This is a genomic window from uncultured Dokdonia sp., from assembly GCF_937910895.1.
In the GTDB taxonomy this organism is placed as follows: domain Bacteria; phylum Bacteroidota; class Bacteroidia; order Flavobacteriales; family Flavobacteriaceae; genus Dokdonia.
The window spans coordinates 57,672-115,342 of sequence record NZ_CALEMI010000052.1; the positions used below are offsets into that span (position 1 = coordinate 57,672).

The following is a 57,671-nucleotide window of genomic DNA, read 5'->3' on the forward strand; positions in this document are numbered from 1 at the left end:
TCATTATTACTAGCGACTTGTTTTGTTAAACCTATCGAAACATCTGCAGCACCGAATGCCACTCCCAGCTTTTGAGCAGTATGTTCTATCAAATTATTAAACTCTATTCCTTCTAATCCTGAGTTATCTTTATTTCCTAATACAACTTCTTCTATATGTATGCCTTCTGGAATATATCCGTTCTTATCTATTTCAAATTCCCATAGTTCAAGTGTCGGATCTGCACATTCACATTTTTTAAAAGATGTTACGTTATTAAGTGCTCGCATTTCTTGCTTTTGTAACTCAGAAAGTGATGTATCGTATTGAATAACTATCTCATTATTAAAAGATCCATATTTAGGGCTTTTATTTTTATTGGTATCTATAGATACGTTTTCACTTTCTATAGCTTCTTCATTAATTTCTTCAACTTGACAACTAACAATTAGGGTCGCCACTGTCATTAGCGTGAATAATTTTTTCATAATTTTTTGTTTTAATAATTAGGTTTAGGATTTTTTAAAAAATGGGTTCAAGACAAGCTTGAACCCATTGATATAATTATATGACAATTAATTTTTAACAATAACTTTCTTTGAAATTACTTGTGTATCTGTTTTAAAAGTTATAAAATAAATTCCAGTTTTTAATGTTCCTGCAGCATTCCATTGAGCTGTTGCTTCTAGGTCTCTCTTTGAATTTATAGTAAATGAATGAATTTTTGTTCCGTAAACATTATAAACTTCTACACTAACTTGTGTATCTAAACTTGTTTCTACTGTAAAATTCATATCGCCTCTGTTAGGATTTGGAGAAATTGCAACGTTTACAAAATTATCATTTTCTAGTGCTTTTATTGGATAGAAACATTGTGAGAATGATGCTTGAGATTGTGTACCGTCTTCACAAAAGGCAGTTACTCGCCAAGCAAAACATCTACTCTGTAAACCATCTGGTACAACAACACTGTTTGTTGATGTTGTTATAGGCACAATAGATACTGGTTTAGTACATTCACAAAAAGGTTGTGGCTCACCGCCGGCTGGAGAACTTACGATGTAGTATGCTGCACCTGGCACAGGATCCCAAGTTAAGGTATCAGCAACAACTTGAAGATTTGAAGGTGTCGCCAACTCTTCACATTTTGGCAAAATCTCTTCTAAAAAACTACAATCGATTTCAGCGGCTTTTACATTGGCATACTCCTCTGGACTTTTACCTTCTTTTTGATATTGTACTTGTGCATAACATATCTCTCCACATTCGGTAATTACTTTATGTACTATTGTATAATATAAATCAAATGATGCATCATTATATAATAGGAATGTATTATCACCTGTTGTGGTTACTTGGCTTTCTAACGTATAAGGACCTCCTTCTTCGTTAGGGCTTGAAATTACATACCATTCATGTGTTGCGTCTAAAAACTCATACCCTTCATAATTTCCTATCCAGAAATTATAATTAAAGTCTACTCCTAATGAAAAATCAGCTTCATTAAAATCTTCACAACAATCTATAATTTCAAAATTATGCTGTAATGATACCCAACCACAATTAGGATCATTGATCGCTAGTTTTACAGAATACGTCTCGCCTACCTGAAAGGTAACAGGGTTTTCAGGATCATTTTCAAATAGATCAGTGATATTTACAAAATCTGGAGAGCCAGAAATCCATCCTGCTCCAGAAATCCAGTCATACTCTCCGTTACTATCTACAATCCAGAGATCCATAAAGTAGTTACTCGTATTTAAAGTTGCACTCCCATTTACAAATACATCTTCTCCTATACAAAATTGAGTTTTGTCATTTCCATTTTCATCTTCATAATGATATGCAACAGAGTCTGGCTCTATAATCGTAAAGTTATGTTGTAATGATACCCAACCGCAATTAGGATCATTGATCGCTAATTTTACAGAATACGTCTCGCCTACTTGAAAAGTTACAGGATGCTCTGGATCATTTTCAAATAAATCTGTGATGTTTACAAAGTCTGGAGAGCCAGAAATCCATCCTGCTCCAGAAATCCAATCATACGCTCCGTTATCATCTACGATCCAGAGATCCATAAAATAGTTGTTTGTATTAAAGGTATTACTACCGTTTACGAATACATCTTCTCCTAGACAAAACTCTGTTTGGTCATTACCATTTTGATCTTCATAATGATAATCTACAGTATCTGAACAGCAATCATTTACATTAATATTAGTATCTATAAAACCAGAGAGGTTACGCACATTGGCATAGATTGTAGGGAAATCATCCCTATCACATCCTCCCCAACTAGAGACTCCTATAAGTACTGCATCACCACCGCGACCTAATACTGCGGGGCCTCCACTATCTCCAGGACCTGCTGCAATTCCTTGTTGCCAAAATGCAATCATAGAGTTGCCCACAGCTGTATTATTAGTAGGACCACAGCCATTGCTATTATCTCCCATTAAAATTCCTGCTGTAGCATTATCAATAATTGGTAGTGACGCACCAAGAAGGTTATTATTACAGCAACCACCACCCGAATCTCCCCAACCTGATATAAATCCAGTCTCTCCAGCCGCAACATCTGCTGCAGTGGTATTTGTGGGTGTGGCGTACTCTATGACACGTACGTCTTCATTTAGCTCTAGTGGTCTTTCTAAGCGTAGTAAGGCTATATCATTCACCAACACCCCATTAGCTACTCCAAAATTTGGATGAATAATAATTTCTGCAACATCAATTCTTTGCCCGATACCATTATTAGTTTGGTTTGTAGCACCAGCATGTACAACTAAATCTGCTGGATTTGTGTTATCATCTACACAATGACCTGCCGTTACAATCCACTCACAATCAATAATAGTTCCTCCACAGCCGTGACCTCCGTTTATTTCAATAGAAACTTGATAAGGTGCATCTCCTATGTCTATAGCTTGTCCACCAAATATTCTTTGATCTTGAGCATATAATTGTAGTGATGCAATTAAAAACCCGATTACAATAATAATTTTTTTCATAATACCTTGTTAGTTTCGTTTTCCCTACTCTTTTTAGGCTTTTCGGATGACGCCTCTAAGAATCGATTCAACTTAAAGAGCATGATTTAAAAAAGTGTTACCCCTATTTTTTAAGAAATTTTTATGAAGTTCTGAGACTAAAACAACTCAACTATGTTTCTAATATGTAATAGGCATCAACTTTTATAAATTTTGGCGCCTATTTTTTTTTAAGTAAATTTAATCGATCCACAACAGGGGGATTTATTTTATGAAAAAAACAAATGATCCGTTTATTCAAGATTTCTTACAAGGAAATCCAAGTGCCTTCAAAAAAATATATACCGAATCTTTTCCTAAAATACAACGCTATATCATAAGCCGAAATGGCTCTAAAGTAATTGCCGAAGATATTTTTCAAAATGCATTGACATTGCTTTTTGTGAAATTGAAAAATGAGGAATTACAGATACAGTCTTTTGAAAATTATCTTTTTACTATTTGTAAAAATCTCTGGAGAAGAGAATGTTCAAAAAACAGGGTAACAAATCATCCTTTAGATACTCTCGTAGATGAAAGTGTAGATCTCGCTATGTTTTCTATAGAGCAAAATCAGTGGGATTTATATAAAGAAAAGTTTAGGGAGCTATCTGATAATTGTAAAAATTTATTAAATAGCGTATTTAATAAAATAGCCTATCGTGATATTATGATAGCATTAGGATATGCCTCCGAAGGAGTTGTAAGACAACGTGTCTTTAAATGTAAATCTAAACTGATAAAGCTCATTAAGAAAGATAAAAGATATAGACGCCTCAAACAGTGATTATGGAGAAAGACGAATCAGAATATGAACTTATAGCACGCTATTTTAATAATGGCATGACAAGCGAGGAGCAGCTTTCTTTTGAAGAACGCTTACAAAACTCTTCTTCTCTTCGAGAGTGGGTAGAAATTTATAAAGACTTAGATCGTGTGCATGATGAAAAAGACTGGATATATTTTAAGGGGGATCCTGAGGTGTTAAAAAAAGAACTCGCTCTATTTCAATCTAAAGAAGCCAAGGTGTTTTCTAATCGATTAAAAACATGGAGACAAGAACAAAAAGAAGATACCTCTAAGATCAAAAAATATTGGTTGAGACCATTAATCACTGCGGTAGCGGCTACCTTACTAATTGCTGTTTTTTTGCTGTATCCTAAAAATGATGACCTACCTTCTTTATATAATCAATATAATAATTGGAATGATTTACCTTCTCTTACTGTAAAAGGAACAGATAAAAATACAGTGGCTCAATTAGAACGTAGTTTTAAATCTGAAGATTATCGAGATGTTATAAAACGTGCACAAGTCTTGCTAAAAACTCCAAATAATGCAACTCCCCAAATACGTTTATACCAAGGAGTCTCTTATATAGAAGTAGCATCTTATGATGAAGCAATAGCGACTTTCAATGCCTTAATACAAAGTGATGCTATAGATTTTCATAAAGGATATTGGTATAAAGCTTTGGTATTTTTAAAACAAGGACAAAAAGAGAATTGCCAGAAGGTTTTAGAGATTATAGTCGCAAATCCTACCTATTTCAAGCATCAGGAAGCCAAACGTTTATTGAAAAAACTAAATTAAAATATTGTTTTTACAATACGTCGATTAATTAGATATATAATAGATGTCTGGTAAATCTCTTTTTTATGCTTTCGCGAAAGCGTATATCTTACCATACAACAATAGTGAACATTTCTATAAACAAAAAAACTCACACCTACAAACTCCAAGTTTTGGAATTTGTAAATGTGAGTTTCTCATTATACACAATGTGCTACTGCTTAAAATACCACACGCATTTCTTGTACTTTTTTTAATTTATTTTTTGACGTTATGGAGCAATATTTATTATCCATTTTAAAGCTTTTTGTATACCAAGTGTCATCTTCATACCTAGTGGACTCTTGACGAATCTCTATTTCTCTAAGCGGAATAGACATTCCTTTACCCACTGCTTTAATGACAGATTCTTTTTTGGTCCAATACTTATAAAAAGTATCCAACCCTTGATTTTCAATATCTTCTAGTTCATCATGCGTAAATACATCTTTAAATAGGTCGAACTCAATATCGTTAATCTCTTCAATATCTACACCTATTTCTTGTTTGCTAAATACGCAGACAACGGTATTACCGCTATGAGAAATATTAAAGTTAAAGTTACTATCTACCATATATGGTTTCCCATAATTATCCTTAAGAATCTTCTCAAACATAAAAGCATTATACCCAAATAGGTAGGACCCCATGTAGACCATAAGTTTGCCAAAGAGACAGTTATAGCGGTCATCCCATCTTCTGTATTTAAGGACTTCTTCTTTAAATTTTTGAGGTAAGAATTCTAAGTAGTACTTTAAAATATCCTGACCTATATTTCCATCTGCCGAATATTGAAATAAATAATACTCATCTTCTCTCAAATCTATCTGGGGAATAGATTTAAAATCACTAAAAGCTACGTTGTATGTTGTGTTTTGTGTGATCATGATAAATACGTGTAAGAAAACCATTCCTGTAAGAATATGCCCTTATGGTGTGGTTTTGTATTAAACTTTTTCAAAATGTTATATTTCTTTTTCAATACTTACAAATAAAGGTATTGAAGACTAATAGCACTGACTATTCTTAAGTATAGACTGCCAGCGTATTTATTTATTGCTATGAATTTACATAGCAACTCTATCGGTATTATTGGGTAATATTATATGGGATAATATATGCTTATACTATAATAAGTTTTTGATGTAGGCACCTTCTATTTCCATATACTGGATTAATGTTGTTATATCATAAATACAATTACTCACCTCAAGTTTGGTAAGGATCTTTTCAAGTGTATTTCTAATTTTAATGCTTGCGTCTGTATGACCAAATTGCCCTTTGGACTTATGTACTGCTACATGAACAAAAGCAAAATTCCAGAGTAATTGAGTAAACTTAAAAGAACTTGATTCATCTAGTAGTATGTTATTAATTCTTTTAAAGTTGCCCTCCTCATCTATTAATACTAAAAAATGGTTTCCTAGGATATTAATATGATCTTGTTTAATTTCTAAAATTTCTGGAATTACTTCTCTTACTATAATTTCTGGCGCATATTCTAAATCAACATTCATAGTGTTATGGTTTTATTATATTATTATTTCATAATAGGAAGATCGTTTTAGTGAAAATTTTTAAAAAAGATATTTAGATATTATAAGATAATATCTAGGCGTATTGAAATAACTTCACTAAACGCATACCTTCTCTGTGTTTATCTTGATCGTATTCGCCATTGGTAAAATACTTTTACCAGATTTACGTAAAATTCTTATAAATGTTTTTTACGACGTGTATATTAATGCGCTTTTTAAAGGGCATAGTATTTCTTTAGAACCAGCTTCTAAGGTTAGTTTTCCTTGTTTGATGAGACTTAATTTACGTCCACAAATGCCTCCTGTTTGGGCACACTTACATTTTGATTTAGATTTTTCCATGTTGATTTGTTATTTAATAATTAAAATGTTGTTTGTGTAATAATAAAAGGATCTCAGTACTTATTAAGTATCTGATTAACAGGGTTTTTTATTAAGAATAGAATACGTGTATGGTTCGCTTTCGCGAAAGCGTATTCGTGAAACACATTGTATATAATATGCAGGCTATTTCATTTATAAAAATATGTATAGAGTGGTTTCTTAACCAATGCAAGTTATTCGGTATAGTATCAAGATCCTTTATTTACATTAAGATTGATTGGATTAAAATAGGGTGTATTAGGTATCATTGACTAGCTTAAGATGTATGTGTTTGATAATTCGTTTGAGCTTGATCACTTTGTGTTGCAAAGTCCATCTGTTCCTCAATAATTTTGATCTTATTAAGCCTAGACATAGTGTGCTTTCTTAGCATCAGTTTAATTGTTTTTATAAGGTATTTGTTACTATTGTTGTGTCTTGTAACTAGACACGCATTTAACAATAGCTAGAGTGACAGCTTCTATCAAAACCTGTATAACTCATATCGCTTTCTGCATCTAATGGCATATTTCCTGCTGTAATGGTAATACTGTGTAATCTTGTAATGGTTTGCTTTTTGAGTGACAGTGTTTTTAGTTTATTTGTTTTCATAATATGAATTTTTAAATGTGATTAAGAAATAATTTATATTGACATTTATTTACAGTGTAGGATTATAAACACCTGCTATTTTTGTTTCAAGACTCTTTTTTAAACAGAAAGTTTGTTAAGTTTTTGATTAAAATATTTGTAGATTACTTGGCTTCTTCTAAAGTCTTATTTATTGAAATTGAAGAAAATAAAGTTCCCAACTTATGCCCTGCTAAGAAAAGTATAGAAACATTTAAGGCATTAAAAAGAGGGAAAATAAAGTATAAAGAATATGCTGGCAATCCAAAGCTATTCAAAATAGACCCCGTATATAAAACACGAGATTCGTATATAAAAAATACAATTACATAGACTATAAATGTCAAGATAAAGCTCCTCCAAAAGAAACTTTTGCTTTTCATAAAAAAGGATGTTACTATTCCTACTAAAATGGTGCCTAGCACTAAAAAGGTATAATTAGGTATGATAAATTGTAACCCTATAATGATTATGTATGGCAAATAATTAAATAGATATTTCATAAGTTAACAGTTAAAGAGATATAAATTATTAATTTTTTTTCTTAGCAAGCACTATTTACGATAGTATATGGGCTCATAAGTTCTTTGATATAATCCCTCTCATCTTCTATAAGCTTCACTACTGTTTTGATATCTTCATAAGTATCACTTTTCTCAAGATTATAAATCGATGTTATTAAAAGTTTTACTACTTTCTCCCTTAACTCCAATGTATCATGTTGAGAATTAAATTTTTGAAATTTCTTGTTTAAAAAATTAAGGCTCCAAAGTAAATAGGTAAGCCTTGAAGATGTTTTTTCATCAAGTCTAATATTATTAATTTCTACAAGATCTCCCCTTTCATCTACCAATAATGGGAATCCAATTCCAAGTATATGAATAAGGTTTTTTTCTATTTTTAATACCTCTGTAATATTATTATCTAAGATGTGATTTGATAAAAATTCTAAGTTACTATTCATGATTTCTACGTTTTTAGTTTATACTTTGATTTTCGCTCATTACTAATGTTGGATATTTATAGTACTGGATACTAGAAATTCTTTTTAGTATTGATTTTATGAAGTACAGCTCTAATGAGAGCTACCTCCTTTATTTGAAGGATATTATATTCTCAATATTTTTTAATTGATTAGGATTTTTTTCAAATTGAGCTTCTTTATGCTCACCATCTCTCCATAATTGCAATTGATCTTTATAATGAATAGAGTTTACATGACCGCTTTGTCCTCCTGCAAGAACAGTGAATGCTTTTACTTGATCTTTTTTCATATAATATACTGCTCGGTACACTGGATGAATACTTCCTGTATTTAGATTTATAGTATTTGAATTACCGCTTGCATCATTTATCTCTTCTCCGAGTCCTGGTATAGAAAGTATATTGTCAATACTAAAATTTGATATCTCGCTATAGGTCGTACCTTCCCACTGATCCCCAAAATGTTTGGTTAATATCGAATCTGCTTTAGTCAAAATGACATTTACTTGTTCTTGTTTAGATATGTCTCCTGATAACTGATATTGATCATCTTTAAGATATTTTACATAATATTTAAATGATGGAACAAGTTTTACTTTAAGTTGATTCCGTGCAAATTTTTGAGATTCAATTGTGGTCATGATTCTTACAGATTCATATACTAAAGCCTCTTTACTATTAGAAGTCATTGTACCATCCCATTGATTTAGAATATCAACAATCTTGGTGTTTTCTTGATTGATTTTATACTTTTCTAATAGACTTTTAAAATCATTGAATGAAAGATCTACTTGATCAGATTGCATTTTTTGAATTTCTTCTAGCTTCCAATCATCATTATTTTCTAATAGGTTATAAATTCTCTCTACTCTATAATCATCTTTTAATCCATGATGACCAAAGTAAGCGTCATTTTGTATAGGCTGTTGATTTGCGGAGAGTAAGAACTTTTTATCGGGGTTATACGTTTTCCATAGTGTATCTATAGATTTTATCTGAGTATATGGTAATGATCCATCTAGTAAACCTCCTCTATAATTTTGCCCTCTATCTGGCAACTTTCCTGCGCAAACAATTCCTATATTATCTTCTACATCACTGTATATAAAATTTTGAGGCGGGTATCCATAGTCTTTTAAAGCATTTGTGAAATTATCCCAATTTTGACTCTTCATCATTTTATACATCGATTCAATGGAGTAGCTCTTATTGGAAGCATACCAATGTTGTGCATAATATTGATCTCCTTCTTTAATTACTTTACCATGCACTGTGTTATTTTGAATCATTGTATAATCATCATAGCCTTTTATTTTGATGGTATATTCCTTTTTTACAAATGGCACCCATTCTCCTTCATAATAATATGAGTTATCATCTTTTACTTTTAAATGGTACCTATCTATAAGATCCCACTCACCATTAGTAATACCCCAAGAAATAGCATCATTATGCCCACTTATTATTACAGGTACCCCAGGTATAGAAAATCCATAAACATTTAAAGATCCATATATCAAGTGAGCTTCATAAAATGCCTCTGGAAGTGATAGTAATAAATGAGGATCATTAGCTAGCATTGTAGCCTGATTATTTGTTTTTGTTTTACTAAGCGCCCAATTATTGCTTCCTACACCTTTATGAAATTGATTAGGATTCGAAAACTCGTTTATATTATTTTGTACTACAACCGTTTCTTCATATTGTGCCATAGCTGTATCTTGAACTATAGTGTGAGTAGAAGGTAAAATTGTTTTTAACCCTTCTGGTTGCATTGGGAAAAAGTATTTTTTCTCTTTTTCAGGTAGTGATGTAACCATCTCTTGATGCATCACATGCTGATCAAAATAGGTAAGGGTATAACTCATATACCAAGTCACTAATAATGAGTATTGAGGTTTCCACATTTGAGGTTGTGATCCTATAGCCTTATAAAGCGGGTCTGTACTTTTATGATTAGTTAGATATTCATTAACTCCATCTGTATATGCCAATAAGTATTCATAAAACTCGGGAGATTTTTCTTTATAGGTTTCTAGTAATTCTTCTGACTTACGCTCAAACTCATAAGGTTTCCAAAAACTATCAGAATCTAAGGTCTTATCTGACAATATCTCAGACATACGCCCTTGTACTGTTCTGGTTATTAATTCCATTTGGAAGTACCTATCTTTTGCATGCATAAAGCCTAATCCAAAAGCAGCATCGTTTTGATTATTACTATAAATGTGAGGAATTCCTAGATCATCTATATACATATTAGGTTTATAATCACTCTCATAATTATTGATTCCATTTTCTTCTATTGGAACAGATAATAATCCCGTTTTATAAGAAAGTAACTCTCCTACAGAATTAAATGGTTTGAGTTTATAATTTGTAGCATATATCCATACAATGCATAACACTAAAATAAGTGCTGTTTTTACTAGTTTCATGAGTATATAATTAAGAATTAATAAAAAGCCTGTTTTATAACGATTATAAAATATAACCGTCATAAACTTGATAAAATCTTTATCAATTTCTGGCTCTTAAAATTTTAAAAAAAGTTTGTTGGCATGAATTAACTAAGAGACATAGAGCTAAACATTGGTTCCAATTCTTGTTTTTGGAATTCTACAAGTGTGCCATATTCCATTTTCAATAAACGATCAGCTTGATCATAGTACTTATCATCGTGGGTTATTGCAATTACCGTTTTATCATGTTCTCTTACAATCTCCGGGATAATTTCTGTGTAGAATTTATGTCTGAAATAAGGATCTTGATCTGCCGCCCATTCGTCTAAAACCAATATCGGTCTATCTTCGATCAATGAACTAATTAGTGCCAGACGTTTTCTTTGTCCTGTAGATAAATCAATACTAGAAAATTTACCGTCTTTTAATGTTACCTTTTCTTCCAGCTCAAATAACCTAAGGAAATAATTTACTTTTTCTACATCAACATTTTTGATTCCGTAAAACTCATCAAAAAGATAAAAGTCACTAAAAACAGGAGAAAATAACTCTTTAATACTATCTATATTTTCCTCAGCAACTACATGACCATCTATATATGCATCTCCTTTATCTAAATCATAGAGTCTTAACACTGTATTTATAAATGTCGTTTTTCCGGCTCCGTTACCTCCGTGAATGAAGATTACATCATTTCTATTTATAGTTAAGTCTATAGGACCTACAGAAAATTTATCTTCACCGTAAGAAAAAGAATAATCCTTTAATCCAAATACATTAAAATCATAGAACTTACCTTTTTCTTTGTCTTCTATACCATCATTATATTCCATTTGTTGAAGATCCCTTTTTAACTTGTTCATTTTACCTAATGAAACCTTTGCCTGATTCATTGAAGGCATAAGTGTCATCACACTCACAATAGGCCCCAATAAGTATAACAATATGAGAACAAAGCTTATTGTTATATCAATTGGAAGGTCTAATAAACTACCTGAATAAATAAGAACAAATGTGATCAAACCGTAAAAAAGAATTTGGCTTACCAACTCACTATTTACATAGTGAACAAATGCTTTTGTGTATGTTTTTTCTCCTTTATCAACAATCGTAACAAGTTTCTCATTATAAATACCAAAACCCTTATCTAGATTTACATTAATTTCTTTTGACCCTTCCATAATACTATTAAAAGTTTTCATAAAATCACCTTCTAACTCTCTAGCTTCTTTTAGTAGTTTGTCGCTTTTACGTGATCTAAGGAGATATATACCAACTCCTACAGCAATAATTCCTATACTTAACCCAAACAGGCTTAATGACAAATATGCCATATACACAAAACTGGCTATAATTAATATAATAGATGAGAAAAATGTAATCACAGATAATGATGCATTTGTGATACTATGTACATCTGAAGTCAATGTTGCATAAATCTGATCTTTAGACTCCTGTAGACTTCTATAAGGTGCCTTAATTACTAGCTTCATAACATCTTTTCTCATGTTACAGAAGATTCTTTGTGACAGGCTAATAACACCTTCAGAAAGCCATCTTCTTGTCACAAAAAAGACTGCTATAGCAGCTATAAACATATATAAATAATTGTCATCTTGTGGGATTTCTGGGTTTATAGACATACTGATAACCTTGTTTATTACAGTAATAAAAGCAAAGCCAGACATTCCAGATATAATTGCTAATATCGAATACCCTATAATTGATTTTATAGGAATCATTTTCGATTTACTCATTTCTATTAAGTCATTTTTCATTTGTAAATAATTTATGTGGTTATATAATAATTTTATTTTTTTTCGCTTTCGCGAAAGCATTATTAGTCTACACTACAAGTAAATGCAGCATGGATTATTGTTATTTTACCTTGATTAACAGAAGATTACGGCTGTAATACTATCTTTTATTACTCATATCAAATAGCCGTTATACAGCTGTATATTAAATAGCTAGTTGCTTTGAGATACTAATTGGGAGGGGTACCAATTTATTAATGATTGTGTAGTGATCGTTTTTGTATGAGCAATTATAAAATACTAGGTTGTAAATATTCTTCATAGCAATTTTTTATAATCTCAGAAAGCTCTTTACATTGTTTATGTATAAAGAAATGATTACCCTCAAGTATTTTATATTTAAAGTTTGATAGTGTAAATCGCTTCCAGTTTTCAATTTGAGCACTTGTTTTTTCTTCAGTACCCATTATAGCATATATAGGCACTTGCAATTGTATACCTTCTTCTGAGTATTCATCTTTTTCTAGCACTTCAAAATCTGCTCTCATGATAGGCATAAAGAAAGAGTACAATTCTTCATTCAGGAGAACTTCTTCAGGCACACCTCCTAACTCTCGAAGCTCTTCTTTGAACTCTTCATCGTTCATTAGGTAACGTTTCTTTTTTTGTTTTTCTGGATCCTCATCGTCATAAGTGACTCCAGGACCTGCATTACCAGAAACAATTAGGGATAAAGGTTGATCACCTAATTTTTGCATTTTATGAGCTACAGATAAACCTAGTGTAGCTCCCATACTATGACCAAAAATACAGTAAGGAGCATTATTTCTCATAAGAGTAATTTGCTTCACATAGTCTTGAATGGTTTCTTTTTTTGTTTTAAGAGCTAGTTCTTCAAAACGCTTACCTCTCCCAGGTAATTCTAAAGGTATTACTTGTATATCTTGAGAAAGATATTGTTTTAAAAAATCAAATGAGTATATACTTCCGCCAGCAAAGTGTAATAAAAATAACTGTATCATTTTGTGATTTTAGTTTAATTAATAAATCTTTTTTTTAAGCTTTATTTTTATATCTAAAAACAATATTTACACATTGTCTTTAGTTCCCGCTTCTTCCTTTCTCTTCTTGATTACCCACAGGGCGTTCTCTTACATTGATTTTATTATTCCCAAAACTATAGGATAACGATAACCTTAAGAATCTACTACTATTATTTTCATTATACACTTGTGTTACACCGTTTACGTTTGATGTGAAATCTCTAAGAAAAGCTGAGTTAAAAACATCATTTACAAGTAAAGTTGCTTGTAAATCTTTATTAAGAAAGCTTTTACTCAAACCTATGTTTAGACCAGACATATATCCAAATTCATAAAGACCTCTTTCATAAGAAGAGCTATACATATAATCTACCTGTAGTTTTGTAGTATCTCCTAATGAGAATGTGTTATTTGTTGAAAAAAATAATTGAGCACTATTTATTGGGGTGGCATTAATATCACTTTCGAATTGAGTATCAGACCCAAGTAGGTATAGTAAATTGCGACTTTGCCACCAAGATGTCCATTTGTTGGTATAATTTGCTCCTAAACCAAAATAATATTCTTTAAAATAGTTTTGTTTTGTGATAATTTGAGTGTTATTATCTGTGTTTGCAGTAAATACAACTCCAAAACCATCGGTTGCTACATTTAGAAAAGCATTAATTCTTAACTTTCTTTTAAAAATGTAAGTAAAATCAAAATTATCACTAAAAGAAGGTTGTAAAAAGGGATTTCCTTCAGAAAAACTTGTACTGTTAATATATACTCTAAAAGGATTAAGGTCTACAAAACTTGGTCTGTTAATTCTTTTTCCATAATTAAAATTAAAACCATGATTATCACTTTTTTGATAGGAAAGGTAAACTGTAGGAAATAATTTTACATAATCATTTTCAGTCGTTTGATCTAATGTTCTTGAAAACCCTTCTGTCTGTGTACTTTCTAGTCTAAGACCAACTTGAGCGCTAAGCTTTTTATTAATATTTTTAGAGCCACTCACATAAATCGCTTGATTATTTTCTTCGTATTCAAACGTATTAGATTGATTAGTGTCTAGAACGGGTGTTCCAGAAGTAGTATCAAAAAATTCTATATCACTTTCACTATTTATATAACTAATTTTACCTCCATAAGACAAATTCACAAACTCTAATGGATGCTCTATATCTACAATCGTACTAAAATTAGTTATATCTTGATCTGATGCGTTTATTGCAGATAGGTCTGTATCTATTAATTGAAAATCTGGAGTGAAGTTTTGCGCTAGAAAAGTGTTACTTGTTTTAGAATTAAAATCAAAATAGTCTACATCTACAGATATTTCTCTTCCTAAAGTATCTAATTTTGTAATTGCGTGAACATTGTATGAGTTACCTCTATTCTCCCTATCCTTAAATCCATCTGTTATTAAAAGAGATTCAACTTGATTTGATGTATTATTAATAGCAATATTATTTACAAATGCTCCGTCAGGTGTACTATAATTTCCTGAATATTGTGCTCCAATTGTAGTATTATCACTAACATCATAATCTAAAGTAACACGCCCCGTGACATTATCTCTCTTTTCTTTTTCATCTCCTTTTAATATCCAAGGACCCGTTGGAAAAAATATATCTAAATCTCCTTGGTTTCTTACATCTCCTGTTCTAGCACTAGCACTTAAAGAAAGTCTAAACTTATTTTTGTCATAAAAAAAGTTATTGCGTAGTGTATAAAAATTAAAAGTGTTTTGATCATAAACTAAAGAAGTCGTATTCTTCCAAGAATCTCGAACCCCTTTTTTAAGGTTTATATTTATTAACCCTCCATCACCAGCTGCGTCATATTTTGCAGGAGGGTTTGTGATGATCTCTATACTTTTAATATCACTAGCTGAAATAGAATTTAAATAGTTTGTTAAATCATCTCCCGATAGTTCAATGATTCGTCCATTTATCATAATTCGTGAAGATCCTTTTCCTAATAAACTAATATTACCATTTTGAACAACCAGTCCTGGTGCTACATTAAGAACACTCATAGCATCACCTCCTGTTGCAGAAATGTTATTTTCCACATTAAAGATTAATCTATCTGCCTTATATTCTATCATCTTTCTTTGTCCAGTAACGATTACTTCGTCAAGTCCCTCTGAAGCAGGACTTATAATAATACCTTCAACTTCCATATCAGACTGAACATCGATTTCCTTGGTCCATGTTTCATAGCCTAAAAAGCTTACAGTTAATTCATATTTTCCAGATGGAACAACCATAGAAAAAGCTCCTAATTCATCACTAATAGTACCTCCTTTTAATTCTTGAGAACTATCCCTAAGAATTACATTTGCAAATGCAATACTAACTTCTGTATCTTTTTCTTTAATAACTCCTTGGAGTGTATTTTGAGAAAAACTAAAGAAGGGTAGTAGAGATACTATTATTAAAAAGCTTATTTTTTTCATAATTTATATTTTATATTATTTTGAGTATTACTTTTTTCAAAACTGTAGATTACTCACACTAATGCGATAATTTTCGAATCATATTTGGTATAAAATCTTTTACATTGAATAAGCTCTTTTTATACTTATCATAGATTTTTTTATCACACATCAATTCAAGTTGAATTCCATTCTTCTTTATGACACAACTTAGATCCAAATAAAGATCTCTTTTGAGCTTACAATCGACTATACTGAAATTCTGAAATTCGCCTTCTCTAAAAACACCTTCCATTTGTTTTATATTTATAAATCCCTTCTTATAAGAGTCTATATCTATAGTTGTTTGTGTTAAAACATCTTTCCGAATAGTTTCATAAGGAATAGATTGGTGTTGACGTGCATTTAAATATTCTAATTGTACAGTACTGCATAAATCAGCACCTGTATTCTTAGCAAGTTTTATGGGTATAACATTATTAACAACTCCTAAAACACTTGAAGTATCAAAAACATCTGTAAAAGATTCTCTGCCGTTTACTAAAACTAATTGTATACTTGACTTGTTGTTAGAGCACTCTTGTAATAGAACTTGATGATAAGCCATGAATAAACCAGCTACAGGCACTCTCAGTTTTTTAGACAACCTTTCAATATCTTTGATTTCTGATGTGTCTATTAGCATTGTTTGTTTAATCCCTTTGTTTACATTATTCTTTTTACTTTTTTGAACATCTAATACTGGTATATCACCAAGGTAGTCCAACCAAAAATCACGAGATTTAATTCCTTGTGTAGATGTTAGATATTTTTGCTGCCAACTACTATAATGGAAATTAGAAACATGTTTTCTCCTTGTAGGCAAAACTCCTTTACTTATAAATTCTTCTAATGCGACATTGAATACGAGATCCGTGTGTAAATCTCCTAAGGCATGGCTTATTGTTACGACTAATATATCTTCTTTGATATTTTTTGAATCTTTAAGTACAAATAGCCGTATCAATTCACCTTTGAAAAAATCATATTCTCTTTCTGATACTTTATTTATGTATTCTTTTACTAAAATAGTATTAGAAATATCAACATTCTTATAATCAATATGTAATGCCAATTTATCTAGTGCTAAATATTCTTGATATATTTCATCTCCTTCCTGTATAAATTGTAAATGAAGTTCTGGAAAACGAGCAAGAAAGCCTCTAAAGTGAAGATCTAACTCTTCTTTAGTACTAGAAGGAATCGTAAAGGGACCTAAAATTGCTTGAGAATCCTCATACCTCATCATGTACCTTTGGTTTTCAGATATTTGAATTCTATCTCCTACTTTCCAATTCTTACTTAAGAGAGCATCATATTCACAAAAATCTAGTTTCTTATTTGTAGTTAGCTCTCTTTCTGTATTAGCAAGTAATACTGTTATTGCTTCTATATCTGTAGCAGTAAGCAAGTGCTCTGCTTTTATATCAAAGCCTATACTTTTTAACTCAAATAATAACTGGATTAATTTTATAGAATCACCCCCTATATCATAAAAATTGTCTTTTAGACTCACCCGTTCTCTCTGGAGAACTTTTTTACATAAAGAGACTATTTCTTTTTCTAGGCTATTTCTTGGAGCGATAAACTCTATTCCATTATCTGTTTCTGTAATATCAATTTTAGACAATATTGTCTTATTTACTTTACCATTAGATGTGAGTGGAATTTCATCCAATTGAATAAAATAAGATGGAATCATATATGTCGGTAATCTTTTTAAGAGATACTCTCTAATAGAAGCAATATCTTGCTTTTCATCGGCTACTATATATGTAATAATTTTTGTTTCTCCAGTTTCAAACTCTTTTGCTAGAACGACCGATTCTTTGATATTTTTATAAGATTGTAATTGATATTCTATTTCTCCTAGCTCTACTCGATTACCAAATATTTTCACCATATCATCTTTTCTACCAACATATTCTATATTACCATCGGTCCATCTTCTACCTATATCTCCTGTCTTATAAAGTTTCTCACCTTTAACAAATGGGCTCTCTACAAACTTATTTGTTATGTCTTCGCTTTCGTTAATATATCCTGCTGAAACACACTCACCACTGATACATATCTCTCCTGTTACACCTACTGGAAGAATGTTTAAATAATTATCCAGTATATATACCTTTACATTTCCGATAGGTTTCCCAATCAAGATATTGTCACTTGTAGTTACTATATTGCTAGAATACTTTATACTTTCTATTGAAGCTGCGATTTCCTTTTGTTCTTCAAGCATTATTTTTAAATCCTCAATAGTGGTATAAGGATTCATAAATACTGTTCTAAAAACAAGGTTTCTAATAATGTTTTCAGTTTTTTTGATTTGTGTATAAGAAACAAATGTGTTACCTCTCTTAAATTGTTCTTGTTGTATCTTACGATTTAGTTCATTTATAACTTCTAACTCATTATCTGTAAAGACCTCTTTATTTCTATAGTTTAAAGGTATATATCTATATAAAACAATGTTTAAATCTGGTTTATATAATAGCCTAAAAGATGGGTCTTCATTAATAAGTCTTGCGAATTCTTGAGCCGTATTGTAATTATATCTTATTACTTGAGCAAAACCATTTTTTCCAAAAATTTTAAATGCTGCGTGTAAGAGTAAACACATAAAATTACGTGATCCTTCAACTGTATATTTCCCTAAATCATAACTACCTTTTCTTGCTTGATAATGGGTATTATTCTCTGAAGATTCAACAAAAGAAGGGTCTTTAAATAGACAAATACTTAATCCTATTGGGATATATAATTGTTTATGAGCACATACGGAAACAGAATTAGCTAATTGAATACCATCTAGTTTTTTAGCTATCTGATCATCCATCATAAAACTACCTCCAAAAGCAGCATCTACATGATAATGTATGTTCTGTTCTTTTGCGATCTCTCCTATTGTTACTAAAGGGTCTATATTACCTGACTCTGTTGTTCCTGCAATTCCTACGATTCCTAAAACAAGTGTTTTATTATCTCTAAGAGTTTTTACTAAACTTGTTATTTCTTCTCTTATCGTTGCTACATCCTTATTTTCATAATCTAGCTCTACAAAAGATTTTGTGCCTAAGCCTAATAACTTTAGTGCTTTCCCAAAAGAATAGTGACACCATCTAGACCCCAATAAAACAACATCTTGATATCCATAAAAATCTAATGCTTTAATAAGCCCCTCTTTAGAGATACCATCAAATCCGTCTGTAGCTTTTAATAAATTATTAAGTGTGTAGTTAAGAGCCATAATATTGGACATGGTGCCTCCATTGGTAATTACTCCTAAAGCATCATCTGGTGCCTGAACATATTTTTTATAAAAAGCTTCTTCATTTTTATATATCAGATTATGGAAAATTCCTATTACTTGCTTTTCTACCAATGTAGAAATCATAGAGGTTTCAATTTTAACTTGATTTTGATTTAGTATGGTAACTAAAGAATTAAGCTCTCTAAATATATTAGGGATTAAACTTGTCATGTGTCCTACATAAGACGGAACCCCTACATTTACTACATTAGGCAATAGATCTGACTTTAAAAATTTAATATATTCTTCTACATTTAATTGGGAGTTAAAGTCTACATTCTTAAAATGTTCTTGTTTTATAAGATTATCAAATGAATCTGAAATAATCTTATTTGAATTATCATGAGTAGTTATTAGTTGTTCAATTTCATTTTTCATAGAACAATCAAATAGATTGAACTTCTTAAATTTATTATATTCATTATAGGTGTCATAGTATGTAGCATCTGCTGTTACCTCGGTTGAACCATAAATATTTAACAGTCTCACATTACTACTACGCAAACTGTTATAAAATTTTTCAACATCGCTTTTCTTTAATGCTTCTCCACTACTAATCCAAAGATTTAAATTTTGAAGTTTTTCTCTACATAATTCTGGATGCTTTATCAATTCTCTTAATAGAGAGGGAACAAGAACTATTCTAGACACCTTATCTTTATGTAAGTTATCTGCAAATTTTTGAATAGAAAGGATTTCTTCTTTTTTATAAAAAACTAAAGGAATTCCTTTTAACAAGGGTCCATAAAATTCCCAAATGTGATCTACAAATCCTATAGACGTTTTTGCACAACATACTTCATTGTCTTGAAATGGATAATTTTTCCACATCCAATGTAATCGATTATTAACACTACTTGACTTTAATAAAACACCTTTAGGCATTCCTGTTGATCCAGAAGTATAAATAATAAACTCTATATCGCTTTTCTTTGATGGACTTATAATATTAGACATAAACTCATATAAATTCATTTGAGTTAAAGTCTCTTGATTTATAGATCCTATACTTTTACTATCCTTTTCTATATATTGTATTCTTTCACGTGGAGTATTAGGATCAATAGGAATATAGATTGCTCCTACTTTTTTAATTGCTAATAACACAGCCATCAACTGATAGTCATGTGATAATGAGACAATTACTTTGTCATCACTTTTTATACCTAATACGTTAGATAAATAACTTGCATACTTATCTGAGAGATCATGTAGATTCTTATATGTCAATTCATTATCATTATTGATAATAGCTATTGCATCTGGAGTTTTGTTTACCTGATCTTCAAATAGTTCAATTATTGATTTATTAGTTGGAAATGATACTTTGGTTTCGTTAAACGTAATTAAAAGTTCTTTTTCTTCAGAATCTGAAAGATAATTTAGATTTCTAATTTTTTCTTTAGGATCTTTTAAGATATCATTAAGGATACATTTGAAATGAATTAAGAATTGCTCTATCGTTTCTTTTACATATATATCTGTATTGAATGTGACTTCCACTGAGAGATATTCACCTATTTCTTCAAACGTAAAACAAAGATCATACTTGCTTACAGTTTCTTTATGATCTATAATTGCATTTAAATTTTCTATATTAATTCCCTTTCCACTTTCGATGGTTACTATATTTTGTAAAACAACCATGACATCAAAGATGGGATTTCGACTATTATCTCTTTTTAAATTGAGATCTTCCACAAGGCGGTCAAATGGATATTGTTGATGTTCATACGCTTTAAAAGTATTATTCTTAATTTTATAAAATAATTCTTCAAAACTTTCTTCTTGTAATACTTCATTTCTTAATGCAATTGTATTCACATAAAAACCTATTTGATTTTCTAATTCTATATGATCCCTTCCTGCAGTAGGGCTTCCTATCACAAAGTCATTTTGAGATGTATATCTAGAAAATAAAGTATTGATTATTGCTAATAAACCGATAAAAAGACTTCCCTCTTTTTCTTGACAAAACTTCTTCAAATTACTTGTCAATTCTTTTGAAATAATAGTCTCCAAGCTCCACCCATTACTAGTATTTATTAGTGGGCGTTTCTTTTGAGAAGGTAAATCTAATAATGGTATTTCTGTTGAAAATTGATTTAACCAATATTCACTATGCTTTTTTGATACTTTGTCTGCTAATTGTTGTTGCTGCCAAGCTGCGTAATCTTTATATTGAATCCTTAAAGGAGCCAATTTTGGAATTGTGTTTGAACAATAGGCTTCATAATAATCTAATATATCATTGGTTAAAACTTTCATTGACCAACCATCACTAATTATATGATGCATGTTATAATAAAACACAAAAGTATCTTCAGAAGCTTTCAAAATTGCTACTCTTAATAGGGGTCCATTTTCAAGATCAAAAGCGATCTTTGAATCTCTACTTATATACTCTTGTATTTTGAATTCTTTGTCAGAAACATCACTAAAATTCTCATGACTAATTGAAAAATCAAATTCTTCTACTGGTAATATCATCTGTCTTACTTCACCATTTTTTTCTTCTTTAAAAACAGTACGTAAAATTTCATGTCTTTCAATAACACTATTAATTGCTTTCTCAAATTTTTGTATATCACAACCTCCTGTCAACACAGTTTGAGAGGGTATATTATACGCTATAGATTGATCTTCAAATTGACTTAAAATCCATAAACGACGTTGCGCTGATGACAATGGATAATTTTTTTGTTTATCTATTGATTGTATATTTAAATAAGTAGTAGTATCAGACTTATATACTTTTACAAAATCAATAAGTGCGTCCTTATTTAATTTAATTTCTTCTATTAAAGAAGTATCTATAACACCTTTAGGAGCTTGAACATCTAATCTATCATTGATGATATCCATTTTTACATCTAAAATTCTTAACTTATTTATTAACGTATCTATCATAATACAAACTGTTATGTTAAATTAATTTTAATATTTTTCTTGGAATTCTTGTATTACACAAGAAAATACACACATCATTCTAAAAATAGGATGATGTGTGTGTTGTAGGGATTAAAAAGTTAAATCACTTTTAGAAAGAAAATGTTTCTACATCTTCTTCTTTGACCTCTAACTGATCATTTATCCATGTAGAATTTTCTATTTGAATCTTTACACCTTCGATAGTAGCATTATGATATAATGCTGCAACATCAATAGTACAGTTGAATTCTTTTCGAATTCTCGAAGTAATCTGAATAGCTTTTAAGCTATTTCCTCCCATCTCAAAAAAGGAGTCTTTGATTCCTACTTTATCTTTCTTCAAGACCTCGCTCCAAATCAAAGCTAGCTTCTCTTCTATTTCATTACTTGGAGCCACATATTCTACTCCTGACATAGGCTGAAATTCATCTAAGCTAATAAGCGCTTTCTTATCAATTTTGCCATTAGGAGTTAATGGCATTTTATCCATTTGAATATAGACTTCTGGTAGCATATAGAGAGGCAACTTATTTGACAGGTAATCTCGTAATTCAGAAATCACTTCTTTCTTATCTGACACATAGTATATAATTAGTTGTTTGTCAGCGTCTGCATTTTCAGAGACCAGAGCAACTGCTTCTGTAATCTCTTCTTTTTCCAGTAATTGATTTTCAACTTCACCTAACTCAATTCTATGCCCTCTAATTTTAACTTGATCATCTTTTCTTCCATGAAATTCTAAATTACCATCTGGCAACCATTTTCCTAGATCTCCCGTTTTATACAAACGCTCATTTTCATGAAATGGATTAACTATAAACTTCTCAGAGGTTAACTCTGGTCTATTTAAATAACCTTTAGCAAGACCTTGTCCTCCTATACAAATTTCTCCTATTACACCTGTTGGTAACATATGATTTATTGTGTCAAGGATATAAACTTGTGCATTAGGTATAGGTATTCCTATAGGTACTATCCTATCTTTTAGCATATCTGCATTAGAAATACAATATGTAGAACCACAGATGCTTACTTCTGTGGGACCGTAAGCATTGTAATAAAATCCTGAGCCTAATGCTAAATATTCTTTTACACTATCATATATTGGAGCTTCTCCTGCGGTAATCATAGTTGTTATACTTGCAAGTTTACTAATATCCATTAATTTAAGATATGCAGGAGGTAGTGTAGCTATATCTATATCATTATCTTGGATATATGTTTCTAATAATCGTGGATTATTACGCATTTCTTCACTAACAATATAAAGACTTGACCCTGACAATAATGTTATAAAGCTCTCCCAAATAGAAGCATCAAAAGAAAAAGATGCGAATTGTAAATTTCTCCTTTTGCTCCTTAAATCAAAAGCATCTATTTGAGATAGGATTGTATTAAGGATACTCTTATTAGCTACCATAACACCTTTAGGGTTTCCTGTAGATCCAGATGTATATATTACATATGCTAAATCACTAGAACTCCTCTCTATATGTAGTTTGTTTTTAGAATAATTATCCTTCTCAGATATAAATTTGGAAACGATATGATCATCAACACATAATTTACATTGACTATCGTTTTCTATAAATTCAATTCTAGATGCTGGATACTTTGGATCAATTGGCACGTATGCACCTCCAGATTTTAAAATCCCTAGAATAGTTACTAAAGTCCACTCATTTCTTTCGACCTTTACTCCTACCAGATCATTCTTTTTTATATCGTAATCTTTTACTAAATATTGAGCAAAACGATTTGACAATTCATTCAGTTGTTCATACGTCAATTCTTTATCAAGATATACAATTGCAGTAGCATCTGGAGTAATGTTGACTTGCTTTTCAAATACATCTATCAAAGTGTCATAATTTGAATAGGCTATATCAGTAGCGTTAAAATCATGAAGGAGTATTTGTTTTTCTTCTTTAGAAATAATATTTGAAGCCTTAATTATAGCGTCACTGTCATATATATAAGCATGTAAGAAATTATCATAATATGTTATCAAATCTTCTACTTTTATTCCAGACTTAAGCATTCTATTTTGAGTAAATGTAATAGAGATATCGTCTCTTGTAACACTTAATGTAAGATCAAGAAATGTATTTGTTCTTTCAAAATCGTCAAAGGAAAAATCTTCGGCTTCAGTGGTAGATTCTTGTAGTTGAAAATCTTCATTATCATATAATTCATTAAGTATATGAAAATCTACATAATTAAATAGTACATCAAAAAATGGATTTTTTTGAGATTTTTCTCCTGCTAGATCTGCAATACTATTTAGAGAGAATCTATCTTTTCCTTTTAATTCATTAAGATCTGATTCAATAGATTTTACATACTCTAACCAAGACCCTTTCATAGAAGATTTCATATCATATCTAAAAGGGACAGAGTTTAGAAAACATCCTAATAACTTGTCTCCATCTTCTATCATAGGACGACGATGCGCTACCATTCCAAGTGTTATATCTTTTTCAAAAGAAAGCATACTAAGAATGTATAGATAACCACTAAAGAATAATGACTTAGGTGTTATCCCATCTTCTTTACATTTTTCTAAAATAGCTTTTGAAAAATCTTTGCTATATGCTTTTGATCTTTGAATGTCTATATACTCTTCTGTAAAAATTTCTAATCGTTTATGTCCCGCTACTTTATTTTTCCAGTATAAAATATTTTCCTCGTTTTGTAATTCTACAAGGTCTGACACTACACTATCTCTCATACTACATTTCAATTCAGATAATTTAATTTCTGAATTAGTTTCTAGTGCAGTATAAATTTCAAAGAGCTCAACTCGCATACTTTTCTCACTCCAACCATCTAATAAAGCATGATGGAATTGAAGTGCATAAATGATCTCCGTTTCATTAATCTGAAAGATGTTTATTCTCCATAAAGGGGCAATAGTAACATCAAAAGTGTTTTCTTCTCTTTCGTATTGTAAGAATTTCTGAACATGTGCCTCTTTATCTTCTTTACGCTGAGAACTTATATCTTCAAACCCAATATGGACAGATACTTCTTTATGTATTATTTGTACTTGCTCATCGTAGTCATATAGGTGATATGATGTTCTTAGTGTCTCGTGTTTATGTACTAATAACTTCATAGCTTCCGTAAGACGTTCTACATCTATTAGCCCTATTTGAAATAACCATTGGTCATGAAATACGCCATACTCTTTGTTTTCTCTCGCTAGTTGCCCTGTGAGAATCATACCCATTTGTACATCACTCATAGGATACACATTTGCTATGTTACTAGCCGATGGGTGACTATTAAGTACTGATGCTTCTAATTGATCTATAGCTGTTTCTATTTTCGCTTTAAGCTCTTTACTAAAAGAAGAATTATTTTCTTGAGTAGCTATAAATGATGATATTCCTTCTATAGTAGGGTTCTCATAAAAAGTTGCTATTGGAAACTCTAGGTTAAATAGTTTATTAATATCACTTATAAAACGAATCATTTTTATAGAATCACCTCCTAATTGAAAGTAATCGCTTTTAATACCTACTTGATCAACTTCAAAATGTTCTTTCCATAATGTTGCTAAATCCTCTTCTATCTCATTGCGAGGAGCTATATACTCAACGCCACTAGAAACTTCGAGCCCTTCTACTGAAGGTAGCATCTTTTTATTCACTTTTCCGTTTACTGTTAATGGTATTTTCTCTAACTCTACAAAATGATTAGGAATCATATAGGCAGGTAATCTGTCTAATAAAAATCTGCGTAATTCTGTGATTGTGTTTTGTGACTCTTCAAATACAATATAGGCAGCCAGTTCTTTTTCTCCATTTGCCTTAGAAACTGCAATGACGGAAACATCATTAATATCATTTTTTGTAAGGAGTTGCTGCTCTATCTCTCCTAGTTCTATACGATATCCTCTAATTTTAACTTGATTATCTTCTCTTCCCAAATACTCCATATTTCCATCTGGTAACCAACGGCCGATATCTCCTGTTTTATAAATCAATTCATTAGAATTAAAGGGATGTGTTATAAACCTTTCTGCCGTTAATTCTGGACGATTAAGATATCCTTTTGCTAACCCTGCTCCTCCTATACAAATCTCTCCAACAACTCCATTAGGAACTAATTTATTTGATGAATTGATAATATATATTTCTGTATTTAGAATTGGACGACCAATAGATATATTTTCTTCTTTAAAAGGAACTTCATAAATCATACAACCTACTGTTGCTTCTGTAGGACCATACTCATTATAAATTTTTATTGAAGGATTGATATTTCTTAAGATGTCTACATGATGTTGTAATAAAGCATCTCCTCCTACAATAGCCACTTCAAGTTGATTTGTATCTATTGTTAATTCTTTTAATACACTAATATGTGCAGGTGTTAATTTAATACAGGATATTCCAGTTTCTATATATGTTTTTAAGGTCTTTGAGATTTCTCCTTGACTAAAAATGTGTAATGTACTTCCGCTTATTAAAGGAATAAATAAACTGGTCACTGTTAAGTCAAATGACAGTGATGTATATAATCCAAAGTTATTATTAGACAATTGATTTTCGTCTAGGTATGTATTTTTCCCCCAAGTCAAATAATTCATCAGAGAGCCGTGAGTTATCATAACTCCTTTAGGCTTACCTGTTGATCCAGATGTATAAATAACATAAGCTAAGTCTTTTCGCGAAAGCGAAACATCAACTATGGCATCTATATATTGATCTGATTCAAACTCAATATCAATGGAAAATAAAGTCCCTTCATACTCAGAGAAATCAAACATATAGTTTGTCTCTGTGATGACCATTTTGACTTTAGAGTCATTAAGAATATTTTCTTCTCTAGAAGAAGTGTATTCTGGATCTATAGGAACATAAGTGGCTCCTAATTTAAGGACCCCCAAAATAGAAATTACTGCCCACTCACTTCTATCTAATTTAATACCAATCAAATCACCTGATACAATACTATACTCATCTTTCAAACAATGAGCCAGCTTATTAGACAAAGAATTTAGCTCTCTATACGTCAGTTCTTTTTCTTCAAATATTATTGCAGTTGCATTTGGTGTTTTTTCTACTTGTGTATAAAATATATCAAGGAAAGTTTCATCTTTATCTATGGTAGTTTGTGGTGCAATATTATTAAACTCTTGTAAAATACTCTCTATTTCTAAAGATGTAAGGTATTCTAAATCGTCTATTTTACTTGATTTCAAGATCGAATCTAATATGGTATCAAAATGTCCTTTAATCATCTCTACAATTGTGTTAGACAATACTTCAGAATTATACTCACAGGTTACGTGAATGTTATGATTAGAAATATGATTTACAGAAACGGTCAACGCATAATTATTTTGCTGCTTCATCTGTATATTATCGATTCCTAGGTCTGAGTCAACAGACTTTATAGATTCTAAAGGGTAATTTTCAAAGACGAGTAAACTATCAAATAAGTCTCTACCTACTGCACTTTGTTTTTGAATATCGGCAAGGGAAGAATGTCCATACTCCTCTCGTGAGGCAGTATATGCTTTCTGAAGCTGTGTTAACCAAGATATGATATCTTTATTTCCGTCTAAGGTTGTGCACAAAGGTATTGTGTTGATATACAGCCCTACTCTTGTTTCTACTTCCTTTAATTCTGTTGGTCTTCCTGATATAACGGTTCCAAAAGCAACTGTCTCGTTATTTGTGTATTGCGACAATAAATAAGACCATATACCTTGTACAATAGTATTAATTGTTAAGTGATTATCTTTTGCAAATTTTTCTAGCTTAAGAACATAATCTTTCCCTTTTGACAATACCATATTTGTATTACCAAAAGTGGTATTATGCTTTTCACTTACATCTAGAAACGGCAGAAGAGTTGGTGACTCTAGATTACTTAAATGGTTTTTCCAATATGAAAGTGTTTCAAAACGGTCTTTCTTTGAAAGATATGTGATATAATCTTTGTAGTCATCTTTTTGATTTGTGGTTACTGGAATCTCATCATGTACCAAAGACTGGTAATTGGTAATAAACTCTCCAAAAATAATAGGTGACGACCATCCGTCTGATAATATATGATGGTTTGTAAAAATCAGCTTTGTATTTTCTTCTGATTGTCTTACTAGTGTTAATCTAAATAATGGTGCTTCTTCCATATTAAATGGTGTATTTGCATCCTTATCTATGTAGGTCTTAATCTCTTCTGCTACATCTTCTTGTCCTCTATAATCGATTACCGTTAATGGAAGATCAATATCTGTATATACACATTGTACAGGAACTCCCATCGTTTCTGGATAAAAGGAAGTTCTAAGAATACTATGCTTTTTTATAACAAGATTCCAAGCTGCTTTAAAATGATCCAGATTAAACGCTCCTTTCATATCAAAACTTAGCTGCAATATGTATGCATTTGCATCATTTCCATATAAACTATGAAAAAGTAATCCTTCTTGTAATGGACTTAGCTTATAGATATCTTCTATTGGATAGGTATGTGGTAATTCTTTAAATGTTTTTAATTCCTGATAATTTACCAGCCCGTTTAATCCATAATCATTTGGAGTATATACCTGATTGATGGTACTTGTACAAAGTGAGATAACTGCTTCTAATGCATTTTTATACCCTGTAGCAATTGTACTAATGGTATCTGAATGAAAACGATTTGCATCATAACTCCAGCTAAGACTTAATACGCCATCTACTATAATACAGTTGATTGTTATTTTGCTTCCTGTATGATTAGCTTCTCCTATTTCTTTGCCTTTATTTTCTGGCGAAAAACTAAACACCCCATCTTCTCCTTGTTCCTGACCTACTTGACCTAAATAATTAAAGATAATCTGCTCTGTATCTATAGATAATTCCTCACGGATATTCTCATCTGTAGATAAGTAACGTAATACTCCATACCCAATTCCTTTAGTAGGGATTGCTCTTAAATTTTCTTTTGTTTCTACAATTGTAGCCTCTAAGTCGTTCTCAAAATTCTTTAAAGCGACTGGATACAAAGAAGTAAACCATCCTACAGTTTCTGTAATATCTACATCATTAAATAGCTCTTCTCTACCGTGACCTTCTAGCCCTATGACGATCTCATTATTGCCAGACCAACTAGATAAACTTGTCGTTAATGCAGCTAGTAATAAATCATTGATCTCTGTGCCGTACGCTTGATGCGACTCTTGTAATAAAAGTTGTGTTTGTTCTTTTGACAAACTCACTGTATAATGCTTATTTTCTGCATGCGTAGTGATTCCATCATACGGAGTATCTTGCGGAATTACGGTAGCTTTTGATGCTACAGACTTCCAGTATGATTTTTCAGATACTAATCGCTCGCTTGATGCATACGTTTGTAAGCTTTGTTGCCATTGTCTGTAAGACGTTGTCTTCTCTTCTACAGGAAGTTCTTTTCCTTCAAGTAGTAAAGACAAATACGATGAAAAGTCTTTTAAAATAATACGCCAAGACACGCCATCAATAGCGAGGTGATGTACTGTTATAAATAATCTATTAGATGTTTCTTCTGAAGGTGTTTTTATACACACAAACTTAGAAACAATACCTTCCTCAATAGATAAACTTGATTGATATGACGTGCAAATGTTTGTTATTTCCTCAGAAAAAGACGTAACATCTCCTACAGTTACTATTTCTACTTCAGGAATAGATAAATTATACATTCCTGTATAGGTATCCTCCTTTAATTCATATTGTAATCTTAGTGCATCATGCTTTTTGTATACTTGATCAATAGCCTGTTCAATAACATCAGTCGCTACTTCTTTTGAAATATTTAATAATACAGACTGATTATAATGGTTATAGGCTACATATTCTTTTTCAAAAAAGTTATGATGGATTGGTAATAATCCCATGGCTCCTTCTAGTATACCTTGTTCACTAATGATAGCTACTTCTTTACCTATTGATTGTGATAATCCATCAATAGTTTGGTACTCAAAAACATCTTTTACTTTAAAAGATATTCCTTCTTTTTTTGCTCTACTTATTAATTGGATAGCGACTATAGAATCTCCTCCTAATGAGAAGAAGTTATCATAAACTCCAACCTCATCTACTCGTAAAAGTTCTTGCCATAACTGTACTAGTTTTTGCTCTGTCTCTGTTCTTGGAGCTACATATACACTGGTCTTTATATCACTATTTACTGGATCTGGCAGTGCCTTTCTGTCTACCTTTCCATTAATACTTAAAGGAATCTGATCTAATGAAACATAAATAGAAGGCACCATATATTCTGGTAATTTAGCCTGTAAATATTTCTGAACCTCTACTTTATCAAGCGTTCCCTCTGTAACAACATAAGCTACTAGGCGTTTGGTCTCTCCATCTTTTCTGGCTAGTACAACGGCTTGTTTTACTTGAGAAACTTCTTCTATACAGTTTTCTATTTCTCCTAATTCTATTCTGTATCCTCTTATTTTTACCTGATGATCTTTTCTGCCTAGGTATTCTATATTTCCATCTGGTAACCATCGTACCAAATCTCCTGTTTTATATAGGTTTCCGCTTTCGCGAAAGCGGTCTCTTATAAACTTTTCTGCAGTTAATACTGGCTTATTAAGGTATCCTTGAGATACTTGTACCCCACCAATTAATAACTCCCCTACAACGCCAACAGGTTGTAAATTATTAGAAGGGTTTACAACATACAGTTGTGTGTTTGCTACTGGTTTTCCAATAGTTACTCCTTCTTCATCTGTATTTACAGAAGTTAAATCTATGGTCGTTACATCTATGGCAGCTTCTGTAGGACCATATAAATTATGGATATGTGTGGTTGTTAATACATTTTTAAATTTTGAAACAACCGCTGGAGATAATGCTTCTCCACTACATACAACATGCATAAGGCTTTCCAATTTCTCTACTGCTAACGACTCTAAGAAAACCGTAAGCATAGAGGGAACAAAATGAATAATTGTCACCTTATTCTGAGCAATCACTTCTTGTAAATACTCTGGATCTGAGTGCCCTTCTGGTCTTGCCATGATTAAGCTACATCCAGCTAATAATGGCATCGTAAGTTCCCAAACAGACACATCAAATACATAAGGTGTTTTTTGTAAAATCACCGATGATGATGTAATCGCTAGCTCGTCTTTCATCCAAAGCAATCTATTCAACAATCCTGAATGCGCATTTAGCACCCCTTTTGGATTCCCTGTTGTTCCTGAGGTATAAATACAATAAGCAGTATGTTGAGGTGTTACTTTATATACTGGTGTCTCTGTAGCATATACATCATAGGGAAATGTATCTATATTGATCACTGTACAAGAGTCAAATAAAGATATATGTGCATCTCCACTAATCACGTATTTTGCTGCGGTATCTTCTAAAATGTATTCGATGCGTTTTTGAGGATATTTTGTATCAACAGGTACATAAGCGTTTCCTGATTTTAATATTCCTAGAATACTAATAACCATCTCAAAAGAACGGTCAATACAGATAGGAATTAATGTATTCTCTACTCCTTCTGAGGCTAAATAGTTTGCTAATTGATTTGATTTTTTATCTAATTCTCCAAAGGTTACTGTATCATTTTCATATACTAAAGCTACTTTATCTGAATCATTTGCTACTTGTGATGCAAATAGATCTAGTACAGTCATATCATTAGGATATGGAGTAACTGTATTATTGAAATTTTCTACTATTAATTTATTTTCTTCTGATGAGATAAATACCAAATCATCTATACTCTGATTTGATAATGTCAAAGCTTCTTCTAGCAGTTTCTTGAAGTGCTTCATAAACCCTTCAATCACTACTTTGTCATAAACATCTGTATTATAAATGACATCAAAAACCATAAAACCATCTACTTCCCTAAAATTAAATTCTAGATCAAACTTGCTTAAGAATATTCCTTTATCTGTTACATCTTCTTGATATGAGTGCACATCTCCTCCTGTATTTTTATCTTTCATATTATGCATCACTAGCATAATATCAAATACTGTACTTCTACTTACGTTTCTTTTAAGTTCTAAGTCCTGAACAAGTTGATTAAAAGGATAGTTTTGGTATTCAAAACCTTTTAAAGTAGCCTCTTTTACACTTTCAAATAAGCTCTCAAAAGTATCTGTAGTTGTTACCTGGTTTCTTAATGCCAACGTATTTACATAAAACCCTATTTGATTTTCTAAATCTGGATGATCTCTTCCTGCAACAGGAGTTCCTATGATGAGATCTTCTTGTTGTGTATATCTATATAGCAATGCATTTATAGTCGCTACAAGTCCCATAAAGAGACTTCCTTTTCTTTCTTGACAAAACGTGTTGAGTTTTGTTATGGTTTCTTCTGATATACTTGTTGTAAGTCGCTTTCCATTATTTGTTTTAAGAGCAGGTCTCTTTTTATAAGTAGGTAAATCTACTACTGGCAAATTACCTGATAATTGATTTGTCCAGTATTCTTTTCCTTTACTAAATGAAGATTCTTCAGATTGGTCGAGTTGCCAAGCAGCATAATCTTTGTATTGAATTCTTAGTTCTGAAAATGGAATTTCTTCTCCATCATTAATTGCCTGATAAGCTGTTAAGATATCTTTAGAAAGTACTCCAAGTGACCACCCATCACTTATAATGTGGTGCATATTATAATAGAAAACAGCACGATCATCTGCCAGTTGCAATACAGCAACTCTTAATAAAGGTCCATTTTCTAAATCAAATGAAGTGAAAGTATCTTTTTGAATATAGCTAGCCACTGTATCTTCCTGACTAGTCGCTTCAAGGTTTCTTAGATCTTGGTAATCGATGGTAAAATTTACTTCTGAAGCCTCTAATATCCACTGACGTATTTCTCCTAATTCATTCTCTCTAAATACCGTTCTTAGAATTTCATGACGTGCTATCGTTACTTGAATAGCTTCCTGAAGAATTTCTAAATCATAAGAGCCATTGAGTGCTACTTGAAATGGCATATTATAGGCGATAGATCCTTCTTCTACTTGATCTAGTACCCATAAGCGCTTCTGAGCTGATGATACTGGATATGAATCTTCTTCTACAACTTTTTCAATTCGTTGATAGCTTTGATTTGTATCACTTCCCTTTAAATAATTTAGTAATGCTTCCTTATTGTTTTTGATTTCCTCAACGACATCTTTGGATAAGCTATCGCCATTAAATTTAATCTTAAGGTTATCATTCTCAATATGGATATGGATATTTTTGTCTGCTAATTTCTTTAATAACTTATACATGATTATATATAATTAAATTACTATTTCACTATCAAATTCTTGATTTGAACCTACTTTTTTAAGGTCTCTAACATCAACGACCCTGTTGATCTCTTGGGCTATATCTTTTATTGTGGCTGATTTAAAAAAATCTCTGAGCTGGAGCTTTACGTCAAATATTTTATAAATATGATTTATTACTGTTACAGCTTTTAAACTATTACCACCTATCACAAAGAAGTTATCTAGTGTTCCAATAGTGTCTACATTTATGATATCTTCCCAAATTTCTACTAACTTTTCTTCTACCTCATTTTCAGGTGCTAGATATTCTACTCCACTAGAAAGGTTGACACCTGTTTCTAGTAATGTTTTCTTATCTACCTTACCATTTACCGTTAATGGAATACTTTTTAATTGCACATAATAACTTGGCAACATATACACTGGTAGCGTTTTTAATAGATGCTCTTGTAATGAGGTAGCACTTTGGGGTACTTCAGAGACAACATAGGCTATGAGCTCTTTGGTTTTATTTTCTTCGGATGTCGCAATTACGACAACATCAGTTACACCTTCTTTTTCTCTTAGGTGTTGTTCAATAGCCCCTAATTCTATTCTATAGCCTCGTATTTTTACTTGATCATCTTTTCTGCCTATGTATTCGATATTTCCATCAGGAAGCCATCTAGCTAAGTCTCCTGTCTTATAGACTCTACAGTTACATTCAGGGAAATCTTCTATAAATTTTTCTCTTGTTAATTCATCTCTATTAAAATAGCCTAAGGACACTCCTGATCCTCCAATGACAATCTCTCCTACTTCACCTATTTGACATAAATTATCTTTCGCATTTTTAATAAAGATCATTGTATTGGCGATTGGTTTTCCAATCACGATTTTCTCTTCATTAAAGACTTCTTTTACAATACACCCTACTGTTGTTTCTGTAGGACCGTATTCATTAAATATTCTAACATTAGGGTTAATGTTTCGAACAATATCAACTTGGTTTTTAAGAAGCTGTTCACCTCCACAAATAATAGTATTTACATGGGTAGATTTAATATCTAAATCCTTGAGTAAGGACAAATGTGCTGGTGTTAACTTTAATGTATCAATAGAAGGGTCATTAAAACTTTCTTCCAATAATTCACTAATATCTTTCTCTTCATTTTTAATATTTAAGACTTTTCCCCTTGTTAAACTTGTATATAAAGAAGTTACTGTAAGATCAAAAGAAATGGATGTAAGCAATGCCCAATTACCACTTTCACTATCATTAAAATAATAGTCATTTGCACATTGAATATAATGAACTAAGTTACCGTGTGTCACTAGACATCCTTTTGGATTTCCTGTAGAACCTGATGTGTATATACAATAGGCAACTTCTTGTGAAGTCACATCTGATATGTAGGTCTTGCATTCATTATCATATATAGTTTTATCTGAAGGGTTAATAACTCTTAAAGAGTTTGTGCTTTCAGACGCTATCCCTTCTACATCACTGATTAATAGTTTGCTCTTACAATCTTGTAAAATAAATTTGACCCTATCCTCTGGATACGTTTGATCTATTGGGATGTAATAGGCGCCAGTTTTTAAGATCCCTAACATACTGATTACATACCAATCCGAACGTTGTAATAGAATACATACTGGATCTCCTTTCTCAACAGTATACTTTTCAGATAAATACGTAGCAAATTGATCTGAAAGTCTGTTTAACTCTCCATAAGTGATTTCTTTTCCATCGTATATAAGAGCTGTATTCTCAGGATTACTGACAACTTGATTTTCAAATAATTCAAGTATGGATTCCTTATTTGAGTATACTTTTTTTGTGGCGTTTGCAGATGTAATAATCGTATTCTCTACCTCGCTTAATTGTGCTTTTGTAGCTGTATCTAAATTAAAATTTGTTACATATTTTTTAAGCTGACTCTCTAATACATCAATCTCTTTTTCAGTATATCTTCCTGAGTCGTAGTACATATCTACAACAATACTATCACCATAATCAACACAACTTACTTTTAGAAAAAAAACATCTCCAATAGTGTGAAAATCACTGGCGATAAAACCAGAATAGTTTTGGCTTTGTTTTGTATAATTTTTAATATCTACATACTCAAAATTATAATTAAGTGTTTTCTTATTATTTGATTCTGAACTCTTCCTGTCCAAAGAAAAATAGTCTGCCCAATTTTCTACTTGTTTTATCTGCTTTCTTACTTCTTTAATTCCAGATATGATATCCAAATCTTGTGGTACAGCAAGCTTAATAGGTAATGTTTTAGTAATTAACCCTAGTGTAGCATTAAGCTCCTCATAAGCTCTTTTGGGTTGTGCATATCCTATGGTTATTTGATCTTCTGTAAATACAGATAAAAAAGAAGCATATTTATATAGTAATGTATCCTCTAATTTGACATTATTATTTTTACAGCTATTTTTAAAGCTTACATACTCATCCCCTTTTAAGAAACCAATTTGCCTCCTTTCTGGAGTAAATTTTTGACTCAGAGTTTCATTTACAAAAGGGTCTATTTTCTGACCAATTTGTGGTTTATATGCTTCCCAAAAAACAACCGCTTCTGCTTCTGGGTTTTCTATTAACTCATTTTGCCAAGCTGCGTAATTAACATACGCTATACTTTCATCTTCTTCTGATGTAACTCCAGCTACTTCTAAATTTGTATGAATAGCTTTTGATAATTCTTGACAGAATAAAGAAATACTAAAAACATCTGACCAAAGAGCATATAACCTTACATACACCTCTTTCACGTAAGTGTTCTGCTTTATAACACAGAATCTAACGGGTACATCTTCAGAAGGATTATAAGATCTCTCTAATTGTTTTGATAAAGAACTTTGAAAATCTGAACTCGTATTATCAATCTCCGTATAATCTATTACTTCTTTTTCAGAAGCGAATTGTACAGGAAAAATATAGTTTTTAGGAGTATGAGTTTTAAATCTCAATACTTCATGTTTTTGAACTATTGACAGCAAGGCACTTTGTAGTTGATCACACGGGATTTGTGTATTAAATGTCAGCGTTACTTGACTATAAAAAACGTTGGGATTATTCCCACTTACTTTCCATAGGTTTTTCTGATTTTCGGAAAGTTCATATCCATCAATATTTTTGGAAGTATTTGAATTCATAATACTATGTTATTTAATTGGTTCCTTTTCTAATACCTTGTATTAGAAAATTATATAAAATGTAAAGGGAGAGACCTACATATTTACTTATATGTAAGAGGTGCTATTTCCTTGAGTTTGAAACAGAACTCATTAAGATCTGTATAAAAATCTGACAGACTACTTACTAATAGCATCAATACGTTGATTCATGTCATTAGTTTTGTCAAGATATCATCTTGTAAAACATAATAATCGCATCCAGTTATACTTTCCTTTGGGAAAGATCCTTATCCTGCGGAAGATGGGATTATCATTGTAGATAATCTAGTTGAGTGTGTAATTTTGTAATACAAAGTCAAGGAAGCACCTTATATAACTTGTTGCTTTTCTTATTTCACAATATCAAAATTGTAAGTAAACTCATTCTATTTTCTAAGATATAGAAACTATAATTTTACGTTCTCCTTGATAGGAGTTTCTACCGTGAGATGCTAGCATATTATCTAAAAATAGCACATCTCCTTTTTCCCAAGGAAACATTATGGTCGCTTTTTTATATGCGTTTTTTAGTTCTTCAATTTCTTCTTTAGAAATTTCTGTTCCATCTCCAAAAAAAGTATTATTTGGAAGTTCTTCATCGGATGTTACAGAATCTAAAATATCATTATTAAGCATATACTTATTAAAAAATAATCCGTGATTAAACCATGCTAACTCTTTAGTAATTGGATGCTCCCATATTGCTTTTTTAGTCCAAGTTAGAACCAACTGATCATCACTAACCCAATTAAAGTTCATTCCATTTTGGAGACATTCTTCTTCTACCATTTTCTTATCAGATGTCTGAAATACTTCTTGCCAATTGAGTCCTAGAACTCCACTTAGGTTTCTTCGGTACTGTATTCCTTTATTCAAGAATTTATTTCTTAGGGTTTCACTTAGGTTTTGTAAGATCAGTCTATTATCTGCTATTGGTGTTTCTCCTCTTAAAGTTGCCGGTATTATACAACAAAAAACAATTCTTGAAGGATGATTAGGTGCATAAGAACTCTCACTATGCATATTGATTATTTGATCTTCAGGATAAGTTGTAGAGACATATACATTGTTTGACAATTCAAAACGTGGAGATGATCTAAAGGAATAATCTAGTAGGTCATTTGGAAACTTATTCATTAAAGTTTCAAACTTATCTACTGTATCAATTCCGAAACCTCTACATAATATCCCTCCATACTTTCTTAAATTATCTTCAAATTGAATTCTATTGTCAATTACCCAGCTATTTATGTCAAAACCAGCATGAACAGGCTTCATAACCATGGGTAATTTAATAGGGTTTTCAAAAAAGGAAACTTTGATCCCTTCATCGTCTGTTATCTTCTTAGTTGTCATTGTCTTAAGAAGGCTTAATCTATTTTTCATACCATGTTTGTTTTAATAGTTTTTAGCTTATGAAGATTTTTCTTCTTGAAATTTTGAATTTTCTCCACTTGATAGTTCACATCCTTTATTTTTGCTTCTTGATGTATTAAAAGCTTTTCAAGAAGGTGTTTAAAATCACGCATTAACTTTTCGATGATAGATCGGTCATATAAATCGCTATCATAATTGATATCAAAATAGATATTCTTGCCTCTTTCCATAAAATTAACAAGTAAATCTAGTTTTGATTTCATCTCACCCATATCAAGTATTTCATCTACCTCCTTTACTTCTGTCTCTGAAACATTATTTATGATATTATGAAATGATAACATCACATCATAAATAGGGTTTCTTCCCAGATGTCTATTAGCGTTTACATCTTCTACAAGCTTATCAAAAGGATACGTTTGGTGATTGTAGCTTTGGAGTGTTGTGTCTTTAATTGCTCTAAACGTTTTCACGAAAGTATCCTCAGGATCTATCTGATTTCTCAACGCCAACGTATTCATATAGAAGCCTATTTGATTTTTTAAATCTGAGTGACCTCTTCCAGCGATGGGAGTTCCTATAACAAAATCCTTTTGCCTTGTATATTTATAGAATAAAATGTTCCATATAGTAAGCACTCCCATAAATAAGCTTCCTCCATGTTCATTACAGAAAGATTTCAGTTTTTGAGTGTCTTTTAGGGATACATAAGTTCCTAATGTATATCCGTTATAGTTCTTAGTACTAGATCGTTCCTTTTGACCTGGTATACTTAATAAAGGTAGTACGCCTGAGAATGTATTTAACCAATATTCTTTATGCTCTTGATATTCCTGTTTGGTTGTTTGCTCATTCTCCCAATACGCATAATCCTTATATTGAATTTTTAATTCAGGAAGTTTTGGCAATGTGTTATTTTGGAATGCCTCATAATACGTTAAAACATCTTTTATTAATACTTCTGTAGACCATCCGTCTCCTATAATATGATGTATATTGTAATACAGTACTTGCTTATCATCAGATAGGTTGAGAAGGGCTATACGTAATAGAGGTCCTTTTTCTAAATCAAATGCTATCTGCATATCACGATCTACATACTCTTGCACCTTCTGGTTTTGATTCTCCTCGTTACTATAGTCTTGATAATCAAACGTGAAATCAAACTCATCCTTAGAAAGTACCCACTGTCTTAAATTACCTTTGTTGTCTAACTTGAAAACAGTTCTAAGAATCTCATGCCTTTCAACGGTCGCTAGAATTGCTTTTTTGAGGACTTCTAGATCTTGGTTTCCATTAAGTTCTATTTGAGAAGGCATATTATATGCACTAGAAGCTCCTTCTAATTGACTAATAATCCATAAGCGCTTTTGGCCATGAGATACAGGGTAACTTTCTGCTTCTTCTATTTTTTGGATTTCTGTAAAAATATTTACTTCAGAAGTTTCAATTAAAATTGCGTGTGATCTCAAAGTAGTATTTCTGAAGAAATCTTGAAACTCAATCTTCACGTTGAACATTGTATGATATTCATTTTTCAAACGCATGAGTTTTAAACTGTGCCCTCCTAAATCAAAGAAATTATCAAGAGCACTTACCTCATCAACTTGTAGGATTGTTTTCCAAATAGCAACTATTTTTTCTTCTATTTCATTTTCTGGAGCTACATACTGTTTGTCTTGTGTTCTATATTGGTCAGGATCTGGAAGTGACTTTTTATCTATTTTTCCATTCTTTGTTAGCGGAAATATATCCATTTGTACAAAGACCGATGGTAACATATATTTTGGCAGTTTATTTAGTATTGTACTTTCTAATACTGACTTTTCAATTTCTTGATCTGCGATATAGTAAAGTGTTATTCTTTGTTTATCAGTATCGGCTATTGCTTTTGTATTTTTCACTTCTGGCAGTGCAGATATGACATTTTCTATAGCGTCTAACTCTATCCTATGTCCGAGAATTTTGACTTGATTATCATTTCTACCTATAAACTCTAGAGTACCATTAGGCAAGAACTTTCCTAAATCACCAGTTTTATAAATTCTCTTTTTTGAAGTAATTCCTTTTGTAGGTCCTTTAAGAAAGGATTTTTCTGTTTTTTCTTTGTCATTTAGATATCCTCTCCCAACGCAAGGACTAGCTAGTAATATTTCTCCTTGAACTCCTACAGGAACTTTTCTCATATTTTCATTTACTATATGAACTTCAAAGTTTTGAATAGGGTACCTCATGACTGGAACAGAATAATTTTCAGGAACTTCTGTCATAATAAAATGAGATATGTCATCAGAGGCTTCTGTGGCTCCATAGGTATTAACAATAGGAATACTTGGATATAATGACAGCCATCTATTTACCATGGACTTTGTAAGCGTTTCTGCATTTAAAATAATCGACTCTAAGTTTAAGCTATCTATTTCCTTTTTGTCTTCTATATGTAATAATAGCTCAAGTAAATATGAAGGTACTAACTCTAATACAGTTATTTGATCTGTGGCAATACTAGTAAAAAAGCTTTTTACATCTGCAATAGTTTCTGTATCATAAATAATACATTTACCACCTGTTACTAATGAAGAAAATAATTGCCAAACAGAAATATCAAACGTATGCGGGGCATTTTGAGCAACAATACTATCACTATCTATAGATAGCTCTTTTATTTTTGCCCCAATATGATTGATCATCCCTAAATGCTCTATCATTACTCCTTTTGGTTTTCCTGTAGATCCACTTGTGTAAATTACATAAGCAAGATCATTGTCATCAATTGTTTTTTCAAGAGGAGTATCTAGTTGTTTTTCTACATCATTCTGAATTTTAGTAAGATCAATAATTGGCACATTTACATCTAATCTAGAAAGTTGTTCTAGTACTGAAGCATCATCCGTTATAATTGCTTTTAAGTTTGCATTTTCAATGATCTGTAGTACATTATCATCTGGCAAACTTGTTCCAATTGGCACATACGCACTTCCTGCTTTCCAAGTCCCTAAAATTGATTTTACCATATTGATAGATCGTGATAACATCACTCCAAAAAGATTATCTTTTTGAGCTTGATAGTTTTTTACGATATATCTAGAGAACTGGTTGGATTGTTTATATAAGTTTTCATACGTAATTTGTTGACCTTGACTTTGAACGGCTATCGCTTTCTTATTATTCTTACATTGAGCATCAATTAAATCAACAATATTCTTATCTAAAGAGAAGTATGATGCTGGTTTATTAATTTCTTCTATAATGCTTTTTTCTTCTTCAGAACGATATTCTAGTTCTAAGATAGGTGCATACGTTTTTTCTAGAACCTCATCTATTACTATCTTGAAGTTTTCACTAAATAATTTTAAAAGTTTTGTATCATATAATTCTCCTTTAAAATTTATTTCTAAATAAGGTTTTGCTTCTTTCAATTCAAACCTGAACATTGTTTTTATTAAATCTCCAAATTCTTCATTTTCTGTTTGTCCTATAACAATCCCAAACTGTGTTGCTTTATCTAGAATTCCTTTTTCTATAAGATTAAGTCTCGCTTCGTCAAATGTTATTGTGTATTGGATGGCTTCTAAAAGTGATTCTTTTAATAAAGAAAACAACTCTTTAAAGTTATTTTCTAGCTTTATTTCTGGTTTAACAAAAAATGCTTCTTCTATCTCTCTAGTATGACTGAACTGGTTAACTGGCGATAAGAATAAAAAGTTCTCTTCATAATGAGATAATAGAATACTTAATGTGCTTACATAAAAATTATAAATTAACACATCAGATCCATTACATAGATTATTAATTTTCTGTACTATTTCTGGGTTTAAATATGTTATTTCAATAGTATTGGTGTTTGCATTTTTTTGATTTGTTCCTCCAAAAAATGAAGCTTCGTCAGCATCTACAATCTCTTGAAGATGCTTATTCCAAAACTCTTCTGTTTTTGCTTTTTGTATTATTATATTTTTATTCATCGTAGTACAGTCTCTTTTTTTAATTCTATAGTTACTTCTTCAATACATTCTTTTATTGCATGTACGATCTCATCTAATTGTTCTTCATTAATAGTTAATGGAGGGGTAATTAGGATATGGTCTCCTGCTACTCCATCTACAGAGCCTTTGCCAGGATATAGTACAACTCCTTTTTGAATTGATTTTTCTCCAATTTTTTTAGAAATCCCTAATTCTGGTGGGAATGGAGACTTGGTTACTTTGTCTTGAACGAGTTCTATACCGCATTGTAATCCTACTCCTCTAATGTCTCCAACCATATCATACTGACGTAGTACTTCTAATTTTTTAAGAAATAATGCGCCCATATCTTTTGATCTTCTTACAAGTTGCTCTTTCTCAATAATGTCTAACACTACTGTTCCTACAGCTGCTCCTACTGGGTTACAGGAGAATGTATGTCCTCCAAGGAATGCTGTTTTTGAATCTTCTAGTGGCTGTATTACTTTTTCTGAAGCAATAACAGCAGATAATGGATAGTATCCTCCACTAATTCCTTTTCCTGCGGCTATAATATCTGGGGTTACCCCGTAATTGTTAATCCCAAAGTTTTCTCCTGTTCTTCCGAAGCCAGAAAGAATTTCGTCTGAGATAAATAAAATTCCATATTTCTGACAGATTTCGTACATCCCTCTAAAATAATTTTTAGGAGGTGGCACGGCTCCCATTGCTGCTGCAATTACAGGTTCTGCAATAAAAGCAGCTACTGTTTCTGGACCCGTTTCTAGAATTGTTGCTTCAAATTCTTGAAGTAAACTTTGAACATATTCTTGCTCTGAGAATTGTGACGGTCTTCTATAATTATATGCGGGAGATATGTGTGGGAAGTTGTTTAGCCACTTGGTGTATAATTGCCTTCTAGCTTTCATCCCTCCGATATCTAACATAAAAACAGAATTTCCATGGTAAGTATTCCAACGAGATATGATTTTATATCTGCTATTCTCTCCTCGTACTTGATGATATTGTAGTGCTAGTTTTACTGCATTTTCTACAGCTTCTGTCCCACTCATCACTGTCCAAGATTTTACAAATCCTTTAGGAGCAAAGTCTACTAATCTTTGTAAGTAATTCTCTACGATATCTGAGTTAAAAGCATGTGTTGGTAATACTGCTATTTTTGAAACCTGCTGACATATTACATCTGCAATTTCTTGTCTCCCATGTCCCAAATTAGACACAGCTGAGGAACCAGAAGATCCATCTAAGTATCTTCTTCCTTGTTCATCATAGAGGTAGACTCCTTTTCCATATTGAATTTTAGCGTATTGCTTATTCATATCTGGGCAAACTGCCATTGAGTGTATTAGTGGTTTGATCATGGTGAACTTTTTTTAGTTATAAAATGTATTAATACTGTAATTACTCCTGAATTTTGTGTAGCTTTTTTGTCAAAAACAGAATTGATGTTTCCTTTGCGTTAGGGATAGAAGTGGTATCCTTTTTTATGTTATCGCCTTGAGTGAATACTCACGATAACATAAAAAAGATATAACGGATAGCCCGCCCGAACGCCAAAAAAAAATAATTGCTTTTAGAAATTTTCTTCTAACGAGAATGCTAGTTTGTCTTGAAGTGTTTGTTGTACTTCTTCATTAGCATCAAGACTTAAGTTTTTTAAGGATTTTAACTCAAAGTTGTCAGAATAATCAACAAGTTGCTCAGATATTACTTCTAATCTGTTTAGAAAAAGTGCCATCTGTATCTCATCAAATAATGAGGTATTGTATGTGACTATACAATCTATAGTTGATCCATCATCTACAAACTCTAAGGACATATCATAAGGGTTTATAGTACTTGATGTTTTTGATAACATACCATCTTCCTTATAATAGTCTACTAGAATATTAAAGAGCCCTGAATAGTTTGCCGTTGTATTAAGCCCTAATTGATTCATCAATACTGATAATGGATATGTTGCATTATCTTTTACATCATTATAATGATTTCTTAAAGCTTCATACAGATCATCTAATGTAGATTCTTCATTGATATTTGTTACTACAGGCAACTGATGTACGTATTGCTTTTCTTGTGTTGTATCCTCCACTGCAAAGGATGACCCAACCATAATGTTATTAGTATTAAGATATTTATGAATCATCATGTTGACAAGAAATAAGCAAGTAGTTTCCATACTTCCTTTTTGATATGCTGATATTTTTTCAAATCCATTTTTGAGTTTTTCTCCTAGCTTAACTTGTATCGCATTTGCCACATAAGTATGGCTACTTGTTCTCTTTTTCTGGAAAGGAAATTGTACAGGAAGCACTTCGTTTTTGAAAATGTTTTCCCAAAATTGTATTTGTTTATCCGCTTTTGGTAATCGATCTCTATATGCTACTTTTAAAGGTGACACATTTGTTTTACTCTGTATATGTGTATTATGATACCCGAGTACTTCTTGTACTAAAACTTCTTTAAAGACTTTATTGTTATTACTGTCTATACTCTCTTGATATCCTACAGTAGCACAAGCGTTTAATGGTTTATTTGTGTTATAAATAAATTGATTAAACATTGCTTTAAAATGTTCCAAAAGGGCATTCATAAAGGTGGTCTCTAATTTACATTCGTCATATCTAAATACAATATTGATACTCGTTGCGCCAGGTACGATAAGTAAATTAAAATCATAATTTGTTTGTTCAAAGACTTCTTGTCCTTCTAAAGACAGGTTCCAATCTGAACTTGCGTTGGATTGTAAATCTGACTCTATCGCTTCTTGTATCGGATAGTTTTCAAACACAACAATATGATTCATTAAATCCATACCTAATGAACTTTGAGCTTGCACATCTGATAGATTAAGATAATGATGTGGTTTGCTAGTGATCGAGGTTGTATGCAGATTTTTTAATACCTCTAGAGGTGTATCTGTTTGTTGGTATTGTACTCTAACTGGAATTGTATTTATAAATAATCCTACCATTAATTCTACACCTGATAATTCTCCAGGTCTTCCAGAGACAACACTACCAAACATGACATCGTTAGTATTATTATACTGTCCGAGTAAGCATCCCCAAACTCCTTGAATAAATGTATTTTGAGTGATGGATTGTTTGTTACATAAATCCATAAAGTCTTTATGTGCTTCTCCTCCTATAGTCAAGATCTTATCTACATGGTTTGTTGTAATAATATTACCTTGTGATGTATTTAGAAAAGGAATATCAACCGCTTTGTTATATGACGACAAATATTCTTTCCAGTATGATAAAGATGTTTTGATATCTACTTTATCTAACCATTTAATATAATTAGAATATAATAAAGGTTTAGGAAGTGTAAGTGTTTCATTATTGTGTAATGATCGTAAAATTTGATCAAAATCATTAAGTAAAATACTGATACACCATCCATCCATCAATATATGATGAAAGCTCCATACAAACTCATAACTGTCATTTCCTAAATCTAATATGATAAGTCGTACTTGTGATTGTCCATTAGGGTCAAATCCTTGTATTCTATCTTGATCTTTGATAGCTTGAACTTCTTTTGATCCTGTTTCTTGTGTTATAGCGTGGTATGTAAAATCTTCTTTTACATCTTTGTATACGATTTGTAATGGCTCTATACCATAATCACTTGTAAATCTTGTGCGTAGTACTGGATATCTTTGAACTAATTTTCTGAATGCAGATTTTACATGCGCTATAGTTAAACGCTGTCCTCCTAGCTTATATGAAAGTTGCTCAAAATACAGTGTAGACGCTTTACTAGACACCCAATGGTAATAAATACCTTGCTGTAATGGTGATAGTTTATACACATCTTCTATAGGTGCTACTGTACTAATCTCTCTCAATTGATCTATAGCCAATCCTTTATACGTAAGATCAGACGGTGTTAGTGTATTCTCTTTTGCCGCTTTTAAGTTCTTAACTAGTTCCTTTAAGTTATTTTCATACGATTGTAATAGCTTGTTTATGGTATCTTCTTGATATTGAGAACTAGCATATTTAACAGCTATTCTAAGTACTCCCGACACTATAATTCCTGATACTTGAATAGGTGTTGTTGACGGTTCATTAGCATCCATCTCCTCTCCAATGTACTCACCACTATATTCGAAAATCTCTTCTTCTCCTTCTTCTGTATCTAGCTCTTCTCCAAAAATTCCTAAGTAGTTAAATAATATAGTTGTTGTTATTTTTGATAACTCTTCTGAAGACAGATATTTAAAAATTCCATATCCTATTCCTTTATTTGGCACTTTACGTAAAGACTCTTTTACTTTGACTAAATTCTCTTCTTTATTTTGATCCTTAGACACTTCTAAAAGAAATGGATACATGGTCGTAAACCAGCCAACCGTTCGGCTTAGATCTACATTCTCATTTAACTCTTCTCTTCCATGCCCTTCTAGACAAAGCATACTTTTTTCTATTCCAAATGTTTCTTGTATTGCTAAACCTAAACCAGTTAACAAAACATCATTCATTTCTGTATTGTATGCTTTATGAGCAACAGTTCTTAATTGTGCTGTAGTTTCTTGATCTAATGCAAACACAACATCTTTATCTAATTTTAGATGTTTTGTATCTGACTCTTTATCTACTGGAAAGCTAGGTAATGTTTCTAAACCAATATTTTTCCAGTAAGCTAACTCTTCTAATTGTGTTGCTTCATTTGCATATTGATATTGAGTTGATGACCAATTCTGGAAGGAATCTGTTTTTAATGGCAACTGTACTTTTTGATTTGAAATAGCACCTTTATAAAGTGTCATTAAATCTTCTAAAAGAATACGCCAAGAAACGCCGTCTATCACTAAGTGATGTATTATTAATGCTAATCGATCTCCATCTGATAAGCGAAAATGTCCTACTTTAAATAATGGTCCTTGTGATATATCAATACTAGATTGTAATACATCACTTATTTCTGCCATTACTTTTAGTTCATCTTCTTCTGATGTAAGGTCATAAAATGATATTTCAAAGTGTGTTCCTGAAATTCCTTCATTAGTCTGTACCCATCCGTCTGAAGATTTTTTATACCTCATCCTTAAAGCATCATGATGAACTACAAGTGCTTGAATACTATCCGCTAGTTTTTCTTCATCTATTGGCATTACACTTTTAAGTGCCACTCCTTGATTAAAATGATTTGTATTAGCGACTTCTGAATCTTTAAAGAAGTAATGTTGTATTGGAGTTAATCCAACGTCTCCTGAAACTATAGATTGATCTTTTTGAACTACGTTTTCTTCCATATACTTTGCTAGCTCCTCTAGTACAGGAGTTTGCAAAATATGTTCTACGCGTAATCGGTATCCTTCTTGTTTAAGGCGTGAAACGACTTGTATAGAATTTATAGAGTCTCCTCCTAAACTATAAAAATTATCTCTAATACTAACATTTTGCCCTTTTAATACTTTTTCTAGTACAGCGACCAGCACTTTTTCTTCATTAGTTTTTGGAGCGATATATTCTTCTCTCAAGATATCATCTTCCCCAACATTAGGCAATTTATTTTTATCTACTTTTCCGTTGGCATTTAATGGAAAAGCATCCATAACAACATAATAACTAGGCACCATATAGGCTGGCAATTGCACTTTCAAAGCTTCTTGTAGTCCTTTTTTATCTAGTGTAGATGAAGGTATAATATAGGCGACTATTGATTTTTCTTGTGATTGCTGTACCGTTGTCACAACAACAGATTCTACATCTGAGTTTGCTATAATAGCTTGTTCTATTTCACCTAATTCTATCCTAAAGCCACGTATCTTTACTTGATCGTCTACTCTACCCATAAAATCTAAAGATCCATCTGCTCTCCACTTACCTAAATCTCCTGTTTTATATAGGTTTCCGCTTTCGCGAAAGCGGTCTCTAACAAACTTTTCTTGTGTCAACTCCTGACGATTTAAATAGCCTCTTGAAACTCCATCTCCCCCTAAGCAAATCTCTCCTACCACTCCCATTGGAGTTAGTTTTCCATTAGGATCTAGTATATGTACTGTACTGTTACTGATAGGGTATCCAATAGGTAATTCTCCAGAAACTTCACCTACCTCATACGTTAATGAAAAGGTTGTGTTTTCTGTAGGGCCATAGCAATGGATAATCTTTAATTCTGGATAATGCTCGCGTAACTTTTTAATATGAAGTAGAGAAGATCTATCTCCTCCAAATAATATAGTTGACAACCCATTAAATACTGAAATATTAGTATCTATTAATTGATTTAGCCACCCTGTAGTAAACCACATCACATCAATATTCCTATTTTTAATCTCATTAGATAATAGCTCTACATCTAGTAATATGCTTTTAGAACACATTACTATTTGAGATCCATTTAATAATGTACCCCAATATTCAAATGTAGTAGCATCAAAAGAAACTGCTCCGGTACTTAATAATGTATTTGACTCAGTAAAATGAAAGTATGAACTCGATTTTACCAAACGTATCACATTTCTGTGTTCTACCATTACTCCCTTTGGCTTACCGGTAGATCCAGAAGTATACATCACATACGCTAGACTATTTGCCTGAGTACTTAAAACGGGTAACTCAAATGGAATTTGAGGTTGTTTCTTATCTTCAAATGAATTAATAAATAACTCATCTATTGTTAACTTACAATTACAGTCTGCTTCTATATCATCAATACGAATTTGTGGATAATTAGGGTCAATAGGCACATAAATACCTCCTGATTTTAAGATCCCAAGTATCGAAACAAGAATCCAGTCACTTCGTTCTAATTTAACACCAACAAAATCTTCATTTTTCACATTATGATCTAGTATTAGAAAGTTTGCAAATGTATCTGAAATACTATCTAACTCACTATAATTTAGTTTTTTATCTTCAAAAACAACAGCAATTTTATCTGGTGTTTTTGATACTTGTTCCTTAAATAAGGTAACTAGTGTTTCGTCTCTAGGATATGCTACTTCTGTTGCATTAAAATCATAAAGAAGTTTTTGTTTTTCAGAAGGTAAAAGACAATCTATATCTCCTATTTTCTCATTAGGTGATTGCACTAAATTACTAGTCAATTGTTTATAATGATTTATTAAATTTTCAATCATTTCTTCTTCATACAAGCTTGTATTATATATAACATCAAAAAGTAGGTGATTACCTATTTCTTGAAAGTTTAATGTAATATCAAACTTACTGACTGTATTTCCTAGATCTAGGATTGTATTCTCATCTTCTTCTGTAACTACAATACTTGTGATTTTGTCTCCTACATTTTGTAATGCAAGCATCACGTCAAAAATAGCATTGGCTCCTTTTTCTCTTTTTATATCTAAATCTTCTACTACACAATCAAAAGGATATGATTGATGCGAGAATGCTGTCATCGTATTTTGTTTTACTTCATTATAAAATGTTGTAAAACTCTCTTCTGTGTTGATCTGATTTCTTAATGCGACTGTATTTACATAAAATCCTATTTGGTTTTCTAAATCTGCGTGATCTCTTCCAGCGACAGGGCTTCCAATAATAATATCTTTACTTGTTGTATATTTATTAAATAATACATTCCAAGTTGCCAGTAAGCCCATAAAAAGACTCCCACCTTGATCTTGACTCAAGTTCTTTAATCCTGAAGTAGTTTCTTGAGAGAGATATGTTCTCAAGCCTTTTCCTTCATAGGAATTTACAGAGGGTCTTGCTCCTTTTTTAGGCAATTCTAAAATTGGTAAGTCTCCTTTTAAGCTTTCTGTCCAAAACGTTTTATGATCTTGATATTCTTTTGTCTCTATTTGAGATAATTGCCAGGTAGCATAGTCTTTATATTGGATTCTTAGTTCTGGTAATTCTGGCGCTAGTCCTTCCATATAGGCTTTATAACACGTAAGAACATCTCTTGACAATACATTCATTGACCATCCATCACTTATAATATGATGGGTGTTATAATAAAAAACATATTGATCATCTGATAGTTGTAATAAACTAGCTCTTAATAATGGTCCGTTTGCTAAATCAAATGCTGTATTTGCATCAGACGCTATGTATGCTTTTGCCATAGCTTCAGGATTTTCTTCTGATTTAAAATCTTGATAATCGATCGCAAACCCTAGTGTCTCTTTTGATAAAACACGCTGTCTGACTTCTCCTGAATCTTCTTCTCTAAATACAGTTCTTAAAATTTCATGACGTTCTATAACCGTATCTATTGCTTTTGCAAATCGAGTTATATTATACGCTCCTTGTAATACGGTAGAAAACGGAATATTATAAGCAATAGATCCTTTTTCAACTTGACTTAAAATCCACAAACGCTTTTGAGCATTAGAAATAGGATAACTGTCTTGCTCATCTATTTTTTGAATTTGGATAAATTGTGTTTTTGCTGCTGTTTGTATATATGAAGCTTGATTTGCTACTGTTGGGTTTTCAAAAATATCTTTTAATTTAATGTCGACATTAAATACTTTTTGATATTCGTTTATAAGCGATATTGCTTTAAGACTTTGACCTCCAAGTAGGAAAAATTCATCATGAATACTGATGGTATCAAGATTGAGTATTTTTTTCCATATTGCTACGATTCCTTCCTCTGTTTCGTTTGTAGGTGCTTCAAATGTATTTTGATCTGAAACCATACCTCCAGATAAAGCAAATAATTGTTTTTTATTTATTTTTCCATTAACTGTCAACGGAATTTCATCTATTTCTACATAGAGACTTGGTAGCATATACTCAGGGAGCGTTCTTAATAAAAAGGCTCGTAATTCTGAAACTTTTTGCTCTTTTTCGGAAACTACATAAGCAATCAATTCTTTATCTCCAGAAGGAGATTCTTTTGCTAATACAACAGCTTCTCTAATATCTTCTTTAGATTCTAATTGATATTCTATTTCTCCTAACTCTATTCTATGACCTCTAATCTTTACTTGATCATCTTCTCTTCCTACAAATTCAATAGTTCCTTCAGGCAACCATTTTCCAAAATCTCCAGTTTTATATAAGCGTTCTCCTTCTACAAACGGATTTGGAATAAATTTTTCTGCCGTTAATTCTTCTCTATTTAAATATCCAATAGCAAGCCCTTTTCCACCAATACATATTTCTCCTACAACACCTTTAGGTTGGAGGTTATTACACGGATCTAAAACGTATAACTGAGCATTAGCAATGGGACCTCCTATTGGAATCGTAGTAGATGTCAATTGTGTTTCTTTAGTCATTTCATACGTAGTGCCACAGATACTTACTTCTGTAGGTCCATACGCATTGATAAAAATACCTCCCTGATCTATAAAAGACATTACTTTATCATATACTGCCGCCTCACCAGCAGTTACTAAAACCTTCATGTCCTTAAGGCTTTCTATATTGATGAGCTTAAGGTATGATGGTGGTAATGTTGCTACATCAATCTTATTATCTACAATATAGCTTTCTAATTGTTTAGGATCGCTCTTCTTATCATCACTTACCACATAGAGTGTTGTACCTGATAAAAGCGTAATAAATATTTCTGAAACAGAGGCATCAAAAGAGAATGAAGCAAATTGTAAACTTCTCTTACACTCTCTCATATGAAACGCTTCTATCTGAGCCAGAATAGTATTTGTAATAGATTTTTGTGGTATTAATACTCCTTTTGGATTTCCTGTTGAACCCGATGTGTAAATCACATACGCTAAAGTTGACGGAGCTACATTATTTTCTAGATTAGGATTATATTCTGAAGCGTCAAACTCTACATCTATTGCAAATAATGTCTCTTCATAGTAATCCATATCAAACATGTAGTTTGTACTTGTAAGAAGGAGTTTTATATCTGAATCATTTATAATGTACTCTTTTCTACTCTCAGGATATTCAGGATCAATAGGCACATAAGCACCTCCTGATTTAAGAATACCTAATATAGAAAGTATAAATAGCTCGCTTCTATCTAAATGAATTCCTACAAGATCTCCTTCTTGAACATTATATTCTGTAATTAAACAGTTCGCTAATTGACTAGACATGGTATCTAGCTCACTATATGTCAATTCTTTATTCTCATACACAAGAGCTATTGTATCTGGTGTATTGTTTACTTGCTCTTTAAAAAGGGATAATAGGGTTGTGTTTTCAGAATACTCAAGCGTATTTGCATTAAAATCATTAAGAAGTTCTTGTTTCTCTTCTGTACGTAAATAATCTATCGTACTTATCGCCTTTTCAGGATTCATTAACATACTTGACAGCAATTGCTTAAAGTGACTCATCACGTTAGCAAGTGTTTCTGCATCATATACATCACTATTATAATTGATCCCAAAAGAGAGTACCTCTCCTATTTGACGAAAATGAAATTCAACATCATTTTTACTTACTCCTGCCGTTACTGGCGATACATTATCCATATCTTCCAGAGATGGTAATTGTACTCCTTCCCCATCAATAGGGTCATGAAGAGTGAGTGATATGTCAAAAATAGGAGTTCTACTCATGTCATACGGCACTCCTAAATCTTCTACAAGACGATCAAAAGGATATAGTTTATGATCAAATCCTTTAATCACTGTTGCATTCACATTTTTATATAACGAAACAAAACTATCTTCTAGATTCACCTCATTCCTAAATGCTAAACTATTAACATAAAAACCTATTTGATCTTGTAAGTCCAAGTGATCTCTTCCTACCATAGGTGATCCAATAATGATATCTCCTTTTGATGTATATCGATAAAAAAGTGTATTAAGAATCGTCAAGATCCCTGTAAAAAGACTCCCTCCTTGACCTTTTACAAAAGCATTTAACCCATTTGTTAACTTTGGAGACACAAAAGTCTGGATTGTCTCTCCTCTATTACCCTTAAATTTAGGTCGTGACTTTTGTCCTGGTAGATCTATTACAGGTAACTCTCCTGAAAGTTTATCTAACCAATATGATTTATGGGTATCAAACAGCTCTCCTTCAAGCTGATCAAGTTCCCACGCCGCATAATCTTTATATTGTATTCTTAAATCCGATACATTAGGTTCTGTTTCTGAAATATATGCATCATAGTAAGCCATAACATCTTTAGCTAATACATTCATTGACCATCCATCACTGATAATATGATGCATGTTATAATAGAATACATATTGCTCATCTGACAACTTATGAATACTAGCACGTATCAATGGGCCATCAGCTAAATCAAAAATCTTGTAAGAATCTTCTACAACATATTTCTTAGAAGTTTCAGTAGGATTCGAAATTGTGCTAAAATCTTTGTAATCTATAGAAAATCCTAACGATTCTCTATCTAAAACCCATTGAGATACCTCTCCATTTGTATCTTCTTTAAATACAGTTCTTAGTATCTCATGGCGATCAATAGTAGCTTCTATAGAACGAATAAAACAAGGGATATCATAGTTTCCGTCTAATACAATTGATACTGGTAGGTTATAAGCAATAGAAGACTCTTCCATCTGACTTACAACCCATAGTCTTCTTTGAGAATTAGATAATGGATAATTCTTAGCTAAGGGAACGTTTGGAATCTCGGATACAACTATTTTGTTATTAATAGTTTTTAAGTATTCAATAATTCCTTCTTTATTTGATTTAATAAGAAGTATTTGATCCTTAGAAAGTTTATTATCATAAGATATAACTTCTATATCGTCTCCGTTTAGAACAAGTTTTATTTGTTGCTGTCTGAGTGTCTTGAGTATGTCTTTTGCTGTTTTCATTACTGGTATATGCTTTAAACTTATTTCATAGGATTATTAAACAAGTCTTAGTTTTTAATATTCAATCGTTTTCTCTCCGAATAATCGTTCTGCATCTATTCCTCTTTTTATACACTCTTCCACCAATTTGTTGGACTCAATAATAGGCTTTGACTCATCTGTATATTTTAAAGAACTTATAAATACCAACCATGGTTCTAATCCCATAGCATATACGAATACATTTTTAGGACTAAATATATCGACCAGTCTCTCTCCTTGTTTAAAATCACTCCCTGCCAATCTGCGTGACTGATCCATCTCTCGCGGCAACTTATCATACATTAATGGACCGTATAACCAACTTAAGGGAGCTCCTTCGCATTCCATTCCTAAAAAAAGTACATCTATATTACCTACAATAGCTTGAATTCTTTCATACACTTTAGGTTCTACGTTACAAGAATCCGCTGCAAATAATACTTTTAATTTATTATGTAACTCTACGTGAAAACATAATTTTGATCTGATATCAATATCCGAATGCTCTCCTATAAAAGGTAGACCCGTAATCACACATCTGTCTAACTCTATCGTTTCCATGTCATCCAATTCTATGACATTATTAAAGCCTATTGCATTAAACATTAGTTTAAGGTTAGGGTCCTGTAAATTTCCTTTTCCTGAAGAAGGAACAACTATGTTTTTAATGCTATGTCTTAATTGTAATAGTGTCTCTAGAAGTACGTGATCTTGGTGATTATGTGTAATTAATACATAATCTATCTCTTCTGGTAAATCGTTAATCGTGTATCTGTTTACATCTGTTTCATAACCATCGTAACTAATAACTGGATCTACTAAAATTGAGATCTCACTTGTTTCTACCAATACACAAGCATGACCAAAATATCGAGTTCTGATGCCGTCTCCTGTGTACTTTTCATATTTTGCCGGTGCTTCTTTTGTAAAAAATTCCTTAAAAAGCTCTTCCTGTTCTGGGCTAACTCCTAAGTCCTTCATGATTTCTTTGTAATCACCAGGAACTCTTTTCATTCTAAATAACTTATCAATCAAATTATTTTTAAAATCAAGATCTAAGTGAATTAAATTAGCATCATTCAATCTTGGTGTACTTAGTACAAATGATCGTGCATCATCTGAGCCTACTAGTTGTAATGATATAGATTGAGTTGACTCATCATAAAATTCACTCTTATACAACAATGATTCAAAAAACCTGAAATTTGGTTTATTATTAAGATCATAGTATAACTCAACCATACCTTGCAAAACTTCTGGCACTTCCTTGTATAAAGGATCTAAAGAATATCCTATTGCATTTTTTTGCAACATAGTATTCAAATCATGTATTGCATTATACAATTCTAACATATTCTCTCTCTTAGAAAGTGTGTTTTCAAACAATTCCTTTATCTCTTCTACTCTTCCTCCTTCATAATCTATAAAAGGTCCTCCTATCATTTCTGGTCTTTTAACTGCAGCAGCATGTGTCTTAGGATTTTTAATATAGGATTGCATGATCTTAAGGTGTCGCTCTTTTATATTCATTGCTGCTGTAGCAGGAGACACTAAATGTGACCAAGCATACCATCTATCAATTAAAGCTTCTATTGCTACATTTAGTTTTAGATAATAGTTTGCGTTCTCGTCTTTCATTGGAAAATTATTTTAAAGTGATTATACGTTATTTTAAAAATTAGGAAGCACTAAGACTTTACACAAGCCTGAAATAAATTACTGACTGTGAGCTGTTTTAAAAATTAATTAATGCTGTTATTGTTAAAGCTGAATTCTATTCAGTGTAGAAGAATTGTTTTTATGTGAACTATTTATTTAAATAAAAATGAACCGCTAGATTAAAATTCTATCTGCTACGTCTTCCTCAACAATACTCGTATCTTGCCAAGATTGATTTTCTATTTCTGTAGCTAGCTCTGCGATATTAGGTTCTAAGAAAAGCTTAGTGATTTCTACTTTGATATCAAGCTTTCGCTGAATTTCTGAAGCTATCTTTACTGCTAATAGACTATGTCCTCCTAGATCAAAAAAGTTATCTAGTATCCCTATTTTTTCTTTTTGGAGTACTTTTTCCCAAATTGCTACCAATTGTTCTTGTAGTTCATCCGTAGGTGCTACATACGCAACTTTTGTTGATAATTTTCCTTCATCCAACTTATTTAAAGCCTTCCTATCTACTTTACCATTAGGTGTTATTGGAAACTCATCTAGTGTAACAAAGTAGGATGGAATCATATATGCTGGTAGTATTCCCTTTAAAAAACTTCTCAATTCAGATGATTCTAAGTTTTTATCAGATATCAAATATGCTACTAACAGTTTTTCAGATGTATTTACTTCTTTGGCTAATATAACGGCTACCTGTATATCTGGATGTCTTAATAAAGCATTTTCTACTTCACCAAGTTCTATTCTATATCCTAAAATCTTTACTTGGTCATCCTTTCTTCCTAAAAATGCAAAACTGCCATTAGGTAACCATCTCCCTAAATCACCTGTTTTATAAAGTATACTCTTCTTGACAAATGGGTTCTCTATAAATCTTTCTTGTGTAAGTTCCTCTTTATTAAGATATCCTTGAGTCACTCCAACACCTCCTATACATATTTCTCCAATAACTCCTTTGGGTTGCAAAGCATGGTTTGGATTAAGTATATGCATCTGCACTTGATCCATAGGTACACCTATATCTAAATTATCGTTTTCTTTTAAAATTTGCCTAGAGGACCATATTGTTGTTTCTGTAGGACCATAGACATTGATACTCTGAAAATGTTCTTTTTTCAAATTGTTATATGTATGATTATCTAATGCTTCTCCTCCAATTAACATGACTTTTAAACTACTTGGAAAAGAAATTTTAGTATCATATAATTGAATAAGTCTTGATGGAGTTAATTGTACAATATCTATTTGTTGTTCTTTTAACTTTTCCATAATCCTGAACGGATCATTGATGTCCTGATCTGAGAAAAGATGTACTTCTTTTCCCATACATAATCCTCCTAAAACTTCAAGAATAGAAATATCAAACGTAAAGCTTGCAGTAGCTGCTATACTCTTATAAGACGTTAGATGTAACTTGGTATCTAAGTTTGGAATAAATGCCACCAAATTTCTATTTGATACCATCACACCTTTAGGATCTCCTGTAGTTCCAGATGTATATATAACATATAATAAATCATCTGCTTGAATATTTTGATCTACTAACTCTTGAGAATATTTCGATTTTTTATTTAAAAAATCTTGAATGATTCTTTCATCTAAGCATATCTTATACTGACTATCATTTTTTATGTACAACTTTCTTTCTTCTGGATAGTTCTTATCAATAGGTACATAGATAGCGCCTAGTTTAATAATTGCTAGTATGCTAATAATAGACCACTCATTACGTGCTAGCATCATACCTATTAAATCTCCCTTAGATATTCCATACGATGTTTGTATAAATAGTGCTAGTTGGTTACTTATTACGTCTAATTCCTTGTACGTATATGTACTTTTTTCTACGACTAGTGCAATCTCATCAGAGGAGTGTTTAACTTGTTGCTTAAATAAATCTATTATTGTTTTTTCAGAGTCTTTTGTTTTCTCTTGATTATATATTTCTAATAATTCTTTCTTTTCTTCTGATGAAAGAATATCATTATTACTCATCTCTTTTTCAGGATTATGTAAATAACAATGAAGCATTCTATCAAAATATCCATGTAATTGTCCTAGAGAAATATCAGATGTTAGCTTTCGCGAAAGCTTATAATCAAAATTTAACGCTCCACCAGTAGCACTCAATGTTAAATCTAGCATGGTGTTAGTAGACTCGTAAGATTGATTTTTAAGAAATTTAAATTCTTCATCATTTTTTTCTTTAACATCTGCGCCAAAATCATCATAGATATGAAAATCTATAAAGTTAAAAAGCACATCAAAAAATGGATTCTTTTCATCTGTTCTCTCCTGTAAGATTTTTGAAATTTCAAATAGAGGCATTCTATCTTTACCTTTTAATTGGATTTGTTGTCTTTCTATCCCTTTGAAATATTCTAGCCAAGTTGCTTTCTTA

The 57,671-nt window shown here is 31.6% G+C and carries 23 protein-coding genes (2 of these 23 cut by a window edge); 3 read left to right on the forward strand and 20 right to left on the reverse strand.

Annotation, left to right across the window (positions count from 1 at the left end; all coding sequences use genetic code 11):
- Both Q0505_RS06730 and Q0505_RS06735 read right to left on the reverse strand, forming a co-directional pair.
- A protein-coding gene (locus Q0505_RS06730; RefSeq protein ID WP_299210461.1) for a S8 family serine peptidase crosses the window boundary here: on the reverse strand, positions 1–467 show its 5' end (the start). It extends 796 nt beyond the left edge of the window; 467 of the gene's 1,263 nt are visible here — the first part of the coding sequence; it begins with the start codon at positions 465–467; its stop codon lies off the left edge, out of view.
- Between the two features lie 87 nt (positions 468–554).
- On the reverse strand, positions 555–2,993 hold the full coding sequence (locus tag Q0505_RS06735) for a trypsin-like serine protease (protein ID WP_299210463.1): 2,439 nt from the start codon (positions 2,991–2,993) through the stop codon (positions 555–557).
- Positions 2,994–3,243: 250 nt separating this feature from the next.
- Between Q0505_RS06735 and Q0505_RS06740 the strand changes: the two genes are divergently transcribed.
- Both Q0505_RS06740 and Q0505_RS06745 read left to right on the forward strand, forming a co-directional pair.
- Entirely contained in the window at positions 3,244–3,798 is a 555-nt protein-coding gene (locus Q0505_RS06740) for an RNA polymerase subunit sigma (RefSeq protein WP_299210465.1), read from the forward strand.
- Positions 3,799–3,800: 2 nt separating this feature from the next.
- Positions 3,801–4,604, forward strand: coding sequence for a hypothetical protein (locus tag Q0505_RS06745; RefSeq protein WP_299210467.1), 804 nt, complete (start codon positions 3,801–3,803; stop codon positions 4,602–4,604).
- A 200-nt stretch (positions 4,605–4,804) separates the two neighbouring features.
- Here the strand turns inward: Q0505_RS06745 and Q0505_RS06750 are convergent, their stop codons facing one another.
- The 4 genes from Q0505_RS06750 to Q0505_RS06765 all read right to left on the reverse strand — a co-directional run bounded on the left by Q0505_RS06750 (position 4,805) and on the right by Q0505_RS06765 (position 7,135).
- Positions 4,805–5,509 carry a 4'-phosphopantetheinyl transferase superfamily protein gene (locus Q0505_RS06750; protein ID WP_299210469.1) on the reverse strand — a complete coding sequence of 235 codons (705 nt, stop codon included), beginning with the start codon at positions 5,507–5,509 and terminating at the stop codon, positions 4,805–4,807.
- Between the two features lie 240 nt (positions 5,510–5,749).
- A complete protein-coding gene (locus Q0505_RS06755; RefSeq protein WP_299210471.1) occupies positions 5,750–6,139 on the reverse strand; it encodes a hypothetical protein in 390 nt (129 codons plus the stop codon).
- A 210-nt stretch (positions 6,140–6,349) separates the two neighbouring features.
- Positions 6,350–6,502, reverse strand: a complete 153-nt coding sequence (locus tag Q0505_RS06760; RefSeq protein ID WP_299210473.1) for a hypothetical protein — start codon at positions 6,500–6,502, stop codon at positions 6,350–6,352.
- A gap of 477 nt (positions 6,503–6,979) precedes the next feature.
- Positions 6,980–7,135: a hypothetical protein gene (locus Q0505_RS06765; protein WP_299210475.1), complete on the reverse strand. Its 156-nt coding sequence runs from the start codon at positions 7,133–7,135 to the stop codon at positions 6,980–6,982.
- Between the two features lie 123 nt (positions 7,136–7,258).
- On the opposite strand from Q0505_RS06765, the gene Q0505_RS06770 reads away from it, so the two are divergent.
- Positions 7,259–7,486, forward strand: coding sequence for a hypothetical protein (locus Q0505_RS06770; RefSeq protein ID WP_299210477.1), 228 nt, complete (start codon positions 7,259–7,261; stop codon positions 7,484–7,486).
- 211 nt (positions 7,487–7,697) lie between these two features.
- Here Q0505_RS06770 and Q0505_RS06775 read toward each other — a convergent pair whose 3' ends face one another.
- The 14 genes from Q0505_RS06775 to Q0505_RS06840 form a co-directional block, all read right to left on the reverse strand.
- Positions 7,698–8,117: a hypothetical protein gene (locus tag Q0505_RS06775; RefSeq protein WP_299210479.1), complete on the reverse strand. Its 420-nt coding sequence runs from the start codon at positions 8,115–8,117 to the stop codon at positions 7,698–7,700.
- A gap of 130 nt (positions 8,118–8,247) precedes the next feature.
- Positions 8,248–10,575, reverse strand: coding sequence for a penicillin acylase family protein (locus Q0505_RS06780; RefSeq protein WP_299210481.1), 2,328 nt, complete (start codon positions 10,573–10,575; stop codon positions 8,248–8,250).
- Positions 10,576–10,703: 128 nt separating this feature from the next.
- Positions 10,704–12,377, reverse strand: a complete 1,674-nt coding sequence (locus Q0505_RS06785; RefSeq protein WP_299210483.1) for a cyclic peptide export ABC transporter — start codon at positions 12,375–12,377, stop codon at positions 10,704–10,706.
- Positions 12,378–12,646: 269 nt separating this feature from the next.
- A complete protein-coding gene (locus tag Q0505_RS06790; RefSeq protein ID WP_299210485.1) occupies positions 12,647–13,378 on the reverse strand; it encodes a thioesterase domain-containing protein in 732 nt (243 codons plus the stop codon).
- Between the two features lie 79 nt (positions 13,379–13,457).
- A complete protein-coding gene (locus Q0505_RS06795) occupies positions 13,458–15,848 on the reverse strand; it encodes a TonB-dependent receptor (RefSeq protein ID WP_299210487.1) in 2,391 nt (796 codons plus the stop codon).
- Between the two features lie 58 nt (positions 15,849–15,906).
- Complete coding sequence (locus tag Q0505_RS06800; protein ID WP_299210489.1) at positions 15,907–22,089, reverse strand: condensation domain-containing protein; 6,183 nt, start codon at positions 22,087–22,089, stop codon at positions 15,907–15,909.
- A gap of 130 nt (positions 22,090–22,219) precedes the next feature.
- On the reverse strand, positions 22,220–33,349 hold the full coding sequence (locus Q0505_RS06805) for a non-ribosomal peptide synthetase (protein ID WP_299210491.1): 11,130 nt from the start codon (positions 33,347–33,349) through the stop codon (positions 22,220–22,222).
- Between the two features lie 12 nt (positions 33,350–33,361).
- Positions 33,362–36,505, reverse strand: a complete 3,144-nt coding sequence (locus Q0505_RS06810) for a non-ribosomal peptide synthetase (RefSeq protein ID WP_299210493.1) — start codon at positions 36,503–36,505, stop codon at positions 33,362–33,364.
- 414 nt (positions 36,506–36,919) lie between these two features.
- Positions 36,920–37,912 carry a TauD/TfdA family dioxygenase gene (locus Q0505_RS06815; protein WP_299210495.1) on the reverse strand — a complete coding sequence of 331 codons (993 nt, stop codon included), beginning with the start codon at positions 37,910–37,912 and terminating at the stop codon, positions 36,920–36,922.
- Positions 37,909–41,868: an amino acid adenylation domain-containing protein gene (locus Q0505_RS06820; protein ID WP_299210497.1), complete on the reverse strand. Its 3,960-nt coding sequence runs from the start codon at positions 41,866–41,868 to the stop codon at positions 37,909–37,911. Before Q0505_RS06820 ends, Q0505_RS06815 begins: the two co-directional genes overlap by 4 nt.
- Entirely contained in the window at positions 41,865–43,229 is a 1,365-nt protein-coding gene (locus tag Q0505_RS06825; RefSeq protein ID WP_299210499.1) for an aminotransferase class III-fold pyridoxal phosphate-dependent enzyme, read from the reverse strand. Before Q0505_RS06825 ends, Q0505_RS06820 begins: the two co-directional genes overlap by 4 nt.
- Positions 43,230–43,441: 212 nt before the next feature.
- Positions 43,442–53,581, reverse strand: coding sequence for a non-ribosomal peptide synthetase (locus tag Q0505_RS06830; RefSeq protein ID WP_299210501.1), 10,140 nt, complete (start codon positions 53,579–53,581; stop codon positions 43,442–43,444).
- 54 nt (positions 53,582–53,635) lie between these two features.
- Complete coding sequence (locus tag Q0505_RS06835) at positions 53,636–55,240, reverse strand: MBL fold metallo-hydrolase (protein ID WP_299210503.1); 1,605 nt, start codon at positions 55,238–55,240, stop codon at positions 53,636–53,638.
- Between the two features lie 195 nt (positions 55,241–55,435).
- A protein-coding gene (locus Q0505_RS06840) for a non-ribosomal peptide synthetase (protein ID WP_299210505.1) crosses the window boundary here: on the reverse strand, positions 55,436–57,671 show its 3' end. 4,298 nt of this gene lie beyond the right edge of the window; only the last 2,236 of its 6,534 coding nucleotides appear in the window; the start codon falls outside the window, past its right edge — the gene reads right to left on this strand; the stop codon is at positions 55,436–55,438.

Bases quoted from the DNA above. Each gene is read 5' to 3' on its own strand.
- Q0505_RS06745 (WP_299210467.1), top strand. From the start codon at position 3,801: ATGGAGAAAGACGAATCAGAATATGAACTTATAGCACGCTATTTTAAT.
- Q0505_RS06835 (WP_299210503.1), bottom strand. From the start codon at position 55,240: ATGAAAGACGAGAACGCAAACTATTATCTAAAACTAAATGTAGCAATA.
- Q0505_RS06820 (WP_299210497.1), bottom strand. From the start codon at position 41,868: ATGAATAAAAATATAATAATACAAAAAGCAAAAACAGAAGAGTTTTGG.
- Q0505_RS06750 (WP_299210469.1), bottom strand. From the start codon at position 5,509: ATGATCACACAAAACACAACATACAACGTAGCTTTTAGTGATTTTAAA.
- Q0505_RS06785 (WP_299210483.1), bottom strand. From the start codon at position 12,377: ATGAAAAATGACTTAATAGAAATGAGTAAATCGAAAATGATTCCTATA.
- Q0505_RS06825 (WP_299210499.1), bottom strand. From the start codon at position 43,229: ATGATCAAACCACTAATACACTCAATGGCAGTTTGCCCAGATATGAAT.
- Q0505_RS06760 (WP_299210473.1), bottom strand. From the start codon at position 6,502: ATGGAAAAATCTAAATCAAAATGTAAGTGTGCCCAAACAGGAGGCATT.
- Q0505_RS06800 (WP_299210489.1), bottom strand. From the start codon at position 22,089: ATGATAGATACGTTAATAAATAAGTTAAGAATTTTAGATGTAAAAATG.
- Q0505_RS06795 (WP_299210487.1), bottom strand. From the start codon at position 15,848: ATGAAAAAAATAAGCTTTTTAATAATAGTATCTCTACTACCCTTCTTT.
- Q0505_RS06765 (WP_299210475.1), bottom strand. From the start codon at position 7,135: ATGAAAACAAATAAACTAAAAACACTGTCACTCAAAAAGCAAACCATT.
- Q0505_RS06790 (WP_299210485.1), bottom strand. From the start codon at position 13,378: ATGATACAGTTATTTTTATTACACTTTGCTGGCGGAAGTATATACTCA.
- Q0505_RS06735 (WP_299210463.1), bottom strand. From the start codon at position 2,993: ATGAAAAAAATTATTATTGTAATCGGGTTTTTAATTGCATCACTACAA.
- Q0505_RS06775 (WP_299210479.1), bottom strand. From the start codon at position 8,117: ATGAATAGTAACTTAGAATTTTTATCAAATCACATCTTAGATAATAAT.
- Q0505_RS06805 (WP_299210491.1), bottom strand. From the start codon at position 33,349: ATGTATAAGTTATTAAAGAAATTAGCAGACAAAAATATCCATATCCAT.
- Q0505_RS06830 (WP_299210501.1), bottom strand. From the start codon at position 53,581: ATGAAAACAGCAAAAGACATACTCAAGACACTCAGACAGCAACAAATA.
- Q0505_RS06810 (WP_299210493.1), bottom strand. From the start codon at position 36,505: ATGAATTCAAATACTTCCAAAAATATTGATGGATATGAACTTTCCGAA.
- Q0505_RS06780 (WP_299210481.1), bottom strand. From the start codon at position 10,575: ATGAAACTAGTAAAAACAGCACTTATTTTAGTGTTATGCATTGTATGG.
- Q0505_RS06755 (WP_299210471.1), bottom strand. From the start codon at position 6,139: ATGAATGTTGATTTAGAATATGCGCCAGAAATTATAGTAAGAGAAGTA.
- Q0505_RS06815 (WP_299210495.1), bottom strand. From the start codon at position 37,912: ATGAAAAATAGATTAAGCCTTCTTAAGACAATGACAACTAAGAAGATA.
- Q0505_RS06740 (WP_299210465.1), top strand. From the start codon at position 3,244: ATGAAAAAAACAAATGATCCGTTTATTCAAGATTTCTTACAAGGAAAT.